Source organism: Pseudomonas sp. 1912-s (assembly GCF_029269205.1).
In the GTDB taxonomy this organism is placed as follows: domain Bacteria; phylum Pseudomonadota; class Gammaproteobacteria; order Pseudomonadales; family Pseudomonadaceae; genus Aquipseudomonas.
Genome location: NZ_JARIXR010000008.1, coordinates 1 through 57,671 on the forward strand (window position 1 = coordinate 1; position 57,671 = coordinate 57,671).

Here is a 57,671-nt window from a genome sequence, read left to right on the forward strand (position 1 = left end):
TTAACTGCGATAGCGGCCTCTACAAAGGACGTAGACGGATATGGGGTGGTCGAGCTGAGGTGCGAAGTGTCCTTTACATGGCTGTCTTATCCTCGAAGAGCCATAACCCGGTGATCGAGAGGTTTTACAACCATCTGCTTGCTGCAGGGAAGACGAAGAAAGTAGCGCTGGTGGCATGCATGAGAAAGTTGCTGACGATCCTGAATGCGATGGTGCGCGATCAAAAGCATTTCGCTGAAATGGCTTGAATTTCGACACGGTTGCTCACTCCGGCATTRCTMCGCGGGCCGCCGCGACGGGGCGTCCCTGCCCCGTCGCGGCTAAACCGGCGTCCTGCCGGTTTACCCGCTCCGTACTACCTGCGTTCGGCCAGCGTGGTTTAACGGGGCGCCTAAGATCAAAATCAAAAGCAAAAGCACAGCGGCCTACCGGCCGGCTTGAGTGTGGTGAAGCAACAGCAACGGCAACAGCAAAATCAGAAGCGGGCACGCTCCCACATTTTTGACCGCGTGTGCTCTTGCTCTTGCTCTTGCTCTTGCTCTTGCTCTTGCTCCTACCACTCAAGCCGGCCGGTAGGCCGCTGTGCTCTTGCTTTTGATCTTGATCTTAGGGCGCCCCGTTAACCACGATGGCCGGAGTGCGGGCATGCCGAGCCTAGGCGAGGCACCGAGTGGTGGGGCAAAGACCTTTTGGTTACTTTTGGCTGGGCCGGCATTCCGGGCGTTTGCCAAAAGTGACCCGCTGTAAGAGCGGAACCCTAAGCCGCCGTTACCGCAGCAACGGATATGTACACCATCAAAAACAGCCCCCCATCCCTGTTGGCCCACCTCTTGCTAATCAATCCCCACAGGTAGCCAACGGCGGTTGCCCCATCCACGACAAAGACGTCGCACATCCGGTTTGCCCACGCGAACCCGGTGGCGGCGTTTTTTCGTTTTGGCCCCATAGCCCGGGGCCGGTGGGGCGGCCACAGCCGTTCCATCACCAGGCCTTCTCATAAGACCCCTTTACCGCTGAGGTGCGTGATGAAATCAAGCTTCTGGAAATCCGGTCATACCCCGACCCTGTTTGCCGCGTTCCTGTATTTCGACCTGAGCTTCATGGTCTGGTACCTGCTGGGCCCCCTGGCGGTGCAAATCGCCGCCGACCTGCACCTCACCACCCAACAACGCGGCCTGGTGGTGGCCACGCCCATTTTGGCCGGCGCCGTGCTGCGATTCCTGATGGGCATGCTGGCCGACAAACTCTCGCCCAAGACCGCCGGCCTGATTGGCCAGGTGATTGTCATCTGCGCCCTTTTCGGCGCCTGGAAACTGGGGATCCACAGCTACGAACAAGCCCTGCTGCTGGGCATGTTCCTCGGCATGGCCGGCGCCTCGTTCGCCGTTGCCTTGCCCCTGGCGTCCCAGTGGTACCCCGCCGAGCACCAAGGCAAGGCCATGGGCATCGCCGGCGCCGGCAACTCCGGGACGGTGTTTGCGGCCTTGCTGGCACCGGTGCTCGCCGCCGCGTTTGGCTGGAGCAATGTGTTTGGCTTCGCGCTGATCCCGCTGGTCCTGACCCTGATCGTCTTCGCCTGGCTCGCCCGCAATGCCCCGCAACGGCCCAAGGCCAAATCCATGGCTGACTACTTCAAAGCCCTGGGTGACCGCGACAGCTGGTGGTTCATGTTCTTCTACAGCGTGACCTTCGGCGGCTTTATCGGGCTGGCCAGTGCGCTGCCCGGTTACTTCAACGACCAATACGGCCTGAGCCCGGTGACTGCGGGCTACTACACCGCCGCCTGCGTGTTTGGTGGCAGCCTGATGCGGCCGTTGGGCGGCGCGCTGGCTGACCGTTTTGGCGGGATTCGCACCCTGCTTGGCATGTACGGCGTGGCAGCTATCTGCATCGCGACGGTGGGGTTCAACCTGCCAAGTTCCTACGCAGCACTGGCGCTTTTCGTGTGCACCATGCTCGGTTTGGGTGCCGGTAACGGTGCAGTCTTCCAACTGGTGCCCCAGCGTTTTCACCGGGAGATCGGCGTCATGACCGGCCTGATCGGCATGGCCGGCGGTATCGGCGGCTTTGCCCTGGCGGCGGGCATGGGCGCGATCAAGCAAAGCACCGGCAGCTATCAGTTGGCCCTGTGGTTGTTCGCCAGCCTGGGCGTGCTGGCCTGGTTCGGCCTGTATGGCGTTAAACGTCGCTGGAGAACCACTTGGGGCTCGGCAGCGGTGACGGCTGCACGCGTCTGATGACCCTGCAACTGAGCTTCGCCCAGGCCAGCGCCACCGGCCCACGGCAGGAAAACCAGGACGCCGTGCGCCTGGTCACTCCCGCCCCTGAGTTGGCCGCCAGCAAAGGTTATCTGTGTGCCATCGCCGACGGCGTCAGCCAGTGTGCCGATGGCGGACTGGCCGCGCGCTCGACCTTGCAGGCCCTGGCCCTGGACTACTACGCCACGCCGCAAACCTGGGGCGTGGCCCAGGCGCTGGAGCGCTTGCTGGTGGCGCAGAATCGCTGGTTGCAGGCCAACGGTGGCGGCCTTCCACTGCTCACCACCCTCAGTGCCCTGGTGTTTCGCGGGCAGCGTTTCACCCTGGCCCATGTGGGTGATTGCCGGGTGTATCGCTGGCTCGATGGCGAGTTGCAACGCCTCAGCGAAGAGCATGTGTGGGAACAACCGGGCATGCAGCATGTGCTCAAGCGCGCCATGGGCCTGGATCAACACCTTGTGCTGGATTTCCTGGACGGCGAGTTGCGGGCGGGCGAATGTTTTCTGCTGCTCAGCGACGGCGTGTGGGCGACCCTGGGGGATCACGCCATTGGCGCGATCCTGCGGGAACAGTCAAATCTGGACCTGGCCGTGAACACCCTGGTCAGCGCCGCGCACCTGGCGGGCAGCCAGGACAATGCCAGCGCGGTGCTGGTGCGGGTCGACCAACTCGGCGCCGCCACCCTCGGGGATGCACTGGTGCAGTTGCAGCAATGGCCACTGCCGCCGCCCCTCAAAATCGGGCAACACTTCGAAGGCTGGCAGGTGGAAGCGCTGCTGGGGCAAAGTCGTCAGTCCCTGCTCTATCGGGTACGCGACGCCCAGCAACAGGCCTGGTTGCTGAAGACCTTGCCGGTCAGCCATGACGACGACGTGTTCGCCGCCCAGGCCCTGCTGTCGGAGGAATGGTTCCTGCGCCGGGTCGCTGGCCGCGCGTTTCCTGAAGTCCATCCGGCCAGCGGCCGTCAGCATTTGTACTACGTGATGCGTGAATACGCCGGGCAAACCCTGGCCGAACTGTTCAAACACCAGGGCCCGTTACCCCTGGCGCAGTGGCAATCCCTGGCCGAGCGCCTGTTGCGCGCGGTCGGGCTGCTGCACCGCAGGCAGATCCTGCACCGCGACATCAAGCCGGAAAACCTGCTGCTGGGTGACGATGGCGAATTGCGCGTGCTGGACTTCGGCCTGGCCTACTGCCCCGGGCTCTCCGAGGATCGCGCGCACCTGTTGCCAGGCACGCCGAGCTTTATCGCGCCGGAAGCCTTCAATGGCGAACGCCCTACGCCGCAGCAGGATCTGTATAGCGTCGGCGTGAGCTTGTATTACCTGCTGACCGGGCATTATCCCTACGGCGAAATCGAAGCATTCCAACGCCCCAGGTTCACCACGCCGGTCAGCGCCAGCCGTTACCGCCCCGACCTGCCCGACTGGTTGCAACAGAGCCTGGAACGCGCAGTCGCCGCCCAGCCTGAACAACGTTATGAAACCGCCGAGGAGTGGTTGCGGGTGCTGGAGCAGGCAGACCGACGCGAGTTGAGCATGCGGCCAAAACCGCTGCTGGAACGCGAACCGCTGAAGGTCTGGCAAACCTTGGCCGTGCTGTCGTTGCTGATCAATCTGGTGCTGTTGTACTGGCTGTTGCACCACTAAGAGGCGAAATTTCTCGATATTTGGACGCCAGGCTCAACAAATCAGGCCAAACCGCTACTTGGCACAACCACTGCATTAGCTTTCCCATCAACACACATATAGCCGCGCCTTCAACGTCGAAGGTCGAGCTTCCCGAGAGAACGGGACCAGGACAAAGGCGTCCTCGCTACTTGCGTAGCGGGGACGCCTTTTTTTGTTGCGCACGATTTGTCGAGCCACTGCGGAGAACGACATGAAGAAACTCAAACTGGTGATGATCGGCAACGGCATGGCCGGGGTTCGCACCCTTGAAGAATTGCTCAAGCTGAGCAGCGACCTGTACGACATCACCGTCTTCGGCGCTGAACCCCACACCAATTACAACCGCATCCTGCTGTCGCCGGTGCTGGCCGGTGAGCAGACCTTCGAAGAGATCGTGCTCAATGATTTGAGCTGGTACCTCGATAACAACATCAAGCTGCTGCTCAACCGCAAAGTGGTGCAGATCGACCGGGTCAAACGCAAAGTCATCGCCGAAGACGGCAGCGAGGCCGAATACGATCGCCTGCTGATCGCCACCGGCTCCACGCCGTTTATCCTGCCGATCCCCGGCAATACGTTGCAGGGTGTGATCGGCTACCGCGACATCGCCGACACCCAGGCCATGATCGACACCGCCAAGACCCACAAGCACGCCGTGGTGATCGGCGGCGGCCTGCTGGGCCTGGAGGCCGCCAACGGCCTGATGCTGCGCGGCATGCACGTGACCGTGGTGCATATCGGCGAGTGGCTGTTGGAGCGGCAACTGGACAAGACCAGCGGCCAACTGCTGCAAACCGAACTGGAGAGCCGTGGCCTGGTGTTCCGCCTGCAGGAACAAACCCAGGCGCTGCATGACGCTGGCAACGGTCGCGTCGGCTCGGTGCAATTCAAAAATGGCGACGTGATACCGGCGGACCTGGTGGTAATGGCCGCCGGTATCCGCCCCAACACCGAACTCGCGGAAAAATCCGGCATCCCGTGCAACCGTGGGATTCTGGTCAACGACACCCTGCAAACCTACGACCCGCGCATCTATGCCATCGGCGAATGCGCCAGCCATCGCGGTATCGCCTACGGCCTGGTGGCACCGCTGTTCGAGCAGGCCAAGGTCTGCGCCAATCACCTGGCGCAGCTGGGCTTCGCACGCTACCAGGGCTCGGTGACCTCGACCAAACTGAAAGTCACCGGCATCGACCTGTTCTCCGCCGGCGACTTCATGGGCGGCGAAGGCACCGAGACCATCACCCTTTCCGACCCGATTGGCGGCGTCTACAAGAAGCTGGTGATCAAGGACGACATCCTTGTCGGTGCCTGCCTGTACGGCGACACCGCTGACGGTGGCTGGTATTTCCGACAGATCCGTGAGAACCACGCCATTGGCGAGATCCGCGATCACCTGATGTTTGGCGAAAACGCCATCGGCGATGTAGGCCATCAGGGCCAGGACAAAGCCATGAGCATGGCCGACAGCGCCGAAGTCTGCGGCTGCAACGGCGTGTGCAAGGGCACCATCGTCAAGGCGATTCAGGAACACGGGCTGTTCAGCGTCGACGACGTGAAGAAGCACACCAAGGCCGCCAGTTCCTGCGGCTCCTGCGCCGGGTTGGTGGAACAGATCCTGATCAACACCGTAGGCGGCGCGGCAGACGTCAAACCAAAAAGCGAAAAAGCCATCTGCGGCTGCAGCGACCTCAACCACGGGCAGATCCGCCAGGCCATCCGCGACCAGCACCTGCTGACCATCGCCGGCACCATGAGCTACCTGAACTGGCGCACCCCGAACGGCTGCGCCACTTGCCGCCCGGCACTCAACTATTACCTGATTTCCACCTGGCCCGGTGAGGCAAAAGACGACCCGCAATCGCGCCTGATCAACGAACGGGCCCACGCCAATATTCAGAAAGACGGCACCTACTCGGTCGTCCCGAGGATGTGGGGCGGTGTGACCAATCCCTCGGAGCTGCGGCGCATCGCCGATGTGGCAGACAAGTACAACGTGCCGATGGTCAAGGTCACCGGCGGGCAGCGCATCGACTTGTTGGGCATCAAGAAGCAGGATTTGCCCGGTGTGTGGAAAGACCTCGATATGCCGTCCGGCCACGCCTACGGCAAATCCATCCGTACCGTGAAGACCTGCGTGGGCAGCGAGTTCTGCCGCTTTGGTACGCAAAACTCCACGCAACTGGGGATCGAACTGGAGCACGATTTGTTCAATATGTGGTCGCCCCACAAGGTCAAACTGGCGGTGTCCGGTTGCCCGCGCAACTGCTCGGAAGCCGGGATCAAGGACGTGGGAATTATCGGCGTCGACTCGGGCTGGGAGATGTACATCGGCGGTAACGGCGGGATCAAGACCGAGGTAGCCGAGTTCTTCGTCAAGTTGAAAACCGCCGAAGAAGTGCGCGAATACAACGGCGCTTTCCTACAGCTTTACCGGGAAGAAGCCTTCTACCTGGAGCGCACGGTGCACTACCTGCAACGGGTGGGCATGGAGCACATCAAGAAGGCCGTACTGGAAGACCCGGCGCGGCGCCAGGCGCTCAATGAACGCCTGCAATTCTCCCTGTCGTTCGAACAGGACCCGTGGAAAGAACGCCTGGAACAGCCGTTGCTGAAAAAGGAATTCGACACCATCCCCGTCAAACTGCTGGAGGTGCCGGCATGAACTGGCTGGATATCTGCGCCCTCGAAGAAATCAACGCCCTGGGCTCGCGCATCATCAGCGGCCCGAAAGGCGACATCGCGATTTTTCGTACCAGTGACGACGAAGTGTTCGCCCTCGACGACCGCTGTCCGCACAAGGGCGGGCCACTGTCCCAAGGGCTGATCTACGGCAAACGTGTGGCCTGCCCGCTGCATAACTGGCAGATCGACCTGGCGTCCGGTGAGGCCCAGGCACCGGACATTGGTTGCGCCCATCATCACCCGGCCCGCGTGGAAAACGGTCGGGTGATGTTGGCGCTGCGGGACGCCGGTTGATGAACCGCCAGACCACCGCTTCGACCTGCTGCTACTGCGGGGTCGGCTGCGGCGTGCTGATCGAACATGACGGCTCGCAGATCCTCGGCGTCAGCGGTGATCCGAGCCACCCGGCCAACTTCGGCAAGCTGTGCAGCAAGGGGTCGAGCTTGCACCTGACCGGCGACCTCGCGGCCCGCGCGTTGTACCCGGAACTGCGGCTGGGCAAAGGCCTGGCGCGCAGCCGCACCGATTGGGACACCGCCCTGGAACACGCGGCGAATGTGTTCGCCGAGACCATCGCTGAACACGGGCCGGACAGCGTGGCGTTCTATATCTCCGGGCAGTTGCTGACCGAGGACTACTACAGCTTCAACAAACTGGCGCGGGCGCTGGTGGGCACCAACAACATCGATAGCAACTCGCGGCTGTGCATGTCTTCAGCGGTGGTCGGCTACAAGCGCAGCCTGGGCGCCGATGCGCCGCCGTGCAGCTATGAGGACCTGGAGTCGAGCGACTGCGTGATGATCGTCGGCAGTAACATGGCCTACGCGCATCCGGTTTTGTTCCGACGCCTGGAAGAAGCAAAAGCCCGTCGGCCACAGATGAAAGTGCTGGTGATTGATCCCCGGCGCACCGATACCTGCGACTTGGCGGACCTGCACCTGGCGATTTTGCCGGGTACGGATGTCGCGTTGTTCCATGGGATCTTGCACTTGTTGCTGTGGGAAGACTGGATCGACCGCGACTTTATCCAGGCCCACACCGACGGCCTGGTCGAGCTCAAACGCCTGGTTCACGACTACACGCCACACATGGTCACGCAGCTGTGCGGCATCAGTGTCGAGCAACTGCGCCTGTGCGCGGAATGGGTCGGCACCTCGGCGAGTTTTCTGTCGTTGTGGTGCATGGGGCTTAACCAGTCCACGGCGGGCAGCGCGAAGAACAGCGCCTTGATTAACCTGCACCTGGCAACCGGCACCATTGGCCGCGCCGGCTGCGGTCCCTTCTCCCTGACCGGTCAGCCGAATGCCATGGGTGGGCGGGAAACCGGCAGCTTGTCGAATTTACTGCCCGGCCATCGCGAGGCGTCCAACCCGGAACATCGGGCAGAAGTGGCCGCGTATTGGGGTGTAGAGCAACTGCCTGCCAGCACCGGGCTGACCGCCATCGAGCTGTTTGAACAGATACAGGCCGGCAAGATCAAGGCCCTGTGGATTGCCTGCACCAACCCTGCCCAATCCCTGCCCGACCAGAACACCGTGCGCCAGGCCCTGGAGGCGTGTCCGTTCGTGGTGCTGCAGGAAGCTTTTCGTACAACCGAGACGGCGCGTTTCGCCGACCTGTTGTTACCGGCGGCGAGCTGGGGCGAGAAAGAAGGCACGGTCACCAACTCCGAGCGGCGTATTTCCCACGTTCGACGGGCCATTACCCCACCCGGGGAAGCTCGGCCGGACTGGGCAATCACAGTGGATTTTGCCCAGCGCCTGGAGCGACGTCTTTGTCCCGGAAAACCGGGTCTTTTTGCCTTTGAGCAGCCGGCGCAGATCTTTGATGAATTCAAACTGCTGACCCGTGGACGCGACCTGGACCTGTCGGGCATCAGTCACGCCCTGCTCGACCGGATCGGCCCGCAACAGTGGCCGTTCCCGGCCAGCGCAGTAAGCGGCACCCCGCGCCTGTATACCGATGGAATATTTCCTACCGAGACAGGCCGCGCGCACTTTGTGGCCGACCCTTATCGCGCCGCCAAGGAGCAGCGTGACGCGCGCTTCCCGCTGACCCTGATCACCGGACGCCTGCGGGACCAATGGCATGGCATGAGCCGCACCGGCACGGCTGCGCAGCTGTTCGGGCATGTCAGTGAAGCCTCGCTCAGCCTGCACCCGGATGAACTGCGCCGGCATCGCTTGAAGGAAGGTGACCTGATCAGCCTGAAAAGCCGGCGCGGCAGCGTAATTGTGGCCGTCGACAGCGATGACAGCGTACGTCCCGGCCAGGCGTTTCTGCCAATGCACTGGGGCGATCGCTTTCTCAAAGGCGGCGTGAATGCCCTCACCCAGCCGGCGTTCGACCCGCTGTCCAAGCAGCCGGAACTCAAACACAGCGGCGTACGCCTGGAGGCGGTGCAACTGCCCTGGCATTTGTTTGCGCTGATTGAAGGCGATGTGCAGCGACACTTCGAAGCATTGCGCCCGCTGTGTGAGGGTTTTGCCTACGTCAGCCTGAGCCTGACTGGCCGGGAGCGGCCCGCGCTGCTGATTCGTGCAGCACATCACGAGGCGCCCGCCCTTGAACTGCTTAAGCAGATCGACCAATTGCTGGGCCTCAATGACGGCCCGGTCATGGCCTACGACGACCCGCGGCGCTCTATCGGCAAGCGAGTAAAAATCGAAAAAGGTCGCATCACTGCGATCCGCCTGGCCGGCGAAACCCTGGCTCGCCATTGGTTGCAAAGCCTGTGGCTGGAGGGTCGCACCGATGACCCGTTACGCCGCTGGCTGCTGGCGCCATTGAGTGCGCCACCCGGGGGCGGTTCGACCAGTCACAAGACGTTGTGCAACTGCAAGAACGTCAGCGAAAGCGCGGTCTGCGCCGGCATTGCCCGGGGCCTGGACTTGAATGGGCTGAAACAGGAACTGGGTTGCGGCACGCAATGCGGCTCCTGTGTGCCGGAAATAAAACGGCTGTTGGCAAGTGGCACGCAGCCAATCGCAATCACGGTGTGAGGAAAGCATATGAGCGCAAAAGTCTGGCTGGTGGGCGCAGGCCCCGGCGATCCGGAGCTGCTGACACTCAAGGCGGTGAGAGCCCTGCGGGAAGCCGATGTGGTGCTGATCGATGATCTGGTCAACCCGGCACTGCTGGAGCATTGCCCCGCTGCACGGCTGATCACCGTGGGTAAACGCGGCGGCTGCCGTTCCACCCCCCAGGCATTTATCCACCGCCTGATGTTGCGCTATGCCCGCCAAGGCAAATGCGTGGTGCGGCTCAAGGGTGGCGACCCGTGCATATTTGGTCGTGGCGGCGAAGAGGCGGCCTGGCTCAGGCAGCAAGGGGTGGAGGTAGAGTTGGTCAACGGCATTACGGCGGGGCTGGCCGGGGCCACTCACTGTGATATTCCACTCACGTTGCGCGGAGTCAGCCGTGGCGTCACGCTGGTCACCGCCCACACGCAAGACGACAGCAGCCTCAATTGGCGAGCACTGGCCGAGGGCGGCACGACGCTGGTGATCTATATGGGCGTGGCGAAGCTGGGGGAGATTCGACAGCAGTTACTGGAGGGTGGCATGAGCGATGACATGCCGGTGGCGATGATCGAAAACGCCTCGTTGCCACAGCAGCGTGAGTGCCGCAGCAGCCTTGCCCGGATGCAGGACGATGCGCACGAATTTGCGCTCAAGAGCCCGGCAATCCTGGTGATTGGCCGGGTTGTCCAGCCGGCACAGGCGGTTGAAACCCTGGCCAGCGCGACTGCCTGAGGCAAATTTCAGGCGAAAAAAAGCCCGGCCTAAGCCGGGCTTTTTTCTACAACTCAGTAATTACTGAGCTGCTTGTGCTTCTACCGAGGCTTCTACGCGACGGTTGATAGCACGGCCAGCTTCAGTTGCGTTGTCAGCAACTGGGCGGGATTTGCCATAACCAACCGAGCTTACACGGTTAGGAGCAATACCGTCTTTGACCAGGACTTGCTTAACAGCGTCAGCACGACGCTGGGACAGCTTCTGGTTGTAAGCGTCAGGACCGACGGAGTCAGTGTGACCTTCAACAACGGTGGTGGTTTGTGGGTACTGTTTCATGAAGTCAGCGAGGTTTTTCACGTCGCCGTAGCTGTTAGGCTTAACAACCGACTTGTCGAAGTCGAACTTCACGTCCAGCTCAACACGAACAACCTGAGCAACCGGAGCTTCTGGCTCTGGAACTGGCTCTGGAGCTGGTGCCGGGGTAGGAGCTGGAGCAGTTTTACCAGCGTTGCCGCCGAAGTTTACGCCCAGACCAACCAGTGCGGAGTAGTCCCACTTGCCGTTGTCCAGTGCGTAGTCAGCTTCAACACCAGCACGTGCGAACAGGTTGTCGGTGAAGTAGTACTTCACACCAGCGCCAGCGATAGCCAGGGTCGATTGATCGCGACCTTTGTGACCATCAGCTTCTACGTTGGTACGGCTCTGGTGGCCGAAACCGCCCTCTACGTACGGACGCAGGGAGTCGACACCAGCTTGACCGAAGTGGTACTGGGCAGTAACGCTGCCGGTATCACCCTTGATCTTCTGGCTACCGGTACCGTCGTTCGAACGGGTGTGGTTGGTAGTGTCGTAGTTCAGGTTGATCGACACGTCGTCGGTCAGGAAGTAACCGATGCTTGCGCCAGGATTGTAGCCGTCTTCGATATGCTTGACGCTATCGTTGAACTGCTTTTTGTAGAACAGCTGGCCTTCAACTGCGCCTTGACCTTGTGCCAGAGCGCCGAAGGAAGTAGCAGCAATAAGAGTACCAATGGCCAAGCCCAAGGTGTTTTTCAGTTTCATCCGTTAAATCCCCATCTGGTGATTGTAAAGCAGTCCCACATACCGGGGGACAACTCGGCGACAAGTCTAACAGAACTTGCCTACACGTAAGAGATATTTGCCACGCACTAAGTTTCAGTACTGCCCGCAAATTTCTCACGTAATTTATCAAGAGCACGTTTGTAACGCATTTTTGTAGCACTCAAACCCATATGCATGATGTCAGCGATTTCCTGAAATTCCAGCTCTGCGACAAATCGTAGCACCAGAATTTCCCGGTCAATCGGGTTCACATGCACCAACCAGCGATCGAGTCCGCCCTTTTCTTCCGGGGTTGGCGCCTTCTCTTCAGACGCTTCCTCAAGGGGGTCCAGACTCAAAGCGTCCATCAAGCGACGCTTTCGCCGTTCCTTCCGATACTGCGTGATGCACTCGTTGTACGTGATGCTATAAAGCCATGTCTTGAACTTCGATTTGCCCTCGAAGTTCTTCAGGCCGTATAGCACCTTGAGCATCACTTCCTGACAGACATCATCCGCATCTCTATCGTTCCCTAAATACCTTGAACAAACGTTGAACAGAGTGCGTTGATACCTGCGCATCAATTCTTCGTACGCGCGTGTTACGTGAAACAGCTCCGTGTGCGAGCGCGCGACCAACTCCTCATCAGAGAGCTCACGGGGGTCATAGCGCGTGGACAGCGTTTGGGCTTTATTCAAAACAAGTCGTGCCGACAGTCAGGTCAATGTCCGCCTCAACCTGGATACCCAGGTTTGCGGCGGCGTACATTAGCAGGGTTTGCCGGGTTAGCGGCTAGTCACATGCTGTTCCAGCAGGATCCGATTCGAAAGCGACACCAGTTCGCCATCGTCGGTCAGCACTGTTGTCTTAACCGTGCCGATCTCCTCGATCTGCCCTTCGACCTCGCCCACACGCACTTGTTGCCCAACCTGATACAGCTCACGCACATAGATTCCCGCAAGAATCTGCCCGGCAATTTCCCGGCTTCCCAGTCCCATGGCCAGCGCAACGGCCAGACCAACGGTAATCAAAACAATCACAATCACATGGTTCAGCAGGTCAGTCTTGACCTCCAACTGGCTGATCGCGACCGAAATACTGATGATAATCACCAGGCCCTGAGCGATTCGCCCCAGGCCGCTGGCGTAATCCAGCCCTACCCCTTCAGCCGCGCCGCGCACCAGGCCATTGGCCAGTTGCGCCAGCAAAACCCCTACGAGCAGCACCAGCGCGCCACCGAATACCTTCGGCAAATACAGCGCCAGCATGTCGAGCGTAGCTGAAACTCGCTCAAGTCCAAGGGATTCAGCCGCAGAAACCAGAAAAATCAGCAAAACAAACCAATAAACGATCTTGCCGATCAATGTCGAGATCGGCACTTGCAGCCCGGCACGTCCCAGAATCTTGGTCAGGCCGGTACCGCCCATCAGTCGATCGAGACCCAGTTTAGCCAGCAATTTGGAGAGCAGGGTGTCGAGCAGCTTGGCCACGACAAAACCCAGCAGTACCACCACCAGGGCACCAAACAGGTTGGGAATGAAATTCGCCACCTTGGTCCACAGCGCAGTCATTGCAGTTACCAGACTCTGGGTCCAGAGATCGAGTTCCATATTCATTCAGCCTTATCAGCAGTGCGAGCAAGAGGTTTACGACGGGAAACCGGTGAAACATGGGCCGAACCGTTGTTCAGGGCCATCATCAATGCCGGCAACCAGCGGCCGAGCAGACCGAACAGGTCCCCCGCCCCGACCTGGCGGTTGGCGGTTTTCAAAACGCGACCCAGGCAAGCATCGTCGTCCCGGTTGGACGGCGAAGCATTCAGCATGTCACGCAAAGACTGTTCGAACGGATCGTGCATAAAAACCTCTCGCAAGTGATTTAAAAGACGAGGGTAAAATTCTTCGGGTCACATGACCTCTTTCCACGTTCAGGTCACATTCAGGTCAGACCCAACGTAAACGTCGAAACAACCACCACTGCCCGACCGCCACCGTGACCATCATCAGGCAGGCAATCAGGAACCCGTAAGGACTGGAAGAGAACGGAATTCCCCCCACATTGATCCCCAGCAAACCGGTCAGGAAACTCATCGGCAGGAAGATCCCGGTGATGATCCCGAAGCGGTACATGGTGCGGTTCATGCGCAGGCTCAAACGCCGGTCTTCGGTCTCAAGCACAAGCCCCACGCGCTCCCGGGCCAATTCCAGCTCTTCCAGGTAACGGGTCAGGCTGTTGTTCAATTCGTTCCAGTAGTCAGCATCGTCGTCGCAGAACCAGGGCAGTTTGATCCGGGTCAACTGCGCGAAAATATCCCGCTGCGGCGACAGGAAACGTTTCAGCCCGGCGGCGCGCCGACGGATCTGCAAAACGCTGCCATGCTCCGGGGTATACCGTTCGTCGGCATCCAGTTTTTCTTCTTCGATATCGACGATTTCGGACAGATCACTGACCAGATCCTGGACCTTGTTGGTCAGGTACTGCGCCATATAAAGGACCAGTTCCGACGACGTTTTCGGCCCCTTGCCATCCGCCAACTGCACCAGCAGCTCATCCGTTGCACGTAACGGGCGCAAGCGCAGGGAAATCACCCGCGCCGCCGAGGCAAAGATACGCACCGAGACCATGTCTTCCGGTTCGGCGCCGGGGTTCAGGTTGACCCCGCGTAAAAACAGCAGCAGTTCGGCGTCCGGCAGCGGCAACAGGCGTGGGCGGGTGTTTTCCTCCAGCAGTAGGTCACACGCGAACTCGCTCAAGCCGCTGGATTTGCGTAACCAGGTCTGGGTCTGGGGATGGCTACGGTCCCAATGCAGCCACAGGCTTTCCTGAGGCTGCAGTTGCAGCTCATCAAGCTCTGTCCGGGCAATCGAACGCGCACCACCTTTACCGTCCAGCACCAGGGCGTGCACCAGCCCCCACTGCGCGTTTTCTTCCTCGAACATCCTCACCCCTGTCGGCTACTGCTATTTATTCAGGCATTTTCAGCGGGCTGGGAGAGACGATCACGCCGTTATTGTCGGCGTACACGTACTCACCCGGGCGGAAGGTCACGCCAGCGAAGGTCACCGCCACGTTCAAATCGCCGATACCGCGCTTTTCTGTCTTCATCGGGTGGCTGGCCAGGGCCTGTACACCCAAATCGGTCTGGGCAATCACGTCCACATCGCGGATGCAGCCGTAGATCACCAGCCCTTCCCAGCCGTTTTTCGCGGCTTTCTCGGCAATCATGTCGCCCAGCAACGCACGGCGCAGGGAACCACCACCGTCGACCACCAGCACCTTGCCAGCGCCATTGAGTTCGGCTTGTTCCTTGACCAGGGAATTGTCTTCAAAACACTTGATGGTCACGATCTCGCCACCAAAGGAGTCTCGGCCGCCGAAATTGCTGAACATCGGCTCAACCACCTGCACCAGCTCCGGGTAGGCGTCACACAGGTCGGGGGTAAGGTAATGGTTCATCGAGAAACTCCTGTAGGTGAAAGAAGGTGTCAAACATCCCACTGTTTACTTACATCTGGAAACGCTTTGCCATGAAGGTTCTTTAATCCGGGCCGAATAGTCAGGCCCATCCGACAGCAACGCAAGACCCACTGCGCGACTGAATATGACCAGAACCAACCAACGCGTCATATCTTAGCCGCTACGGCAAACAAGCGAAACGCCCCTGATAGAGCCTTGCGCTCAAACCGCAGCGAGTTCCTGCGACTGCGCCCCCGCCAAAGGTGTAAGCGGATCTTTCAGCCAACGCTTCACCAACGGCCACACTTCAGCCTGGGCAGCCTTGCTGACGAGCATCTCGACGTGCCCGAAATCCCCGCTGAACCCTTGCCGGCGCCCCAGGCACAGGTACTGGCGATGCTCGGAGCCGACTTGCTCGAAGAGTTTGCGACAGGCCCAGTCCGGGTCCTGGTGATCGCCGGCAGCGCTCACCGCCAATAGCGGTACGTCGACCGCTGCCAGGCCTTTCCACCAATCCTGCTTCCCTTCGCCAAAGCGGCCGAACAGGCCATTCCAGCGCATGGCTTCAATCAGCACACCTGCCGGTTCGTCTTCGGGGCCGCGTTTCAGTCGCGAGCCAGACAATTGGCCAAAGCGCTTCAAGAGCAGGCGACCGGTCCATTCCAACGGTGGAAGTTTCAACGGCCAATGGGTACGGCTGACCTGGCAGCCAAACAGCGCCACCGAGGCCACTGCCGGCGCGCCAAGGTGCTGCCCACCCAGGGCCGCAGCCAGGGTTGTGCCACCCAGGGAATGCCCGATCCAGTGGGGAACCTGCCCACTTTGCTCACGCACAAAGGCGGCAATGGCCGGCAAGTCGTAGCGAGCATAGTCGGCAACGCGGTTTTTGGCGTAGTCGTGGTTACGTCGGGACAGCCCGTGGCCGCGCATTTCCGGGATCCAGACGTCGAACCCCTCGCGCGCCAGGTAAGCGCCCAGGCCGATCCCCTTGGGCGAATACCAGAAGCGTCGGTTGGAGAAACTGCCATGCAACAAAACCACCGGCACGCCCCGGTTTTCCGGGACATCGGCCAGGCCCAGGCGGGTCACGGCCAGCTCGACGGTACCGTCAGGGCTGTTGCCGGGCTTGAGGCGATACACATCTTCACTCAGGTCGCCACGACGCTCAGCGCTGATCAAGGCGACAGGAAACAGGTTGCTGCTGCTTTGCATAATGCTCTTGCACAAAAAAGGGCGGCGTCCGGAAGGAGTTCCGCCCTGTACAGAATGAGAAATGCCGGCCAACCCTTACGATTGACCGGCACTTTTTGAGGTTGCGTCTTACGCCTAAGCTTGACCTTCAGCCAGGAAGAACCAGGTTTCCAGTACCGAATCGGGGTTCAGCGAGACGCTTTCGATGCCCTGTTCCATCAGCCATTTGGCCAGGTCGGGGTGATCGGAAGGGCCTTGGCCGCAGATCCCGATGTACTTGCCAGCCTTGTTGCACGCCTGGATGGCGTTGGCCAGCAGCTTCTTGACCGCAGGGTTACGCTCGTCGAACAGGTGGGCGATGATCCCCGAGTCGCGGTCCAGGCCCAGGGTCAGCTGGGTCAGGTCGTTGGAGCCGATGGAGAAGCCGTCGAAGAATTCCAGGAACTCTTCAGCCAGGATGGCGTTGGACGGCAGCTCGCACATCATGATGACGCGCAGGCCGTTCTCGCCACGGGACAGGCCGTTTTCAGCCAGCAGGTCCACCACCTGGCTCGCCTCGCCCAGGGTGCGCACGAATGGCACCATGATTTCGACGTTGGTCAGGCCCATCTCGTTGCGCACGCGCTTGAGGGCGCGGCATTCCAGCTCGAAGCAGTCGCGGAAGGCTTCGCTGATGTAACGCGAGGCGCCCCGGAAGCCCAGCATCGGGTTTTCTTCTTCCGGCTCGTAGAGCTTGCCGCCGATCAGGTTCGCGTATTCGTTGGACTTGAAGTCCGACAGCCGCACGATGACCTTTTTCGGGTAGAACGCCGCCGCCAGGGTGCTGATGCCTTCCACCAGTTTCTCGACGTAGAAGCCCACCGGGTCGTTGTAGCCGGCGATGCGCTTGTCGACGCTTTCCTTGATGTCCGGCGGCAGGCCGTCGTAGTTCAACAGTGCCTTGGGGTGCACGCCGATCATGCGGTTGATGATGAACTCCAGGCGGGCCAGGCCCACACCGGCGTTCGGCAACTGCGCGAAGTCGAAGGCGCGGTCCGGGTTGCCGACGTTCATCATGATCTTGAACGGCAGGTCGGGCATGGCGTCGATGGAGTTTTGCTTGATGTCGAAGCCCAGTTCACCTTCGAAGATGAAGCCGGTGTCGCCTTCAGCGCAGGACACAGTCACGCCCTGGCCGTCTTTCAACAGTTGGGTGGCGTTGCCGCAACCGACCACTGCCGGGATCCCCAGTTCACGGGCGATGATCGCCGCGTGGCAGGTACGCCCGCCACGGTTGGTGACGATGGCGCTGGCGCGTTTCATCACCGGTTCCCAGTCCGGGTCGGTCATGTCGGAGACCAGCACGTCGCCTGGCTGGACTTTGTCCATCTCGGACACGTCCTTGATGATCCGCACCTTGCCGGCGCCGATGCGCTGGCCGATGGCACGGCCTTCCACCAGCACGGTGCCGGTTTCTTTCAACAGGTAGCGTTCCATGACGTTGGCCGAGGTGCGGCTCTTCACGGTTTCAGGGCGGGCCTGAACGATGTACAGCTTGCCGTCGTCACCGTCCTTGGCCCATTCGATGTCCATCGGGCACTTGTAGTGCTTTTCGATGATCATCGCTTGTTTGGCCAATTCGCTGACTTCGGCGTCGGTGAGGCAGAAACGCGCACGTTCGGCCTTGTCGACATCAACGGTTTTTACCGAGCGACCGGCCTTGGCCTCGTCGCCGTAGATCATCTTGATCGCCTTGCTGCCCAGGTTGCGGCGCAGGATGGCCGGACGGCCGGCTTCAAGGGTGTGTTTGTGGACGTAGAATTCGTCCGGGTTCACCGCACCTTGTACGACGGTTTCGCCGAGGCCGTAGGCGCCGGTGATGAAGACCACGTCGCGAAAGCCCGACTCGGTGTCCAGGGTGAACATCACGCCGGCCGTGCCGGTTTCCGAACGCACCATGCGCTGCACACCGGCAGACAGGGCCACCAGCTTGTGGTCGAAACCCTGGTGTACACGGTAGGAAATGGCGCGGTCGTTGAACAGCGAGGCGAACACTTCCTTGGCCGCGCGGATCACGTTTTCCACGCCGCGGATGTTCAGGAAGGTTTCTTGCTGACCGGCAAAGGAGGCGTCTGGCAGGTCTTCGGCGGTGGCCGAGGAGCGCACGGCGACGGCCATGTCCGGGTTACCGGCCGACAGCGTGGCAAACGCGGTGCGGATCTCGGCGTTGAGCTTCTCGGGGAACTCGGCTTCCATGATCCATTGACGGATCTGGGCGCCGGTCTTGGCCAGGGCGTTGACGTCATCGACGTCCAGCGCATCGAGGGCGGCATGGATCTGATCGTTGAGGCCGCTCAACTCGAGGAAATCACGGTAAGCCTGGGCGGTGGTGGCAAAACCACCAGGAACCGATACACCGGCGCCCGCAAGATTACTGATCATCTCGCCCAGGGATGCGTTCTTGCCCCCTACGTGCTCTACATCATGGACGCCGAGCTTATCGAGGGAAACTACGTACTCTACCAAGGTGATCTCTCCACTTTCTGTGTTGGAAAAGCTCAGGACGCCGGCGGCTCAGTAGGAGCGGTTACCGGCGTTTGTGGCCTGGACCTGGAAAATAAGTGAGAATGCGGCCCACTGCGGGACGGCAAAATCGCGCCTATCATATCCAAGATTCGTCATCAGCTTAAGGCCCAAGGCTCAAATGAAACGATCTGCTTTCTTTATCTCCGACGGCACCGGCATCACAGCCGAAACCCTGGGTCAAAGCCTGTTGGCGCAGTTCGAAAACATTACCTTCAGCAAATTCACGCGACCCTATATCGATAGCGTGGATAAAGCGCGAGCCATGGTACAACAAATCAATCTGGCGGCCGAAAAAGACGGATTTCGTCCGATCATTTTCGACACCATCGTCAATCAGGACATTCGTGAGATCCTCGCGACCTCCAATGGTTTCATGATCGACATCTTCTCTACCTTCCTGGCGCCGCTGGAACAAGAGTTAAGTGAACATTCGTCATACTCTGTCGGAAAATCTCACTCCATTGGTCATAACTCCAACTATATGGAGCGGATCGAGGCGGTGAACTTCGCCCTCGACAACGACGACGGCGCCCGCACCCACTACTACGACAAGGCTGATCTGATCCTGGTGGGCGTGTCCCGCTGCGGCAAGACGCCGACCTGCCTTTATATGGCCATGCAATTCGGGATTCGCGCGGCCAACTACCCGCTGACCGAAGACGACATGGAGCACCTGACACTGCCTGCTGCCCTGCGCGCGCACCAGCACAAGCTGTTCGGGCTGACCATTGACCCGGACCGGCTGACGGCGATTCGTAATGAACGCAAGCCCAATAGCCGATACTCCAGCTATGCGCAGTGCGAATTTGAAGTGCGGGAAGTAGAAAATCTGTTCCGCCGGGAGAATATTGCGCACATCAATTCCACGCATTTTTCGGTGGAAGAGATTTCGGCGAAGATTCTGGTGGAGAAAGGGGTGGAGCGGCGGTTCAAGTAACCGGTTGTTCAGACACCACTGATCCCCTGTGGCGAGGGGGCTTGTCCCCCGTTGGGCTGCGAAGCGGCCCCAGTAATGCCACCGCAGTCTCTCAGACAGAACGGCGTCGGCAGGTTTGGGGCTGCTGCGCCGCCCAACGGGGGACAAGCCCCCTCGCCACAAGGGTTTATCTTCACAGGTGGAATCTCCCCCCGCCCTGCCCCAGCGCCGTCGCCAGCGCATCAAACCCTGCCAGCAACAACTGATCATCCCCCGACGTGTTGCAGATGCTTGCCCGGATAAACTGCGGCACCGCCGTCTGGCCCACCGCAAACGCTTCGGCTGTGGCAATCAGGTAATTATTCTGCTTCAACTCCGCCTCGATTTCCGACGCGCGCCAAGGCTCCGGGACTTCGATCCAGAAGTGCGGGCTATTGAGATGGGTGCGATATTCCAGCCCGATCAGCAACCCTTCCACCAACGCCTTGCGTCGGCTGATTTCCTGGATCTGCTGGTGCAGCAGGTGCTCCGCCGTGCCGTTTTCAATCCATTGGGTGGCCAGTTCCAGGGTCACCGGCGTGGCCATCCAGCAGGTTGAGCGCAGCGCCGCGGAAATCCGGCTGACCAGCGCCGGTGGCGCATGCACGTACCCCACACGCAACCCCGCCGACACTGCCTTGCTCAGGCTGCTGATCAGAATCGTACGTTCCGGCGCGAAATGGCTCAGGGGCGGCGGACGATCTTCCACCAACACGCCGTGGGCCTCGTCCTCGAGAATCAGCAGATTGTGTTCACGGCAGACCTTGACCAGCGCCTCACGGCGCGCGACCGACAGCACCGCCGTCGTAGGATTCTGGATGGTCGGCGTGCAGTACAACGCTGAAACCCGGTGATTGCGGCACACCTCATCCAGCGCTCCCGGCAACAGCCCTTCTTCGTCCATTTCCAGGCCGATCAGGCGTATCCCCAGCATGCGCGCGGCGGTGATCAGCCCCGGGTAGGTCAACTGTTCGGTGACCACCGTGTCGCCGGCCCGCAACAGCGCCATCAATGCGCACAGCAGCCCGTGCTGGCCGCCGTTCACGCAAATCACCTGCTCGGGAATCGGATGGAAATCCCGCTGCACCAGCCACTGCGCGCCCGCCGCACGGTAGCGCGGCAACCCGGCGTCCGGAGTGTAGGCGCTGATGTCCTGCAAAAACTTGGCGTTGGTGGCCAGTGTCTGGAAGCTCTGGGCCAGGAACGTGGTCTCCTGCCCCGGGATATGCATGTTGCGGCTCATATCAAAATACTGCCGCGGCTCGTCGCTGAAGTTGCGAAAGCCTTCATCCCGTTGTCGCTCCATCCCACGCTTGCGCACGAAGGTGCCGTCACCCACCCGCGCCACCACCAACCCCAGCCGTTCCAGCTCACCGTAGGCGCGGCTGATGGTGCCAATGGTCACCCCCAGATTGTCGGAAAGCACCCGATGGGGCGGCAGTTTTCTTCCCGGTTCAATCAAGCCTTCAAGAATGCCCCGCTCCATGACATCGGACAGGCGTTTGTACTTCACGCCCTGCCCGCTGGAGAGTCCTTCTCGCATAATTGACACCATGTCAATATTTGTTTTGACAGCCATCATTCGCCCTAATAGTGTGCTTTTACGGGTTCAATCACCGAATCAAGGCACTCAATATAGAGGTCAATTCGGTCTCATGGAAGCAATGTCACGATGCCAATGTCCGCCGTTCTCGAAAACGCTGAAAAAACAAAAACTCACAAGCAGTGGTTGGCTGGGCTGATTACCAGTGTGATGTTCCTGATCGTGTGCCTGAGTTGGGGCACCACCTGGCTGGGCATCAAGATCGCCGTGGAAAGCGTGCCGCCGCTGACCTCCGCCGGGCTGCGCTTTCTGATCGCCTTTCCGCTGTTCCTGTGTTTTGCCTGGGTGCGCCGCGAGCCGATCCTGTTTCCTCGGGAGAGCCGCTGGTTCTTCGTGTTCGTGACGCTGTCCTACTTCAGCATTCCGTATTACCTGCTCAACTACGGCGAGATGCATGTCTCGTCCGGCCTCACCGCCCTGCTGTTCAGTTGCATGCCGGTGTTTATCCTGATTTTTTCCGCGTTGTTCCTGCGTGAACGCATCTACTTTTCCCAGGTGGTCGGTATCGCCATCGGTTTCGGCAGCCTGTACATGATCATCAAGAGCCAGGGCCTGCACCTGGACCATGCCGAGTTCTTCGGGGTGCTGGCGATTCTGACCGCCGCGATCATGCATGCCCTGTGCTACGTGATTACCAAGAAACAAGGCAGCGCCATCAGCGTCATCACCTACAACACCCTGCCCATCGGCATCGCCGGGATGATGCTGTTTGTCGCCGGCCTGTGGTTTGAAACCCCGACCTTCGAAGACATCACCCTGCGCTCCTGGAGTGCGCTGTTCTACCTCGGCCTGGTGGCCTCGGTGGGCGGTTTTATCGTGTATTTCATGCTGCTCAAGCGCCTGAGCCCGATCATTTTGTCGTTCGTGTTCATCATCTTCCCGGTGTTCGCGGTGATCGTCGGTGCCTGGTACGAAGGCGTGCAGATTTCCAGGGACCTGATGATGTATTCGGCGATCCTGCTGGCCGGTTTTGCGATTACCAAGCTGCCCATCGAAAAGCTCCTGGCGAAGAAAAACTGAGATGAAGGTCCTGAGCCCAAGCGCCCTGGAGCAGATTTACGCCCACGCCGACCGCAGCTACCCCGAGGAATGCTGCGGTTTCGTTTTCGCCGATGGCAGCGTGTACCTGGGCAGCAATATCCAGAACGAACTGCACCGCAAGAACCCCGAGATGTATTCACGCAGCGCTGCCAACGGCTACACCTTTTCGGTGGCCGACACGCTGATGATGAACAAGGCGTTTCGCAGTGATAACCCAGTGGTGGTGATCTACCACTCCCACCCTGACGTCGGCGCGTATTTCAGCGACGAAGACCAGGACAAGGCCCTCTTCATGGGCGAGCCGATCTACCCCGTGAGCTACCTGGTAGTGGATGTTCGCCAGGGCAAGACCCAAGGTTCCAAGCTGTTTGCCTGGGATGGCAAGCGCTTCGCCCAAAACCCCTTCAACGACCTGCAAACGGAGTTGTGCATGAACGCTGTCTCTTTCCCCGACATCCTGGTCCGCGTGGCCAAGCTGCCAGCATCGACCCTTGAGGGTGCCGGATCGACATTGCGCGAAGTCATTGAAAACCTGTGCACCGAGCACCCGCAGTTACGGGCGCACCTGCTCTACGAGAACAACCAGCTCAAGGAACACTTCCTGTTCACCGCCGAGGAAGCGCTGATCGACGCCAACGACCCGTTGCCCGAGAAAGCAAAAATCGAAGTGCTGCTGGCCACGTCCGGCGGCATGGACGTCGACTCACTGAGCAACGAAGAAGTGCAGCGCTACGTGCGCCACATCACCCTGCCCGGCGTCGGTCGCGAAGGCCAACTGAACCTGAAGAAAGCCCGCGTGCTGATCATCGGCACCGGCGGCCTCGGTTCGCCCATCAGCCTGTACCTGGCGGCGGCCGGCATCGGCACCCTGGGGCTGGTGGATTTCGACGTGGTGGAAAGCAGCAACCTGCAACGCCAGATCGTCCACGGCAACAGTACCCTGGGCCTGCCCAAGGTCGAGTCCGCCAGGCGGCGCTTGCAGGACCTGAACAGCCACATCCAGATCAACACCTACGACACCGCCTTCAACACCGACAACGCCCTGGAACTGGTGGACGCCTATGACCTGGTGATCGACGGCACCGACAATTTCGAAACCCGCTACCTCGTCAACGATGCCTGCGTGCAACTGGGCAAACCGTTGGTGTACGGCGCCATCTACCGTTTCGACGGGCAGATCAGCGTGCTCAACTATAAAGGCGGGCCGTGCTACCGCTGCCTGTTTCCCCAGGCCCCGCCGGCGGAACTGGCACCCAATTGCAGCGCCGGTGGCGTCATCGGCGTATTGCCCGGCGTGGTCGGGATGATCCAGGCCACCGAGGCGATCAAACTGTTGATCGGCATTGGCGAACCGTTGTCGGGCCGGCTGATGCGTTTTGATGCACTGGCGATGAAATTCAGCGAGATCCGCTTCAAGCGCCGCGCCGACTGCCCTTGCTGCTCGGAACTGCGCCACAGCCAATCCGTCGCACCTGCCGTGTGTGCGGATGCCGTGCCGAGCCAGCCGTCGTTGGCCGAAGAGCGCTACATCAAGCCACGGGTGCTCAAGCAACTGCTCGAACAACACAGCAAGGCCGACGTGTTGCTGGACGTGCGCGATGCCAGTGAGCTGGAAGTGTGCAAGTTGCCAGGCGTGGTGCACATCCCGCTGGCCGAACTCGACGGGCAACTCGCCACCCTCAGCCGCGACAACACGCACTACCTGATCTGCTACGCCGGAACGCGCGCGGAACAAGCCGCCACTACCCTGCTGGCAGCCGGATTCGCCAACACCAAAGTACTGCAAGGTGGCATGAAACACTGGGTTCGCGACGTCGAACCCGACATGCCTTTGTACTGATCAGCGGCCATGGGTTCTTACTTGATGTTGCATAACTCGATACTCGACGCGATTGGCCAAACGCCCATCGTGCGCCTGGAACAGTTTTCCGAAGACCTCGGCATTGAGGTCTACGCGAAGCTGGAGTCCCTCAACCCCGGCGGCAGCCACAAGGCGCGCATCGCCCTGGGCATGATCCTCGACGCCGAGCGCCGGGGCATTCTGATCCGTGGCTCAGGGCAAACCATTATCGAGCCCAGCGGTGGCAACACCGGCATCGGCCTGGTGATGGCCGGCAACGTGCTGGGCTACAAAGTGGTGCTGGTGATCCCCGACAACTACAGCCCCGAGAAGCAGAAACTGCTGCGCCTCTATGGCGCCCGGGTGGTGCTGTCGGACAGCCGCCTGGGCAACAATTCCCACGGTGAAAAGTGCATGGAGCTGCAGCTGGAAAACCCCAGCTACGTGATGCTCAACCAGCAGCGCAACGGCGCCAACCCGCAAACCCACCGCGACACCACCGCCCGGGAAATCATCCGTGCCTTCGGCGAGCAGCGGGTGGACTACTTCGTCAGCGGCATCGGCACCGGCGGCCATATCACCGGCATCGGCGAAACCCTCAAGGCCACCTGGCCGGCGATCCGCGTGATGGGCGTGGAGCCGGAGGAGTGCGACCTGCTCAGCGACCGCCACGCACCCCACCATATCCAGGGCCTCTCCATCGGCCTGATCCCGAGCATTCTCAACGTCGCGATCATTGACGGGATGCTCAAGGTGTCGCGCCAGGAATGCATCGACATGATCAAACGCATCATGCGCACCGACGCCATCAGCCTCGGGTTGTCATCGGCCGCCAACATGGTGGCCATCGCCAAGCTGGCGCCGGAGCTGCCTACCGACACCGTTGTGCTGACCATGGTCTACGACAGTGCCGACGGTTATTTGCCCTGTTTTGAATAACAACTATTGCGGGGGTGCCTCCATGGGGGGCTTTATCGACATGCAACAACTGCACGATGAGTTGCTCACCCACCTCATCACCACGCTGACGCCAACGCAGTTGAAGCAACTGGAAGAGCACCTTGGCACGCTGGTCCAGGCGGCGGCCCAGGCGGTGGCCGAAGACCTGATCGCCTATGCCTGGCGCGACCCGGCGTCCCGCGGGCGCGGGGAGCTGATCCTGGAGTCCTACGCCTCGTTCAAGGCGGTGCTGTACTACCGGCTGGCGCACCTGGTGTGGAATTTCCCGGACAAGAACAACGGCGTGTTTTGCGCCATCGCCCTGAAGCTGAGCAACCAGGGCAAGATTTTGTCCGGCGCCGAAATTCACCCCGCCGCGCGGATCGGCCGGCGCTTTGTGCTGGACCACGGCTACGGCACGGTCATCGGTGAAACCTGCGAGATCGGCAACGACTGCTACATCCTCTGCGGCGTGACCCTCGGCGCCCGGGGCATCGCCAACAACCCCGACGGCAAGCGCCATCCGCGCCTGGGCAACAACGTGGAAGTCGGTTCCGGCGCGCGGGTGCTCGGTTATGTGCTGATCGGCGACAACGTGTTTATCAGCCCTTCCTGCGTGATCACCCAGGACGTGCCGGCCGGCACCAAGGTCAAGGTGGTCAACCAGATCCAGTTGCAGAAAAACGACGAGTCGGACCACAGCAACTACCTCGGCGCGTTTGCCCTCGACGAGCGGCTGCACGTGGTCGGCGAGGTCAACGCCAGCCACAAGGTCACGGTGCTGGACGCCGACTTTCACCCCCTGCCCGGCCTGCTGCTGGAGCCGACGGTCAAGGAGCGCCACCACCTGCAGTTCCGCTTGCGCCATATCGAGACAACGGCCTACCCGCCACGCCTGCCACTGAACCTGAAAGTGACCGGGCCCGAATTTGAAATCACCCTGCTCTCTCCCCCTGGCTTGAGCGCAATGGTTCGTCGCCTGCTGCAAGCCAGCCCACTGATCGTCGGAGGTTGAACATGTCCGTGCACACCATGGAAACCCTCGCGCTGTTCGACAGCGCGCCTTACCAGAATGCCTTCAGTGCGCGGGTGATTGCCGTCAGTGAGCAAGGAATCGCGCTGGAACACACGCTGTTCTACCCCACCGGCGGCGGGCAGCCGGGGGACACCGGCCACTTCATCCTGCCCGATGGCAGCCGTGTCGACATCACCGGCACCGTGCGCGACCCGGTGCTGCGCTCGATCATCTGGCACCAGGTGGAACACTGCCCAGAACAGCTGGCGGCCGGGATGCAAGTGGACGCCAGCCTGGATTGGGAGCGCCGCTACCAGCACATGAAAATGCACACCTGCCTGCACCTGCTGTGTTCGATCATCGACGCGCCGGTGACCGGCTGCAGCATCGGCTTTGATAAGGGCCGCCTGGATTTCGACCTGCCGGAAATGACCCTCGACAAAGAGACCATCACCCGCGACCTCAATGCCTTGATCGAACAGGCCCACGCGGTGAAAACCCTGTCCATGCCGGCCTCGGAGTATTCCACCCTGCTGCAGATCACCCGCACCCAGGCGGTGGCACCACCGGTGATCCAGGGTTCGGTACGGGTGATCGAAATTGCCGGAATCGACATCCAGCCTTGTGGCGGCACCCATGTGACCAATACCGAGGAAATCGGCCGGGTGTTCTGCGAAAAGATCGAGAAGAAGAGCAAGCACAACCGCCGGGTGATCCTGCGGTTTGAATAGCGCTCGAGCGACGGCTGGGGCGCCAACGCCCTAGCTGCAGTTCGTACAGGAAACTGACAGCAAATTTATGTGCTTGTAACATTCAGAAACGTACAATCCCGCCTGCAACGTCTCGTTGCCCCTGACTCGCGAAACAGCGCCCTTCCTTCCCGGTGGGTCATTCGTGCAGCAGCTAAGCTCACTCCCATCACGCCCTGAACCTGAACGCTGCAGGAATGACTGCCTATGAAAAGAGTGCTCCGTCACTACATCCCTGCGTCCACATTGCGCTTGTTGCCCAACCGCTGGGACCTGGTCGCCCTGCCCCTGGTGATCGGCTTTTTATTGTTTTTCTCCATCACTGCCCGGGAAACCTGGGCGCCCATCGCCACCTTGCAAAGTGAAGTCATCTCCCTCGACCCGGCTAACCTGCCGGAATACGCGATGCGCACCACCATGCGCATGCTCGCGGCGATGGTGGCAGCGCTGGTGTTCACCCTGTTGTACGGCACCCTGGCCGCCAAAAGCCGGCGCGCCGAGAAACTGCTGGTGCCGGTGCTCGACATCCTGCAATCGGTGCCGGTGCTGGGTTACATCTCGTTTACCGTGACGTTCTTCCTGCTGCTGTTCCCCGGGCGCGTGCTCGGCGCGGAGTTCGCGGCCATCTTTGCGATTTTCACCAGCCAGGCCTGGAACATGACGTTCAGCTTCTACCAGTCGCTGCGCATGCTGCCCCATGACCTGGTAGAAGTGTCGACCAACCTGCGGCTGTCCGGCTGGCAGAAGTTCTGGAAGCTCGACGTGCCCTTCGCCATGCCGGGGCTGGTGTGGAACATGATGATGAGCATGTCCGGCGGCTGGTTTTTCGTGGTCGCTTCCGAGGCCATTACCGTCGGCGACAAGACCATCACCTTGCCGGGCGTGGGTTCGTACCTGGCCCTGGCGATTGCCCAGAAAGACCTGCACGCCGTGGGTTACGTGATCCTGGCGATGATCGTGGTCATCCTGATGTACGACCAGTTCCTGTTCCGCCCGTTGGTGGCCTGGGCCGACAAGTTCCGCATGGAAACCACCGCCTCCCAGGGCGCGGCGCCGCAATCCTGGCTGCTGAACCTGATCCAGCGCACGCGCATCGTCCAGCGCATCCTGCGGCCTGTCACCCGCGCCATCAGCCGCATCGGCAACAAGCGCTTCAGCCTGGCAGGCGGTGCACTCAAGGCGTTGCCGGCAGAGACACCAAAAGCCTCAAAAGTGATCGACTGGGTGTGGGGCACACTCATCGCGCTGCTGGCCGCTTATGCGCTGTATCACATCGTGCAGTACGTCGGCACTGAAGTGACCCTGGCCGAAGTCGGCCATGTGTTTGTGCTGGGCCTGATCACGCTGTTGCGGGTGGCTGGCCTGATCCTGATCGCCTCGCTGATCTGGGTGCCTCTGGGGGTGATGATCGGCTTGCGCCCTGCCCTTGCGGAAAAAATCCAGCCGCTCGCGCAGTTTCTCGCGGCCTTCCCGGCGAACCTGCTGTTCCCGGTGTTCGTGATCGTGATCCTGCACTACAACCTCAACCCGGATATCTGGCTGAGCCCGCTGATTGTGCTGGGTACCCAGTGGTACATCCTGTTCAACGTGATCGCCGGCGCCAGCGCGTTTCCCAACGATTTCAAGGAAGCCGCCGCCAACTTCCGCATTCGCGGCTGGCTGTGGTGGCGCAAGGTGATGCTGCCGGGGATTTTCCCGTACTACGTCACTGGCGCCATTACCGCCTCGGGCGGTGCCTGGAACGCCAGCATCGTGTCCGAGTACGTTTCCTGGGGCCAGGACAAGGTGGTCGCCCACGGGCTGGGCGCCTACATCGCACAGACCACCGCTGCCGGCGACTTCCCGAAAATCGCCCTGGGCGTGGTGGTGATGTCGATCTTCGTGGTGGCGTTCAACCGCGCGGTCTGGCGGCCGATGTACGCCATGGCTGAAAACAAACTTCGTCTGAATTGATGGGATTCGCTGTGATGACTACCTATACCGAGCACACCGCCGACACCCCGGAAATCTACTCGTTGAAAAACGTGAACCGGGTGTTCGGCAAAGGTAAAGACGAGCTGCAAGTCCTCAGCGGCGTGGACTTGAGCCTGCACGAAGGCGAGATTGTCGGCATGCTCGGCCGCTCAGGCTCAGGCAAGTCGACCTTGCTGCGCATCATCGCAGGGCTGATCCAGCCGTCGTCAGGCGAAGTACGCTACAACGGCGCGCCACTCAACGGCCCGGCCGAAGGCGTGGCCATGGTGTTCCAGACCTTTGCGCTGTTCCCGTGGCTGACCGTGCTGGAAAACGTCGAGGCCGGGCTGCAAGCCTTGCAGGTCGAGCGCAAGGAAACCCGCAGGCGCGCCCTGGCCGCCATCGACCTGATCGGCCTGGACGGTTTTGAAAACGCCTACCCGCGGGAGCTGTCCGGCGGCATGCGCCAGCGTGTGGGTTTCGCCCGCGGGCTAGTGGTCAACCCGACGCTGCTGTTGATGGACGAACCGTTCTCGGCGCTGGACGTGCTCACCGCTGAAACCCTGCGCACCGACCTGCTGGACCTGTGGAGCGGCAAGCAGCTGCCGATCAAATCGATCCTGATCGTGACCCACAACATCGAAGAAGCCGTGCTGATGTGCGACCGCATCCTGGTGCTGTCGTCCAACCCTGGCCGGGTGGTAGCCGAGATCAAGGTGCCGTTTGCGCACCCGCGCAACCGGCTGGACCCGACCTTCAGGCAAATGGTCGACGACATCTATGCCCTGATGACCGACCGCCGCAGCGCTGACGCGAGCAGGGGTTTACCCGAGCTGAAAATGGGCAGCCTGCTGCCGGAAGTGTCCACCAACCTGATGGCCGGCCTGATCGAAACCCTGGCCGCCGAACCCTACAACGGCCACGCCGGCCTGCCGACCGTGGCCGAACGGCGCTTGCTGGAGGTCGACGATCTGTTCCCGGTCGCGGAGATGCTTGAGCATTTGGGCTTTGCCGAACTCAAGGGTGCCGACATCACCCTCACCGACGCCGGCAAACTGTTCGCCGACTACGGCACCCAGGAGCGTAAAACCCTGTTCGCCGAACATTTGATCCGCCACGTGCCATTGGCCGCCCGCATTCACCAGGTGTTGCTGGAGCGCAGCGGCCACCGCGCGCCACGGGTGCGTTTCGAGCAGGAACTGGAAGACTCGATGACAGAAGCCTTTGTGGAAAAAACCCTGGAAAGCGTGGTGGCGTGGGGACGGTATGCGGAGATTTTCTCCTATGACGACCATACCGAGACGTTCAGCCTGGATGACGTAGAAGGCAGCATGTAACGGCGTGATGTCGACCACTTTCCATTGAACAACATAGAACAAATGTGGGAGCTGGCTTGCCTGCGATAGCATCACCTCGGTGTATCTGAAAGACCGAGGTGTCTGCATCGCAGGCAAGCCAGCTCCCACATTGATTGGGTTTACACAGTGAGTGCCGTGGTGTTTCTCAGATCACGAACAGGTCCACAAACCGGTTCACGGGCGTTGCTTCAAGCCGTGCCTGATCCTTGCACAGCGCAAAAATCTCGGCACTGCGCTGTGCGGTAAACCGGGTCGCCAGGTTGGCCTTGAACTTGTCTTCCAGCAACGGAATGCCATCCACCCGACGGCGACGGTGGCCAATCGGGTATTCCACGGCCACCTGTTCGGTGCTGGAACCATCCTTGAAGAACACCTGCACTGCGTTGGCGATGGAGCGCTTGTCGGCCTCCAGGTATTCGCGGCTGTAGCGCGGCTCCTCGACGATGACCATCTTGTCCCGCAGCTCATCGATGATCGGATGGGCCGCGTGGAACTCATCCTCGTATTGCTCGGCCACCAGGTTGCCAAACGCCAGCGGCACGGCGGTCATGTACTGGAGGCAATGGTCGCGGTCCGCCGCGTTGGCCAACTGCCCGACCTTGGAAATGATGCGAATCGCCGACTCGTGGGTGGTGATGACAATCCTGTCGATCTCATGCAGGCGGTGCTTCACTTGTGGGTGCAACGTGACCGCCGCCTCGCAGGCGGTTTGTGCGTGGAACTCGGCGGGGAAGCTGATCTTGAACAGGACGTTCTCCATCACATACGTGCCGTAAGGCTGCGACAGGCTGAAGGCGCGCTTGCCCTCGGGCTTGAGCGCCAGGTCCTTGTTGGTGTGGCTGAACAGCACGTCATAAAAACCCCACTGCGGCGCGCTCAACACCCCGGGAATGCCCATCTCGCCGCGCATGGCGATGTCGGCCAGGCGCACCCCGCGACTCGACGCATCCCCCGCCGCCCAGGACTTGCGCGAACCGGCGTTCGGCGCATGGCGATACGTACGCAATGCCTGGCCGTCGACAAACGCCTGGGACAATGCCGACAGCAGTTGCTCACGGTTGGCGCCCATCAGTTTGGCGGTGACGGCGGTGGAGGCGACTTTCACCAGCAACACATGGTCGAGGCCGACACGGTTGAAGGAGTTTTCCAGGGCAATCACGCCCTGGATTTCGTGCGCCATGATCATCGCCTCCAGCACCGCCCGCACGGTCAGCGGCGCATCGCCATTGGCCACGCGTTTTTGCGAGAGGTGGTCGGCGACGGCGAGGATGCCGCCCAGGTTATCGGAAGGATGGCCCCACTCGGCGGCGAGCCAGGTGTCGTTGTAGTCGAGCCAGCGCACGATGCAGCCGATGTCCCACGCGGCCTTGACCGGGTCCAGGCGGAACGAGGTGCCCGGCACCCGCGCACCGAATGGCACCACCGTGCCTTCAACGATCGGCCCCAGATGCTTGGTGCACTCCGGGAAACGCAGGGCCAGCAGGCCGCAACCGAGGGTGTCCATCAGGCAGTTGCGGGCGGTGTCGAGGGCGTCGCGGGATTCGATCCTGAAGCCCAGGACGTAGTCGGCGATGTCCTGCAGGACCTGGTCGTAGTCGGGGCGGTTGTTCTGGTCGACGTTGGCGCTCATGGCAGTACTCCAAAGTGGGTTAGGTGTGTTCCATCCTCAGGGTCAGGGTTGAAGTGTTATAAAAGGCAGGTCTTGGTGCCTGCCTGTGATCGGTTAGAAAGAGTCGCCAGGCACGCGCACGAAACCTTCCATCAACACCCGCGCACTGCGGCTCATGATGGCTTTTTTCACGACCCATTCACCGTCGACCTGGCTGGCCTCGGCGCCTACGCGCAACGTGCCGGACGGATGCCCGAACCGCACCGCATTGCGCTCCACACCGCCCGCCGCCAAATTCACCAGCGTGCCGGAAATCGCCGCCGCCGTGCCAATCGCCACCGCCGCCGTGCCCATCATCGCGTGGTGCAACTTGCCCATGGACAGCGCCCGTACCAGCAGGTCTACATCGCCTGCCTTGATCGCCTTGCCGCTGGACGCCACGTAGTCCGCAGGCCGTGCCACAAACGCCACCTTCGGCGTGTGCTGACGCTGGGCCGCTTCGTCCAGGTGCTTGATCAGGCCCATGCGCAGCGCACCGTGGGCGCGGATGGTTTCAAACATCGCCAGGGCTTTGGGGTCGCTGTTGATCGCGCCCTGCAGCTCGGTGCCGGTGTAACCCAGGTCCTGGGCATTGATAAAGATGGTGGGAATCCCGGCATTGATCAGCGTCGCCTTGAACGTGCCCACACCCGGCACTTCCAGGTCATCCACCAGGTTGCCGGTAGGGAACATGGAGCCACCGCCGCCCTCTTCTTCCGCCGCCGGGTCCATGAATTCCAACTGCACTTCGGCGGCCGGGAAGGTCACGCCGTCCAGTTCGAAGTCGCCGGTTTCCTGCACGGCACCGTCGGTGATCGGCACGCGGGCGATGATGGTCTTGCCGATATTCGCCTGCCAGACCCGCACCACGGCCACACCGTTGTGCGGAACGCGTGCGGCGTCCACCAGCCCCGCGCTGATGGCGAAGGAGCCCACCGCCGCCGACAGGTTGCCGCAGTTGCCGCTCCAGTCCACGAATGGCTTGTCGATGGACACCTGGCCAAACAGGTAGTCCACGTCGTGATCGGCGCGGGTGCTCTTGGCGAGGATTACGGTTTTGCTGGTGCTGGAGGTCGCACCGCCCATGCCATCGATTTGCTTGTCATACGGGTCGGGGCTGCCGATCACCCGCAGCAACAATGCATCCCGCGCAGCGCCGGGAACCTGGGCCGACTCGGGCAAATCCTTGAGGCTGAAAAACACCCCTTTACTGGTGCCGCCACGCATATAGGTGGCGGGAATCTTGATCTGCGGTACGTGTGCCATGGTGGTCCTCATGGGCCGGGGCGTTCACCCCGGCCACAGTTGTCAGGCGGTAACAGCCGATTCCAGGAAGTCCTGGGCAAAACGTTGCAACACGCCGCCCGCCTCGTAGATCGACACTTCTTCAGCCGTGTCCAGGCGGCAGGTCACCGGCACCTCGACACGCTCGCCATTCCTGCGGTTGATCAACAAGGTCAGCTGGGCACGCGGGGTGCGCTCGCCGATCACGTCGTAGGTTTCGGTACCGTCGATCTTCAAGGTCTTGCGGTCGGTGCCCGGCAGGAACTCCAGGGGCAACACGCCCATGCCCACCAGGTTGGTGCGGTGGATGCGCTCGAAGCCTTCGGCGGCGATCGCTTCCACACCGGCCAGGCGCACGCCCTTGGCCGCCCAGTCCCGGGACGAACCCTGGCCGTAGTCGGCACCGGCGATGATGATCAGCGGCTGCTTGCGCTCCATGTAGGTTTCGATGGCTTCCCACATGCGCGTGACCTTGCCTTCCGGCTCCAGGCGCGCCAGCGAACCCTGCTTGACCTTGCCGTCTTCAATGACCATTTCATTGAACAGCTTCGGGTTGGCGAAGGTGGCGCGCTGCGCGGTCAAATGGTCGCCCCTGTGAGTCGCGTAGGAGTTGAAGTCGACTTCCGGCAGGCCCATTTTCGCCAGGTATTCGCCGGCGGCACTGTCGAGCATGATCGCGTTGGACGGCGACAGGTGATCAGTGGTGATGTTGTCGGGCAGTACCGCCAGCGGGCGCATGCCCTTGAGCGGGCGCGCACCGGCCAGTGCGCCTTCCCAGTAAGGCGGGCGGCGGATGTAGGTGCTCTGCGGGCGCCAGTCGTACAGCGGCGTGACTTTGGGGCCGGTGTCTTCATGGATAGCGAACATCGGGATGTAGACCTGGCGGAACTGCTCCGGCTTGACCGAAGCCTTGACCACCGCGTCGATTTCTTCGTCGCTCGGCCAGATGTCCTTCAGGCGGATTTCCTGGCCGTTGGCGTCCAGGCCCAGCACGTCTTTTTCGATGTCGAAACGGATGGTGCCGGCAATCGCGTAAGCCACCACCAGCGGCGGCGAAGCGAGGAACGCCTGCTTGGCATACGGGTGGATACGGCCGTCGAAGTTGCGGTTACCCGAGAGCACGGCGGTGGCGTACAGGTCGCGGTCGATGATCTCTTGCTGGATCACCGGGTCGAGTGCGCCGGACATGCCGTTGCAGGTGGTGCAGGCAAACGCCACCACGCCAAAACCCAACTGCTCCAGCTCAGTGGTCAGCCCGGCTTCGTCGAGGTACATCGCCACGGTTTTCGAGCCCGGTGCCAGGGACGACTTGACCCACGGTTTGCGGGCCAGCCCGAGCTTGTTGGCGTTGCGCGCCAGCAACCCGGCAGCAATCACGTTGCGCGGGTTGCTGGTGTTGGTGCAGCTGGTGATAGCGGCGATGATCACCGCGCCGTCGGGCATTTGCCCCGGCACGTCATCCCACTGGCCAGAGATACCCTTGGCCGCCAGGTCGCTGGTGGCAACACGGGCGTGTGGGTTGCTCGGGCCGGCCATGTTGCGCACCACCGAGGACAAATCGAAGCTCAGGCCACGCTCGTATTGCGCGCCCTTGAGGTCGTCTGCCCACAGGCCGGTGTGGCGAGCGTATTGCTCCACCAGCGTCACTTGTTCGTCTTCACGGCCAGTGAGTTTCAGGTAGGCGATAGTCTGTTGGTCGATGTAGAACATCGCGGCCGTGGCGCCGTATTCCGGGGCCATGTTGGAGATGGTGGCGCGGTCGCCGAGGGTCAGCGCGGAGGCGCCTTCACCGAAGAACTCCAGCCACGCACCCACGACCTTTTGCTTGCGCAGGAACTCGGTCAGCGCCAGCACCATGTCAGTGGCGGTGATGCCCGGTTGCAGCTTGCCCGTAAGCTCCACGCCGACGCTTTCCGGCAGGCGCATCCACGAGGCGCGGCCGAGCATCACGCTCTCCGCTTCGAGGCCACCAACGCCGATAGCGATCACGCCCAGGGCGTCTACGTGCGGCGTGTGGCTGTCGGTGCCGACGCAGGTATCCGGGAAGGCCACGCCGTCGCGCACCTGGATCACCGGAGACATTTTCTCCAGGTTGATCTGGTGCATGATGCCGTTGCCCGGCGGGATCACGTCGACGTTCTTGAAGGCCTTTTTGGTCCACTCGATAAAGTGGAAACGGTCTTCGTTGCGACGGTCTTCGATGGCGCGGTTTTTCTCGAACGCGTCCGGGTCAAAGCCACCGGCTTCGACGGCCAGGGAGTGGTCGACGATCAGTTGGGTCGGCACCACCGGGTTGACCTGGGCCGGGTCACCGCCTTGCAGGGCGATGGCATCGCGCAGGCCGGCGAGGTCCACCAGGGCGGTCTGGCCGAGAATGTCGTGGCACACCACGCGGGCCGGGAACCACGGGAAATCGAGGTCGCGCTTGCGCTCGATCAGTTGGCTCAGGGAAGCGTCGAGGGTCGCCGGGTCGCAGCGACGCACCAGGTTCTCGGCGAGTACGCGGGAGGTGTACGGCAACGTGGCGTAGGCGCCGGGGGTGATTGCATCGACCGCCGCACGGGCGTCGTAGAAATCGAGGCGGCTGCCGGGCAGCGGTTTGCGGTGTTCAGTGTTCATAGGCTGGGACTCGGTCACGGTAAGGTGTACAGCAAAAACCTGTGGCACTGGCCTGGATGAACACGGTCCCTGTGGGAGCCGGGCTTGCCCGCGATGCAGGCACCTCGGTGTGTCAGTTACACCGAGGTGATGCTATCGCAGGCAAGCCAGCTCCCACATTGAACCGGTTCCGATCCTTAAAACCGGCGCCTCAGATTCCCACCATTCAGCGACGTTCGATTGGCACGAACTTGCGCTGCTCAACGCCGATGTACTCGGCGCTCGGACGGATGATGCGGTTGTTGGCTCGCTGCTCGAACACGTGAGCTGCCCATCCTGTCAGCCGCGAGCAGACGAAAATCGGGGTGAACAGCTTGGTCGGGATGCCCATGAAGTGGTACGCCGAGGCATGGTAGAAGTCGGCATTGGGGAACAGTTTCTTTTGCTCCCACATGGTCTTGTCGATGGCTTCGGAAACCGGGAACAACACGGTGTCGCCCACTTCGTCGGCGAGTTTTTTCGACCAGCCCTTGATCACTTCATTACGCGGGTCGCTGTCTTTATAGATCGCGTGGCCAAAGCCCATGATCTTGTCCTTGCGCGCCAGCATGCCAAGGGTGCCTTCCACCGCTTCCTGGGCGGACGAGAAACGCTCGATCATCTCCATCGCCGCTTCGTTGGCGCCGCCGTGCAGCGGGCCACGCAGGGAGCCGATGGCGGCGGTGACGCAGGAATACAGGTCTGACAGGGTCGAGGCACACACGCGGGCGGTGAAGGTCGAGGCGTTGAACTCGTGCTCGGCGTAGAGGATCAGCGAGACGTTCATCACTTTGACGTGCAAGTCGCTCGGCTTCTTGTCGTGCAGCAGGTGCAGGAAATGGCCGCCGATGGATGGCTCGTCGGTCACGCAGTTGATGCGCTGACCGTCGTGGCTGAAGCGGTACCAGTAGCACATGATCGCCGGGAACGCGGCCAGCAGGCGGTCGGTCACGTCGCGCTGCACGCTGAAGTCTTTCTCCGGCTCGATATTGCCCAGGAACGAGCAACCGGTGCGCATCACGTCCATCGGGTGGGCGTCGGCGGGGATGCGTTCCAGCACTTCTTTCAGCGCCTGGGGCAGGTCGCGCAGCTTGCCGAGTTTGGCGGTGTAGGCGGCCAGTTCGGCCTGGGTCGGCAGCTCGCCGTACAGCAGCAGGTAGGCGACTTCTTCAAACTGCGCGTCCGCAGCCAGTTCGCGCACGTCGTAGCCGCGATAGGTCAAGCCGGCACCGGCCTGGCCCACGGTGGACAGTGCGGTTTGCCCGGCAACCTGGCCACGCAGGCCAGCTCCACTCAGTACTTTTGCTTCGGCCATGGTTATCTCCAATCTTGTCGTTATTAGGGGGGCGCTCGCCTTACTTCTTGGCGGCGAACAGCGCGTCGAGCTTTTGCTCGAAGGTGTGGTAGTCGATGCGATCGTAAAGCTCCATGCGGGTTTGCATGGTGTCGATCACGTTCTGCTGGGTGCCGTCGCGACGGATCGCGGTGTAGACGTTCTCGGCGGCCTTGTTCATGGCGCGGAAGGCCGAGAGCGGGTACAGCACGATGGAAACATCCGCAGATTTCAACTGGTCGACGGTGTAGAGCGGCGTGGCACCGAACTCGGTGATGTTGGCCAGGATCGGCGCTTTCACGCGGGAGGCGAACAGCTTGTACATCTCCAGCTCCGTGATGGCTTCCGGGAACACCATGTCGGCACCGGCCTCGATGCAGGCGGCGGCGCGCTCCAGGGCGGATTCCAGGCCTTCAACGGCCAGCGCATCGGTACGGGCCATGATCACGAAGCTGTCATCGGTGCGCGCATCCACGGCGGCCTTGATGCGGTCGACCATTTCCTGTTGCGAGACGATTTCTTTATTCGGGCGATGGCCGCAACGCTTGGCGCCCACCTGGTCTTCGATATGGATCGCCGCCGCGCCGAACTTGATCATCGACTTGACGGTGCGCGCCACGTTGAACGCCGAGGAGCCGAAACCGGTGTCCACGTCCACCAGCAGCGGCAGGTCGCACACGTCGGTGATGCGGCGCACGTCGGTCAGCACGTCATCCAGGCCGGTAATCCCCAGGTCCGGCACGCCGAGGGAGCCTGCAGCCACCCCGCCACCCGACAGGTAGATCGCCTTGAAACCGGCACGCTTGGCCAGCAGCGCGTGGTTGGCGTTGATCGCGCCGACCACCTGCAAGGGATGCTCGCTGGCGACCGCGTCACGGAAACGCTGGCCGGGAGTAGTGTTGTTATTGGAACTCATGACTCACCTCGTGATTGGGGAGCGCCGTCCGGGAAGTGACGGGCAATGTTGCGTTTGGAAGCGCCGATATGCCGGCGCATCAACAACTCGGCCAGTTCACCGTCGCGATCGGCAATCGCGTCAAGAATGCGGTGATGCTCGGCAAAGGCCTGGCGTGGACGATTGGGGGTGGCGGAGAACTGGATGCGGTACATACGCACCAACTGGTACAGCTCGCCGCACAACATTTGGGTCAGGGTGCGGTTACCGGCGCCTTGAATTATCCGGTAATGAAAATCGAAGTCGCCTTCCTGCTGGTAGTAGCCGACACCGGCCTGGAACGCGGCATCGCGCTCATGGGTATGCAACACCTGGCGCAATTCTTCGATTTCAGCGTCGGTCATGCGCTCGGCCGCCAGGCGGCAGGCCATGCCTTCCAGGGACTCGCGGATTTCGTAGAGTTCGATCAGCTCTTCATGGCTCAAGGACACTACTCGCGCGCCCACATGGGGAATGCGCACCAGCAGGCGCTGGCCTTCCAGGCGGTGGATCGCCTCGCGCAGCGGGCCACGGCTGATGCCATAGGTGCGCGCCAGTTCCGGCTCGGAGATCTTGCTGCCCGGGGCGATTTCGCCCTTGACGATGGCGGCCTGGATACGCCGGAAGACGTTCTCGGACATGGTCTGGGAATCGTCTTGGGCCATCACTGGGGTTTCCAGTTGATCCAGCATATTGTCGACACCTTTAAAAGCAATGCCGCAAAAACTAGCCAATCAGCCCCTGATAGTCAAAGAATAAATACATATTGTCGACAATCGTCTAATAACCCACCTTGCACCCTATCGGGGCATGGCCGGCTGCCAGCGCTGGCGCAAGAAAACCTTCATGTTAGAATGCCGGCCACTTTTGCCTCACATCCCTGGATGAAAAGGCGCACGAGGGAGCTTGCGCAGCAATGCCAGTCGCCTTGAATTGAACATCGCACTGCACCGCGTCAGGATTTATGAGACTCAAGCCCTTCCCCCTTTTGCTTTTAATGCTTGTACCGGGCCTTGGCGTTGCTGCCGAGAAGACCGTGTATGGCCTCAATGAATACGCCAAGTTGGCAGGCATTGACCTGGAAGTGGCCGCCAAACTCGACACCGGCGCCAAGACTGCATCGTTGAGCGCCCGCGACATCAAGCGTTTCAAGCGCAACGGCGAATCCTGGGTGCGCTTTTACCTGGCGATCGACACCGCCCATTCCCACCCCATCGAGCGTCCCCTGGCCCGCGTGAGCAAGATCAAGCGCCGCGCCGGTGACTACGACCCCGATGAAGACAAGAACTACACCGCCCGTCCAGTGATTGCCCTGGACATCTGCATGGGCACCGCTTTACGCAGCATCGAAGTGAACTTGACTGACCGCAGCGCCTTCCAATACCCGCTGCTGATCGGCTCCGAAGCGCTGAAACGCTTTGATGCGCTGGTCGACCCCAGTCTTAAATACGCGGCGGGCAAACCTGCCTGCGCCACCGACGCTCATACCGCTGAGTAATTTGAATGCGCTCTCTTAATCTGCACCTGAAAATCCTGATCGCCGTGTTGGTGGTCCTGGGCATTTCGGTCACCGCCTATCAGATTTTCGTGCTGGGGATTCCCGTCACCGAGGACGCCACCGACGACCTGTGGAACATCGACGCCAAGGTCGAGTTCGTCGCCAGCGCCAAGGACCCGGTAAAAATCCAGATGTTCGTGCCGCCCCTGAGCCGCGACTTCGTCAGCCTGAATGAAAGCTTTATCTCGAATAACTACGGCGTGAGCGTCAACCGCCTCGACGGCAACCGCAAGGTCACCTGGTCGGCCCGCCGGGCCAAGGGCAACCAGACCCTCTACTACCGCCTGGTACTGACCAAGCGTTACAGCGGTGAAAAGGTCAAGGTCAAGGGCCCGACCTTCCGCGACAGCATCGCCGTCGAAGGCCCGGAAAAAATCGCCGCCGAAGCCCTGCTGGCGCCGATCCGCCAGCACTCGGCCGACGTCGAGACCTTTATCAGCGAAGCCATCAAGCGCACCAACAACCTCAACGACGACAACGTGAAGCTGCTGCTGGCGGGCGACCCGTCGACGCCACACAAGGCCAAGATCGTCGAGTTGCTGCTGTCCATCGCCCACGTGCCGGTGGAAAAGGTCCACACCATCCGCCTGGTGGCCGACCAGCCGCAAACCCCGGAACTCTGGCTGCGCAGCTTCAACGGCAATGACTGGTTGTACTTCAACCCTGACACCGGCGAACAAGGCCTGCCGGCCGACCGCCTGCTGTGGTGGACCGGCGATGAAAACCTGATCACTGTCGACGGTGGCAAGAAAGCCATGGTGACCTTCAGCCTCAACAACAGCGAAATGAACGCGATTCGCCTGGCCAAGCTGACGGACGAAAACACCGACGCCAACTTCCTCGAATACTCCCTGTACGGCCTGCCGCTGCAAACCCAGCAGACCTTCATGATCATGGTGATGATCCCGATTGGCGTGCTGGTGATCCTGATCCTGCGCAACCTGATCGGCCTGCAGACCCTCGGCACGTTTACTCCGGTACTGATTGCCCTGGCGTTCCGCGAGACACAGCTGGGCTTCGGGATTGTGCTGTTCACCATTATTACGGCGCTGGGGCTGTCGCTGCGGTCTTACCTGGAACACTTGAAACTGCAGATGCTGCCGAGGCTGTCGGTGGTGCTGACCTTCGTGGTGGTGCTGATTGCGGCCATCAGCCTGTTCAGCCACAAGCTGGGCCTGGAGCGCGGGCTGTCGGTGGCGCTGTTCCCGATGGTGATTCTGACCATGACCATTGAACGCCTGTCGATCACCTGGGAAGAGCGCGGTGGCGGCCATGCGATGAAAGTCGCGATCGGCACGCTGTTCGCGGCGTCCCTGGCCCACATCATCATGAGCGTGCCGGAGCTGATCTACTTCGTGTTCACCTTCCCGGCGATCCTGTTGATCCTGGTGGGCTTCATGCTGGCCATGGGTCGCTATCGCGGCTACCGCCTGACCGAACTGGTGCGCTTCAAGGCGTTCCTCAAGGCTGACTCGTAATGTTCGGCTTCTGGAAGACCTGGAAGGCCCTCGAAGCGCGGGGGATCATGGGCATCAACCGGCGTAACGCCGACTACGTGCTCAAGTACAACAAGCGCAGCCTGTACCCGATCGTGGATGACAAGATCATCACCAAGGAACGGGCCATGGAGGCCGGCATCCATGTGCCGGAGATGTACGGGATCATTTCCACCGAAAAGGAAATCGACAAGCTCGACGAGATCATCGGCGGGCGCAGCGACTTCGTGATCAAGCCGGCCCAGGGCGCCGGCGGTGACGGCATCCTGGTGATTGCCGACCGTTTTGAAGGGCGCTATCGCACGGTCTCCGGCAAGATCATCAGCCATGAAGAGATCGAACATCAGATTTCCAGCATCCTCACCGGCCTGTATTCCCTCGGCGGCCACCGTGACCGGGCGCTGATCGAATACCGGGTGGTGCCCGACCAGATCTTCAAAAGCATCAGCTACGAAGGCGTGCCCGACATCCGCATCATTGTGCTGATGGGCTACCCGGTGATGGCCATGCTGCGCTTGCCCACCCGCCAGTCCGGCGGCAAGGCCAACCTGCACCAGGGCGCGATTGGCGTGGGTGTCGACCTCGCCACCGGCCTGACCCTGCGTGGCACCTGGCTGAACAACATCATCACCAAGCACCCCGACACCACCAACGCGGTGGACGGCGTGCAACTGCCCAACTGGGACGGTTTCATGAAGCTCGCGGCCGGCTGCTATGAGCTGTGCGGCCTGGGCTATATCGGCGTGGACATGGTGCTGGACCAGGAAAAAGGCCCGTTGATCCTGGAGCTCAACGCACGCCCGGGGCTGAATATCCAGATTGCCAACGACTGCGGACTGACCTTGCGCACCCACGCGGTGGAGGCCCGACTGGAAGAGTTGAAGGCCGCCGGTGTAACGGAAACGCCGGAAGAGCGGGTGAAGTTTGTGCAGGAAATGTTTGGGCATATTCCTGCGGTCGAGGGCTGAATCCAGTGAGCTGTTCCGTACACCCGCTGCCCTACCGGGCCAACCCTGCCGAATACTTTGCAGCGATTCGCCATGCCCCCGGCGCAGTGCTGCTGGACAGCGGCCGACCGGCTGCCGACCGTGGCCGGTATGACCTGCTGAGCGCCTGGCCCGAGGCAACCCTGACGGTGCAACCCGACGAAAGCGGCAGCGATTTCCTGCAACGCCTACGGGAAAACCTGACGTTGCTGGGTGAAGCCAGCATTCCTGCGCCCTATGAGCTGCCATTCGCCGGTGGCCTGATCGGTTACCTGAGCTACGACTTCGGTCGTCATCTTGAACACTTGCCGCACTTGGCCGTGGACGACCTGCACCTGCCGGACGCGCGCTTTGGCCTGTACCCCTGGGCCCTGATCAGCGATCACCAGGCGCAGACCAGCCAACTGGTGTTCCACCCCAAACTGGCGGACAGCGAGCGGCAACGCCTGATCAGCCTGTTCAGCCAGCCGGCCATCCACGCACCGGCAACCTTCAAGCTGCAAGGCCCAATGGCGCCGGACGTGACCGCCGAAACCTACAAGCAGGCCCTCGCCCGCATCCAGGACTACATCCAGGCCGGCGACTGCTACCAGGTCAACTTCGCCCAACGCTTCCGCGCACTGTGCAGTGGCGACCCTTGGGTGGCTTACTGCGCCCTGCGTGAAGCCTGCCCGACGCCGTTTTCCGGGTTTCAGAGCCTGCCGGATGATGGCGCGGTGTTGAGTTTGTCGCCGGAGCGCTTCGTCAAAATCAGCCAGCGCCAGGTAGAGACTCGCCCGATCAAGGGCACCCGGCCACGCGGTGCAACGCCCGCAGAAGATGCGGCCAACGCCGCCGAGCTGCTGGCCAGCCCCAAGGACCGAGCCGAGAACCTGATGATCGTCGACCTGCTGCGCAACGACCTGGGCCGCACCTGCCGTACCGGCTCGGTGAAGGTCCCGGAGTTGTTCAGCCTCGAGAGCTATCCGAATGTGCACCACCTGGTGAGCAGCGTGACCGGCGAACTGGCCGACGATAAAGACGCCCTCGACCTGATCGCCGGCAGCTTCCCCGGCGGGTCCATCACCGGCGCCCCGAAGATTCGCGCGATGCAGATCATCGACGAGCTGGAGCCGACCCGGCGTGGCTTGTACTGCGGGTCACTGGTGTACCTGGACGTGCGCGGTGAGATGGACAGCTCCATCGCCATTCGCAGCTTGCTGGTCAAGGATGGGCAGGTGTGCTGCTGGGGCGGCGGCGGGATCGTCGCGGACTCGCAATGGCAGGCGGAGTACCAGGAGTCGATGACCAAGGTGCGGGTGTTGTTGGAGACGCTGGAAGGCCTGTAGCGACTGGACAGGCCTCATCGCAGGCAAGCCAGCCCCCACATTTGAATGGGTTCACACTTCAAAATGTGGGAGCTGGCTTGCCTGCGATGAGGGTGTCAGCTGCGCCGCATGACTTACAGGCTCAACGTCCGATTCGACGCCTTGATGAACTCTTTCTTCAAGTCCTCAAACGTATGCACCGCCGGGAACTGCGGGAACTCGCGGATCACGTTCTCCGGCGCGTGGAACAGAATCCCGCGGTCTGCCTCACCCAGCATGGTGGTGTCGTTGTAGGAATCACCGGCGGCAATCACCCGGTAGTACAGGGTCTTGAAGGCCAGTACCGACTGACGTTTGGGATCTTTCTGACGCAGTTGGTAGCTCACCACCCGGTCGTTCTCGTCAGTGATCAAGCGATGGCACAGCAAGGTCGGGAAGCCCAGTTGACGCATCAACGGTTGGGAGAACTCATAAAACGTGTCCGACAGGATCACCACCTGGAAGCGCTCGCGCAGCCAGTTGACGAATTCAATGGCGCCGTCCAGGGGCTTGAGGGTGGCGATCACTTCCTGGATGTCCGACAGTTTCAGCCCGTGCTCATCAAGAATGCGCAGGCGCTGTTTCATCAGCACGTCGTAGTCGGGAATGTCCCGGGTCGTGGCCCGCAAGGATTCAATACCGGTTTTTTCGGCGAAGGCGATCCAGATTTCCGGGACCAGCACCCCTTCCAGGTCAAGACAGGCAATTTCCACAAGACACTCCCATTTAAAGTTATTGAGTTGAGCGAGCAAAAGGACTGCCGAACTCTAGCGATTCACGCTGGCCGCCGCAACGCAGGCGGGATTTTGTTACCATCGCCCCCCTATAGAGCGCTCAGCGCCATTGACCTGTAGGAACCGTCCTGATGAACCAAGCCTTCGACGTCGCTGAACTCGCCGCGACTTACGCCAACAAATCCGCCCAGGACATTCTCAAGCTGGCGTTCAGCCAGTTTGGCGACGACCTGTGGATCTCTTTCAGCGGTGCCGAGGACGTGGTGCTGGTAGACATGGCCTGGAAGCTGAACAAGAACGTCAAGGTGTTCAGCCTCGACACCGGCCGCCTGCACCCGGAGACCTACCGGTTCATCGAGCAGGTGCGTGAGTTCTACAAGATCGACATCGAGCTGATCTCGCCCGACCAGAGCAAGCTGGAACCCTTCGTCAAGGAAAAGGGCCTGTTCAGCTTCTACAAGGACGGCCATGGCGAGTGCTGCGGCGTGCGCAAGATCGAACCGCTGCGCCGCAAGCTGTCCGGCGTGAGCGCCTGGGCCACCGGCCAGCGCCGCGACCAGAGCCCAGGCACCCGCAGCCAGGTGGCCGCGCTGGAAATCGACAGCGCCTTCTCCACACCGGAACGCACCCTGTACAAGTTCAACCCGCTGGCGCAGATGACCAGCGAAGAGATCTGGGGTTACATCCGCATGCTGGAGTTGCCGTACAACAGCCTGCACGAGCGCGGTTTTATCAGCATCGGCTGTGAGCCCTGCACCCGCCCGGTACTGCCGAACCAGCACGAACGCGAAGGCCGTTGGTGGTGGGAAGAAGCAACCCAGAAGGAATGCGGGTTGCACGCGGGAAACATCATCAGCAAGGCGTAACGCCAGACCGAGAATCCTGTACACAGAAATGTCACCATCGGTGCCATTTTTGTGTGCACTTATAAAATCCTGCACCGAAAAGTTACACCCTCCTGCGTAGCACCTCCGCTTAAATCCCGTCCCGTCCCCGCGCTACAAAATAAATAGCTGTTCAATCGGTCAATTTATATCGCTTTAAATTCAGCTGTTTATTTCCAATCACTCTAAAAACCAAATCCTTCGACATTTTCCCAGGCGAAAATCTGGCACGCATGTGGCTTAAGGCAAAATACATTTTGTATACAATTAATAAAAAAGATACATACACTTTGACATCAGCCAACCGCCTGCTGATGTCCAGGAGCCTGCCGGAATGCGTACAAGTCTCTCCAATAACATCGCACTGGATCTGCCCTCCTCCACCCTGAACCCCGAGGCCGCGAGCCCCGGCCCGCTGGTACTCAGCCCGCGCCTGCACAACAAGGACCTTGCGCCTACCAAGGCCGAAGGCCGGCGCTGGGGCCGCTACAGCATCTTTGCCCTGTGGACCAACGATGTGCACAACATCGCCAACTATTCCTTCGCCATTGGCCTGTATGCGCTGGGCCTGGGCGGCTGGCAGATTCTGCTGTCCCTGGGAATCGGCGCGGCGCTGGTGTACTTCTTCATGAACCTGTCCGGCTATATGGGGCAGAAGACCGGCGTGCCGTTTCCGGTGATCAGCCGCATCAGTTTCGGCATCCATGGCGCGCAGATTCCGGCGCTGATTCGCGCGGTGATCGCGATCGCCTGGTTCGGGATTCAGACCTACCTCGCCTCGGTGGTTTTCCGCGTGCTGTTGACGGCAGTTCATCCAGGTTTTGCCGACTACGACCACAACTCGATCCTCGGCTTGTCGAGCCTCGGCTGGGCGTGTTTCGTGGCGATCTGGCTTGTGCAACTGGCCATCCTCGCCTATGGCATGGAGATGGTACGTCGCTATGAAGCGTTCGCCGGGCCGGTGATTTTGCTGACCGTGGCATCCCTGGCCGGCTGGATGTACTTCCAGGCGGGCGGCCAGATCGCCTGGTCGATCCGCGAGCCGCTGAGCGGTGGCGAAATGTGGCGCAATATCTTTGCCGGTGGCGCGCTGTGGCTGGCGATCTACGGCACGCTGATCCTGAATTTCTGCGACTTCGCCCGCTCTTCGCCCTGCCGCAAGACCATCAAGGTCGGCAACTTCTGGGGCCTGCCGGTGAATATCCTGGTGTTCGCCGCCATCACCGTGCTGCTGTGTGGCGGGCAGTTCCACCTCAATGGCCGGGTGATCGAGAGCCCCACGGAAATCATCGCGGCGATTCCAAACACCTTCTTCCTGGTGCTGGGTTGCCTGGCGTTCCTGATCGTGACCGTGGCGGTGAACATCATGGCCAACTTCGTCGCACCGGCCTTTGTGCTGAGCAACCTGGCGCCCAAGTACCTGAACTTCCGCCGCGCCGGGCTGATCAGCGCCACCGTGGCGGTGCTGATCCTGCCGTGGAACCTCTACAACAGCCCGTTGGTGATCGTGTATTTCCTCTCGGGCCTGGGCGCGCTGTTGGGGCCGTTGTACGGCGTGATCATGGTCGACTACTGGCTGATCCGCAAAAGCCAGGTGGATGTGCCGCAGCTGTATAGCGAAGACCCGAATGGCGCTTATTACTACAGCCGCGGCGTCAATCTGCGCGCGGTGGCTGCGTTTATTCCTGCGGCGGTGATCGCCATTCTCCTCGCGCTGCTGCCCGGTTTTGCCCACGTGTCGCCCTTCTCCTGGCTGATTGGCGCCGGTATTGCAGGGCTGCTGTACCTGCTGTTTGCCAAACGCCAGCCGTATTACGCCGATGTGAGCGGCGAAAGCATTGCAGTCGATAACGTCAGTCATTAAGTAAGGACATTCCATGCGCATCCTTGTGGTCAACGTCAACACCACCGAATCCATCACTGAGGCCATCGCCAAACAGGCGCGGACGGTGGCGTCCCCGGGCACCGAGATCGTCGGGCTGACGCCGTTTTTTGGTGCGGAATCGGTGGAGGGCAACTTTGAAAGCTACCTGGCGGCCATTGCCGTGATGGACCGGGTGATGGCCTACGACCAGCCGTTCGACGCGGTGATCCAGGCCGGGTACGGCGAGCATGGCCGCGAAGGGTTGCAGGAGTTGCTCAATGTGCCGGTGGTGGACATCACCGAAGCGGCCGCCAGCACCGCCATGTTCCTCGGCCACGCCTATTCGGTGGTGACCACCCTGGACCGCACCGTGCCGCTGATCGAGGACCGGCTGAAGCTGGCGGGTTTGTATCAGCGTTGCGCGTCGGTGCGGGCCAGCGGCATGGCCGTGCTGGAACTGGAAGAAGACCCGTTGCGCGCCATGGAAGCCATCGTGCGCCAGGCTGAATTGGCGATCAGCGAAGACAAGGCCGAAGTGATCTGCCTGGGCTGCGGGGGCATGGCCGGGCTGGATGAACAGATTCGCTACCGCACCAAGGTTCCGGTGGTTGACGGCGTGACGGCGGCAGTGACGATTGCCGAAGGATTGGTGCGGTTGGGCCTGTCGACCTCGAAGATCCGCACGTATGCGACGCCGAGGCCGAAGAAAGTGATCGGCTGGCCGGGGCGTTCCTAGATCGCACTGAACCGCTGCCCCAGCTCGCGCTCGACAAACTGCTCGAGGATGAAATCCACAAACGCCCGGGTCTTGCCGGGCAGCAGTTTGTGTTCGGCGTAGTACAGCGAGATGTTGCCGTCGTCGACGTACCAGTCGGGCAGTACCCGTACCAGTTGGCCGCTGTCCAGATACGGTACCGCCATCGGCATGCTGACCAGCGCAATCCCCAGGCCCTGGGCGCTGGCGCAGCAGGCGGCGCCGGAGTCACTCATGGTCATGCGCGGCTTGAGCACCAACGGGCGTTGTTCGCGCGTACGGTGGGTGAGTTGCCAGGAACGTACGCGCCCGGTTTGCGGTGAGCGGATCAGGATGCCGTTGCAGAGCGACAAGTCCTCGGGGGCGATCACCGGCTTGCGTGTGGCGAGGTATGCCGGCGAAGCCAGCAGGATCCGGTGCGCCGGTGCCAGCTTGCGCGCGACCACGCCTTGGGGCAGTTCAAAACCACCGCCGATCGCCGCATCGAAGCCTTGTCCGATCAGGTCCACCTGGCGGTTATCGAAATGCCAGTCGGGGTTGATGTCAGGAAAACGCCTTAGAAACTCCCCCAGCAACGGCACCACATAACGGTTGCCGAACACCGTGCCCATGCTCACTTTCAGCGTGCCCACCGGCCGGCCTTCGGCACTGGCCAGGTTGGCCACGGCGTTTTGAATGGTGGTGAGGCTGCCACTGACTTCCTCCAGGAACAGTTTGCCGGCTTCCGTCAGGGTCAGGCGCCGGGTGCTACGCTGGAACAGCCGTACACCGAGGCGTGCCTCCAGCTTGGCCACACTTTTGCCCACGGCCGCCGGGGTCAGGCTCAGGTGCCGGGCTGCCTCGGCAAAGCTGCCGCCTTCGGCGCTGCGCACGAAGCATTCGATACTGCCAAAGCTTTCCATATCGCCCCACTCTAAACTTTTGGTTTACACAGACTATAGCAATCACGGTCTACCGGGCGCGCCGGGTGAGGTCGATACTCGGCTCCAACCTCAACACACCTTTTGGAGAATGACATGACCACACAAAACCTCAGCGGCAAAGTCGCCTTGATCCAGGGCGGTTCCCGCGGTATCGGCGCCGCCATCGTCAAGCGCCTGGCCGCCCAGGGCGCAGCCGTCGCCTTTACCTACGTCAGCTCGGCCGCCAAGGCCGAGGAATTGCAGAACAGCGTGATCAGCGAAGGCGGCAAAGCCCTGGCGATCCATGCCGACAGCGCCGACGCAGACGCCATCCGCAGCGCCGTCAACGCCACCGTCAAGGCATTCGGGCGCCTGGATATCCTGGTCAACAACGCAGGCGTGCTGGCCGTCGGCCCGCTGGAAGATTTCAAACTGGAAGACTTCGACCGCACCCTGGCGATCAACGTGCGCAGCGTGTTTGTGGCCACCCAGGAAGCTGCGCGCCACATGGGCGAAGGTGGCCGCATCATCAACATCGGCAGCACCAACGCCGAACGCATGCCATTTGCCGGTGGCGGCCCGTACGCCATGAGCAAATCCGCGCTGGTAGGCCTGACCAAAGGCCTTGCACGGGACCTTGGGCCACGTGGCATCACCATTAATAACGTGCAGCCAGGCCCGGTGGATACCGACATGAACCCGGCCAGTGGTGACTTCGCCGAGAGCCTGATCGGCTTAATGGCCGTCGGCCGTTATGGCCATGTGGAAGAGGTCGCCAGTTTCGTCGCTTACCTGGTGGGCCCTGAAGCCGGCTATATCACCGGCGCCAGCCTGACCATCGACGGCGGTTTCAGCGCGTAAGGCAAAGCTGCGACATCACACCACGCTCCGACCTTGGTCGACACTGACTAACGCCAAGCATCATGCGAGACTGTTCGCCCGGGCCGGGAATGCCCGGGCGTTCTTATGTCTGGAGTTCTCATGACGCTGTCCAGCGGGCTGATCGCCGCCGTTGCCCTGGCCTATATGGCCATTATGTTTGCCATCGCCTTCTACGGTGACCGTCGCCATGGGCCGTTGCCACCGCGCGTGCGTGCCTGGGTGTATAGCCTGTCGCTGGCGGTGTATTGCACCAGCTGGACCTTCTTTGGTGCCGTAGGCCAGGCGGCCGAACAGTTGTGGGCGTTCTTACCGATCTACCTCGGACCGGTGCTGCTGCTGGTGCTCGCGCCGTGGGTCCTGCAGAAGATGGTGCTGATCAGCAAGCAGGAAAACATCACCTCCATCGCCGACTTTATTGCCGCCCGCTATGGCAAATCCCAATCCCTCGCGGTGGTGGTGGCGCTGATCTGCCTGGTGGGCGTCCTGCCTTATATAGCCTTGCAGCTTAAAGGCATCGTGCTGGGGGTGAACCTGCTGATCGGTGCCAGCACCGATACCACCGGCACCCGCTCCCAGGACACGGCGCTGATCGTGTCGTTGGTATTGGCGTTGTTCACCATTGTGTTCGGTACCCGCAACCTGGACGCCACGGAACACCACCGGGGCATGGTGCTGGCGATTGCCTTTGAATCCCTGGTCAAGCTGTTCGCGTTTCTCGCCGTGGGTGCGTTTGTGACCTACGGCCTGTACGACGGTTTCGAAGACTTGTTCAGCCAGGCGATGCTCGCGCCACGGCTGGAGGAGTACTGGAAAGAAACCGTCAACTGGCCTTCGATGGTGGTGCAAACCGGCGTAGCCATGATGGCGATCATCTGCCTGCCCCGGCAGTTTCACGTCACCGTGGTCGAAAACATTGACCCTCAGGACCTGCGCCTGGCCAAGTGGGTGTTCCCGGCGTACCTGATCCTCGCCGCGCTGTTTGTGATCCCGATTGCCCTCGGCGGGAAGATGATGCTTCCGGGTTCGGTATTGCCGGATTCCTACGTGATCAGCCTGCCGCTGGCCGAAGCCCATCCGGCCCTCGCCGTGCTGGCATTTATCGGCGGTGCCTCGGCGGCCACGGGCATGGTGATCGTCGCAAGCATCGCGTTGTCGACCATGGTTTCCAACGACATGCTGTTGCCCTGGCTGCTGCGCCGCTCCAGCGCCGAACGGCCATTTGAGGTATTTCGTCACTGGATGTTGTCGGTGCGTCGGGTGAGCATTGTGATCATCCTGCTGCTGGCTTACGTCAGTTACCGGCTGCTGGGGTCCTCTGCCAGCCTTGCAACGATCGGGCAGATTGCCTTCGCCGCCGTGACCCAACTGGCACCGGCGATGCTGGGTGCGTTGTATTGGAAACAGGCCAACCGACGCGGGGTATTTGCCGGGTTGGCGGCGGGTACGTTCCTGTGGTTCTACACCTTGGTCCTACCGGTCACCGCGAAAAGTCTCGGCTGGTCGTTCAGCCTTTTCCCCGGCATGACGTGGTTGCATTCGCACCCGTTGGGTCTATCGGTGACTTCTCTGACGCTGGGCACCGTATTTTCCCTGGCGGGTAACTTCACGTTGTTCGTGTGGGTCTCCATGCTCTCGCGCACGCGGGTGTCGGAGCATTGGCAGGCCGGGCGTTTTATTGGCCAGGAAACCAGCCAACGGGCCAGCGCCCGCTCGATGCTCTCGGTGCAGATCAACGATTTGCTCAGCCTCGCGGCGCGGTTTGTCGGTGAAGAACGGGCTCACCAGAGTTTCGTGCGTTTCGCCTACCGCCAGGGCAAAGGCTTTAACCCCAACCAGAACGCCGACAACGACTGGATCGCCCACACCGAACGCCTGCTGGCCGGTGTGCTGGGGGCCTCATCGACCCGGGCGGTGGTGAAAGCCGCCATTGAAGGCCGGGAAATGCAGCTGGAGGACGTGGTACGCATCGCCGACGAAGCGTCGGAAGTGCTGCAGTTCAACCGGGCGCTGTTGCAAGGCGCCATCGAAAACATCACCCAGGGCATCAGCGTGGTGGACCAGTCCCTGCGGCTGGTGGCGTGGAACCGGCGCTATCTGGAGCTGTTCAATTACCCCGACGGTCTGATCAGCGTGGGCCGGCCGATTGCCGACATTATTCGCTACAACGCCGAGCGCGGGCTGTGCGGCCCGGGCGAGGCCGAAGTGCACGTGGCGCGCCGCCTGCACTGGATGCGCCAGGGTCGCGCGCACACGTCCGAGCGGCTGTTTCCCAATGGCCGGGTGATCGAACTGATCGGCAACCCGATGCCGGGCGGCGGGTTTGTCATGAGTTTCACCGACATCACCGCGTTCCGCGAAGCCGAGCAGGCACTCACCGAGGCCAATGAAGGGCTGGAGCAGCGGGTGACCGAGCGTACCCATGAACTGTCCCAACTGAACGTCGCGCTGACCGACGCCAAGGGTGTCGCCGAGACCGCCAGCCAGTCAAAAACCCGGTTCCTCGCGGCGGTCAGTCACGACTTGATGCAGCCGTTGAACGCCGCCAGGCTGTTCTCCGCCGCCCTCTCCCACCAGAACGACGGCATGTCGGCCGATGCCCGGCAGTTGGTGCAGCACCTCGACAGTTCGCTGCGTTCGGCGGAAGACCTGATCAGCGACCTGCTGGATATCTCGCGCCTGGAAAACGGCAAGATCAATCCGCAGCGCCAGCCCTTCGTGCTCAACGAACTGTTTGATACGTTGGGCGCCGAGTTCAAGGCGCTGGCCCAGGAGCAGGGTTTGCGCTTCCGGCTGCGGGGCAGTCGCTTGCGGGTGGACAGTGACATCAAGTTGCTGCGGCGGGTGTTGCAGAACTTCCTCACCAACGCGTTCCGCTATGCCGACGGGCCGGTGCTGCTGGGTGTCAGGCGCCGTCGCGGTGAGTTGTGCCTGGAGGTGTGGGACCGTGGTCCCGGCATTCCCCAGGACAAGCAGAAAGTCATCTTCGAAGAATTCAAACGCCTGGACAGCCATCAGACCCGCGCGGAGAAGGGACTGGGCCTGGGCCTGGCGATTGCCGACGGCTTGTGCCGCGTGCTCGGGCATCGCTTGAGCGTGCGCTCATGGCCCGGCAAGGGCAGTGTCTTCAGCGTCCGCGTGCCGTTGGCGCGTACCCAGGTCAGTGCACCCGCCAAGCCGGCGCTCGAAAGCGGCCAACCGCTGAGCGGCGCCCAGGTGCTGTGTGTGGACAACGAAGAAAGCATCCTGATCGGCATGCGCAGCTTGCTAACGCGCTGGGGCTGTGAAGTCTGGACTGCCCGCGACCAGGCGCAATGTGCCGCGCTGCTGGCGGAGGGCGTACGGCCGCAACTGGCCCTGGTGGATTACCACCTCGACAACGGCGAAACCGGCACCGAGCTGATGGGCTGGCTACGGGCGCAATTGGCAGAGCCGATCCCAGGTGTGGTGATCAGTGCCGATGGACGGCCAGAGATGGTGGCCCAGGTGCATGCGGCGGGGCTGGATTACCTGGCCAAGCCGGTGAAGCCGGCGGCGCTGCGGGCGTTGTTGAGCCGGCATCTGCCGCTCTGACCCTGTGGGAGCTGGCTTGCCTGCGATGCAGGCGGCTCGGTCTCTGCAGTGAAACCGAGTTGCTACCCTCGCAGGCAAGCCAGCTCCCACAAAGGCCGGTGACTATTCCGGCAACTGCGCCACGCCGTCTTCATCGGTCATCGCCCGCTCCAGCAGGTCAGCCGGCAGGCTTTTGCTGGCGCGGGCACCAAGCAGCTTCAATTGCTCGGTACGGCTGACCAGGTTTCCGCGTCCATCTGTCAGCTTGTTGCGCGCCGCGCTGTAGGCTTTGTCCAACTGCTGCAGGCGGTTGCCCACCTCGTCCAGGTCCTGGATAAACAGCACGAACTTGTCATACAGCCAACCGGCGCGCTCGGCGATTTCCCGGGCGTTCTGGCTTTGCCGCTCCTGTTTCCACAGGCTGTCGATAACCCGCAAGGTGGCCAGCAGCGTGGTGGGGCTGACGATCACGATATTGCGGTCGAACGCTTCCTGGAACAGGTTAGGCTCCGCTTGAAGCGCCGCCGAAAACGCGGCTTCGATGGGCACGAACAGCAGCACGAAATCCAGACTGTGCAGACCTTCCAGGCGCTTGTAGTCCTTGCCGGCCAGGCCTTTGACGTGGTTACGCAACGACAGCACGTGCTGCTTCAGGGCGACCTGGCCGATCGCTTGATCGTCCTCGGCGACGTACTGCTGATAGGCGGTCAGGCTCACTTTGGAGTCCACCACCACCTGCTTGTCACCCGGCAGCATGATCAACACGTCGGGCTGGAAGCGCTCGCCGTCCGGGCCCTTGAGGCTGACCTGGGTCTGGTACTCGCGGCCCTTTTCCAGACCGGCGTGTTCCAACACCCGTTCCAGAATCAATTCGCCCCAGTTGCCCTGGGTTTTCTGGCCCTTGAGGGCCCGCGTCAGGTTGGTGGCTTCATCGGACAGGCGCAGGTTCAGCTGCTGCAGGCGCTCCAGCTCCTTGGCCAGGGAGAACCGCTCGCGGGCTTCGCTCTGGTAGCTTTCTTCAACGCGCTTTTCGAACGACTGGATGCGTTCCTTGAGCGGGTCGAGCAATTGGCCGAGGCGTTGCTGGCTGGTCTCGGCGAAGCGCTGCTCGCGCTCGTCGAAGATCTTCCCGGCGAGCTCGGCGAACTGCGCGCGCAGTTCATCGCGGGAGCCTTGCAGGTCGTTGAGGCGTTGCTGGTGGCTTTCCTGCTGCTCGCGCAGTTCTGCGCGCAGGGACGCGGACAGGGCGTCCAGGCGGCGCAGTTCGGTTTCTTTGGCGGAACGGTCGAGGTTCCAGGCGTGGGCGGCATCGCGGGCGTTGTCGCGGTCGATCTGCAGCAGTTCGACTTCGCGGCGCACGGCCGCCAGGTCGGCCTGTTTGGCGGCGTTGGCCTGGCTCAGGTCGCTGATTTCGTCACGGCTGGCGTCCAGTTGCGCGGCAAGCCCTTCCTGGGCCAGTTGTGCGGTGGCCAGGCGCTCTTCGAGCAATTCCCAGCCGGCCATTCGGGCAGACAGTTTCCGCTGGATCTGCCAGCACAGGCCCAATAGCGGCAATCCAGCACCGGCGAGACCCAGCACAACACTGGTCCAGTCAAAAGCCATAGCGATTCCTGCCGTTACCCGAAAAGAAGAAGGTTAACCAAGCCTGCGCATCGAGGACAGCTCAGTCTTCGATCTGGCCCAATTCACGCTGGGCGATGCGGTCGCCGGCGCGAGCGGCCTGGCGCAGCAGGTCGTGGCCGATGCGGCGGTCCCGGGCGTTGCCGCACTCGCGGCACATCAATTGGCCCAGACGGCTTTGCGCAACTACTACGCCAGCGCGGGCCGGTTGCTTGAGCAAATGCCCGGCGAAATGTTTGACGTTGGGGCTATGGCCCAGGCGCGGGCTGTCGAGCAACCACAAGGCAACTTTCAGGGAGAAACGCTTGGGTGCGGTAACAACCTGAGGGCTGTCGGTAACAGAAGGTGATACTGAGCGAAACTTCATAAAGCACTGTGGGACAGAACGGAAGGCGCGCCACTCTACTCTTTTTTTCACACAGGTAAAGCTGAAAAAAGCCTGCACGCCCGTTCTAGAGCAAGCGCTTGGGACAATCCACAGAAGCTGTGGATAACTCAGTGGACAACCGTTCTGTAACTCCCGCAAAGGCCCATGGAACGGGGTCCGCAGTCAAACTGACGATTTTTTCACCAATAAAAAAAAGCTCGATTTTTCATTGACTTAAATTTTAGTTGCAGGCACCCGGGGGCACTACAGGGCTTATGTCAGTGCGGTTACACAGGGCGCAACCAATGTGCACAACTACCCACCTTGCGGTTATATCCACCGAGTTTTTTGTCAGATCGGATGCTCAGAAATGTTACCGGCGCACCGAGGCCAGAAAAGTTTTTTGCCTACCACACTTTCTTTCCACGTTTCAATCCGTTACTATCCGCGGCGTTAGTACCAAGCTGAAAGTCAATTCTGGTCGAACAACTCCCTCACGGCACCGCCGACAAAAAGGGATCGACCACCTCGATGGTTTCCAGGTATCACTTGCGACGACACTGCCTTTGAACAATGCAAAGGGTGTCGCGAAGTACCCATACTCTGACCGAACCAGCCTGCAAATTGATCAGGATCTTCACCCGGGGCCCAGAACCTTTGCCCCTGTTGTGTTGCCTGCCCTCCTAAGTACCTACCTGCCAGCCCAAGCGCGCCAATTTAATAGCGCTTCAAACTGGCTGCTTTGTTCCAGTCGGGTTCTTCGCTTGATCAATGGTGATCAGCGTCACTGGAACGTTTTAACGTTGCACGGTTCTTAACCGTGTCATTTGTAGGAACACCAATAATATGTCCACTCAAATCCACACTCAGGATGCCATTCGCACCCTCACCAACGCTTTTGCACCAATGAACTGCCTGATCATGGCCGCTCGCAAAGGCTGCTTCAGCTTTACCCTGGTCAACGAACACGGCATCGCTCGTCACAGCGAACGCCTGTACCCCGATCAATACTCCAGCGCAGAACCGCTGCAGGCCGTGATCGATCGTACTCGCCAGGCACTGGTTGCCTGATCGACCCGGATCGCTGAAACACAAAAACCCCGGTTAAAACCCGGGGTTTTTTATTGCCTGAAATTCAGGCGCGCTAAGTTTAAATTGATATAAACGATATAACTAAATGATGAAAATATTTTAAAAACAGTCCTTTACGTCGTAAATATGACACTACACTTCAACTCAAGCGGCATGATCCGCTTCCGGCGAGCCTGAGATCCGATTCACTGCTGCCAAGCCCCCCTCTCAGGTATCGCCGACCAATTTCATGGATTGAGGCTTTTATGGGCATCGCCGCCAGCGAATTGTGTCGTTATGTGATCCGGCCCACCCTGCTGTATCTGGGTCGCCATAACCCGACTGCCGAATCCCTGCTGCTGGGCATCGCTGCCAGCCAGTCGGCACTCGGTTCAGCCCTGCACGACCGCCGCGGCCATGGCCTCTACAGCATTACCGAACCGCGCCACCGCGCCTTGTGGGACGACTACCTGGCGCTCGACCCCGAGCGCGCCAGCCTGGTTCGTGGCCTCGCCAGCCAGCACGCGTTCCTCAGCGGGCCGCAGCTGGAGCTGACGGTCAACCTGCGTTACGCCACCGCCATCGCCTGGCTGCTGGTGGAACAACACCGCCCTGCCCTGCCGCCACCCGACGACGTTTTGGCCATGGCGCGTATCTGGAAAGAAATATTTCACCCCCAGGGCCGGCTTCGGGATTTCACCCAGGCCTGGCAAACCTGTGTTTCACCCATGAATCACGTCGCTTGTTAACCGGGCGATTTGCAAGATTCGGCTAAAAACGTTGATTTTGGTCGGATTGTCCTACAAAACCGCTCTATCTCCTATGTTTCAGCCTATAGCGCAAACATAAATTTATTGTTACTTTCCGCAGCGGTGATCACCACGGAGTTCTAATAATGAAAAAAGTAATGCTCAAGACGACACTTAGCCTCGCCGTTGCAATGGCCTCCTCCCACGTGTTCGCGAGCGGCTTCGCCCTCAACGAACAGGACGTTGCCGGGATGGGTACCGGTTTTGCGGGACGTTCTTCATCTGCCGATAACGCAAGCACCGTTTATGGTAACCCTGCCGGTATGGCTCGCCTCGAAGGCCAGCAAGTTACAGGTGGTGTTGCAGCGATCGATGCCTCCACCAATATCAAAGATGTCAGTGGCCGCTCCAGCGGCAGCAACAAAGGCGACATGGTGCCTTTCACTGCCGTTCCTTTCGGTTTCTACACCAATAAACTCAATGAGCAATGGGCTGTCGGTTTCGGCGTCTATGCACCATTTGGCCTGGTGACTGATTACGAAAATGGCTTCCAGGGCAAAGCATTCGGCAGTAAGAGCGAAGTGAAGGTCATCACCTTCCAGCCAACCGTCAGCTATGCCTTCAACGACAGGGTCTCCATTGGTTTTGGTCCGACTATCAACCGTATCTCCGGTACGCTTGAGTCCGACATCAACCTGCCAATCGCGGGTACCGGCTCCAACAACATCAAGATCAAGGGTGACGACACCGCGCTCGGCTTCAACGCCGGCCTGCTGGTACAAGCCACTGACACCACTCGTGTGGGCCTGACCTACCACTCGAAAGTGAAGTACAAGCTCGAAGGCCATACCGAAGTGACCAAAGGGACCAACGTTCCTGCCAGTCTCTTGAACAACGGCCGCTACGACGCCTCGCTGAAGATCGACACGCCTGAATCCTGGGACCTGTCCGTTACTCAAGACTTGAGCGACGCCTGGAAACTCTATGCGGGCGCAA

Annotated in this window: 46 protein-coding genes (1 of these 46 running past the window's edge); 27 read left to right on the top strand and 19 right to left on the bottom strand. The window is 61.0% G+C overall.

All coding sequences use genetic code 11. The features are described 5' to 3' along the window. The 7 genes from P3C29_RS12135 to cobA all read left to right on the top strand — a co-directional run. Nucleotides 1-248: transposase (locus P3C29_RS12135; protein WP_275964606.1), on the top strand; the 248-nt coding region annotated here is incomplete at its 5' end. A gap of 777 nt (nucleotides 249-1,025) precedes the next feature. Then, entirely contained in the window at nucleotides 1,026-2,237 is a 1,212-nt protein-coding gene (locus P3C29_RS12140; RefSeq protein ID WP_275964607.1) for a nitrate/nitrite transporter, read from the top strand. After that, nucleotides 2,237-3,907 carry a bifunctional protein-serine/threonine kinase/phosphatase gene (locus tag P3C29_RS12145; protein WP_275964694.1) on the top strand — a complete coding sequence of 557 codons (1,671 nt, stop codon included), beginning with the start codon at nucleotides 2,237-2,239 and terminating at the stop codon, nucleotides 3,905-3,907. Before P3C29_RS12140 ends, P3C29_RS12145 begins: the two co-directional genes overlap by 1 nt. Nucleotides 3,908-4,139: 232 nt before the next feature. Beyond that, nucleotides 4,140-6,593: a nitrite reductase large subunit NirB gene (gene nirB, locus P3C29_RS12150; RefSeq protein WP_010176417.1), complete on the top strand. Its 2,454-nt coding sequence runs from the start codon at nucleotides 4,140-4,142 to the stop codon at nucleotides 6,591-6,593. Beyond that, entirely contained in the window at nucleotides 6,590-6,907 is a 318-nt protein-coding gene (gene nirD / locus P3C29_RS12155; protein WP_048720577.1) for a nitrite reductase small subunit NirD, read from the top strand. Before nirB ends, nirD begins: the two co-directional genes overlap by 4 nt. Beyond that, nucleotides 6,907-9,615 (top strand): nitrate reductase, encoded by a 2,709-nt coding sequence (locus P3C29_RS12160; RefSeq protein ID WP_275964608.1) that lies wholly within the window; start codon nucleotides 6,907-6,909, stop codon nucleotides 9,613-9,615. The genes nirD and P3C29_RS12160 overlap by 1 nt, the downstream gene beginning before the upstream one ends. A 9-nt stretch (nucleotides 9,616-9,624) precedes the next feature. Further along, entirely contained in the window at nucleotides 9,625-10,368 is a 744-nt protein-coding gene (gene cobA, locus P3C29_RS12165; RefSeq protein WP_275964609.1) for a uroporphyrinogen-III C-methyltransferase, read from the top strand. A 60-nt stretch (nucleotides 10,369-10,428) separates the two neighbouring features. On the opposite strand, the gene P3C29_RS12170 is transcribed toward cobA, so the two are convergent. From P3C29_RS12170 to ppsA, 8 genes are all read right to left on the bottom strand, one after another. Next, the gene (locus tag P3C29_RS12170) at nucleotides 10,429-11,412 is read right to left on the bottom strand and encodes an OmpA family protein (protein WP_010176421.1); all 984 of its coding nucleotides are present in this window, start codon (nucleotides 11,410-11,412) and stop codon (nucleotides 10,429-10,431) included. A gap of 107 nt (nucleotides 11,413-11,519) precedes the next feature. Next, the gene (gene sigX / locus P3C29_RS12175) at nucleotides 11,520-12,110 is read right to left on the bottom strand and encodes an RNA polymerase sigma factor SigX (RefSeq protein ID WP_003215014.1); all 591 of its coding nucleotides are present in this window, start codon (nucleotides 12,108-12,110) and stop codon (nucleotides 11,520-11,522) included. Between the two features lie 87 nt (nucleotides 12,111-12,197). Then, nucleotides 12,198-13,022 (bottom strand): mechanosensitive ion channel domain-containing protein, encoded by an 825-nt coding sequence (locus tag P3C29_RS12180; protein WP_008432650.1) that lies wholly within the window; start codon nucleotides 13,020-13,022, stop codon nucleotides 12,198-12,200. A gap of 2 nt (nucleotides 13,023-13,024) precedes the next feature. Continuing rightward, nucleotides 13,025-13,270 carry a hypothetical protein gene (locus P3C29_RS12185; RefSeq protein WP_003215011.1) on the bottom strand — a complete coding sequence of 82 codons (246 nt, stop codon included), beginning with the start codon at nucleotides 13,268-13,270 and terminating at the stop codon, nucleotides 13,025-13,027. Nucleotides 13,271-13,355: 85 nt separating this feature from the next. Further along, nucleotides 13,356-14,351 (bottom strand): zinc transporter ZntB, encoded by a 996-nt coding sequence (locus tag P3C29_RS12190; protein ID WP_003215009.1) that lies wholly within the window; start codon nucleotides 14,349-14,351, stop codon nucleotides 13,356-13,358. A 25-nt stretch (nucleotides 14,352-14,376) separates the two neighbouring features. Further along, nucleotides 14,377-14,868, bottom strand: a complete 492-nt coding sequence (rraA, locus tag P3C29_RS12195; RefSeq protein ID WP_010176422.1) for a ribonuclease E activity regulator RraA — start codon at nucleotides 14,866-14,868, stop codon at nucleotides 14,377-14,379. A gap of 222 nt (nucleotides 14,869-15,090) precedes the next feature. Beyond that, a complete protein-coding gene (locus P3C29_RS12200; protein ID WP_201122173.1) occupies nucleotides 15,091-16,080 on the bottom strand; it encodes an alpha/beta fold hydrolase in 990 nt (329 codons plus the stop codon). Nucleotides 16,081-16,194: 114 nt separating this feature from the next. Continuing rightward, on the bottom strand, nucleotides 16,195-18,564 hold the full coding sequence (gene ppsA, locus P3C29_RS12205) for a phosphoenolpyruvate synthase (protein ID WP_275964610.1): 2,370 nt from the start codon (nucleotides 18,562-18,564) through the stop codon (nucleotides 16,195-16,197). A 178-nt stretch (nucleotides 18,565-18,742) separates the two neighbouring features. Here ppsA and P3C29_RS12210 point away from each other — a divergent pair, with 178 nt between their 5' ends. Further along, nucleotides 18,743-19,561, top strand: a complete 819-nt coding sequence (locus P3C29_RS12210; RefSeq protein ID WP_010176424.1) for a pyruvate, water dikinase regulatory protein — start codon at nucleotides 18,743-18,745, stop codon at nucleotides 19,559-19,561. A gap of 172 nt (nucleotides 19,562-19,733) precedes the next feature. On the opposite strand, the gene P3C29_RS12215 is transcribed toward P3C29_RS12210, so the two are convergent. Beyond that, nucleotides 19,734-21,122 (bottom strand): PLP-dependent aminotransferase family protein, encoded by a 1,389-nt coding sequence (locus P3C29_RS12215; RefSeq protein ID WP_010176425.1) that lies wholly within the window; start codon nucleotides 21,120-21,122, stop codon nucleotides 19,734-19,736. 186 nt (nucleotides 21,123-21,308) lie between these two features. Here P3C29_RS12215 and P3C29_RS12220 point away from each other — a divergent pair, with 186 nt between their 5' ends. The 7 genes from P3C29_RS12220 to P3C29_RS12250 all read left to right on the top strand — a co-directional run bounded on the left by P3C29_RS12220 (nucleotide 21,309) and on the right by P3C29_RS12250 (nucleotide 30,056). Continuing rightward, nucleotides 21,309-22,202 carry an EamA family transporter gene (locus tag P3C29_RS12220; RefSeq protein WP_275964695.1) on the top strand — a complete coding sequence of 298 codons (894 nt, stop codon included), beginning with the start codon at nucleotides 21,309-21,311 and terminating at the stop codon, nucleotides 22,200-22,202. A 1-nt stretch (nucleotide 22,203) separates the two neighbouring features. Next, a complete protein-coding gene (gene moeB / locus P3C29_RS12225) occupies nucleotides 22,204-24,063 on the top strand; it encodes a molybdopterin-synthase adenylyltransferase MoeB (RefSeq protein WP_275964611.1) in 1,860 nt (619 codons plus the stop codon). 24 nt (nucleotides 24,064-24,087) lie between these two features. Continuing rightward, complete coding sequence (locus P3C29_RS12230; protein WP_029616140.1) at nucleotides 24,088-25,002, top strand: PLP-dependent cysteine synthase family protein; 915 nt, start codon at nucleotides 24,088-24,090, stop codon at nucleotides 25,000-25,002. A gap of 22 nt (nucleotides 25,003-25,024) precedes the next feature. Then, on the top strand, nucleotides 25,025-26,017 hold the full coding sequence (locus P3C29_RS12235) for a serine O-acetyltransferase (protein ID WP_010176429.1): 993 nt from the start codon (nucleotides 25,025-25,027) through the stop codon (nucleotides 26,015-26,017). A 2-nt stretch (nucleotides 26,018-26,019) separates the two neighbouring features. Continuing rightward, nucleotides 26,020-26,748, top strand: a complete 729-nt coding sequence (locus P3C29_RS12240; RefSeq protein WP_010176430.1) for an alanyl-tRNA editing protein — start codon at nucleotides 26,020-26,022, stop codon at nucleotides 26,746-26,748. A gap of 225 nt (nucleotides 26,749-26,973) precedes the next feature. Next, entirely contained in the window at nucleotides 26,974-28,719 is a 1,746-nt protein-coding gene (locus P3C29_RS12245; RefSeq protein WP_010176431.1) for an ABC transporter permease subunit, read from the top strand. 14 nt (nucleotides 28,720-28,733) lie between these two features. Then, the gene (locus P3C29_RS12250; protein WP_010176432.1) at nucleotides 28,734-30,056 is read left to right on the top strand and encodes a nitrate/sulfonate/bicarbonate ABC transporter ATP-binding protein; all 1,323 of its coding nucleotides are present in this window, start codon (nucleotides 28,734-28,736) and stop codon (nucleotides 30,054-30,056) included. Between the two features lie 166 nt (nucleotides 30,057-30,222). Here the strand turns inward: P3C29_RS12250 and prpD are convergent, their stop codons facing one another. The 6 genes from prpD to P3C29_RS12280 form a co-directional block, all read right to left on the bottom strand. Continuing rightward, entirely contained in the window at nucleotides 30,223-31,707 is a 1,485-nt protein-coding gene (prpD, locus tag P3C29_RS12255) for a 2-methylcitrate dehydratase (protein ID WP_275964612.1), read from the bottom strand. 93 nt (nucleotides 31,708-31,800) lie between these two features. Further along, nucleotides 31,801-32,991: a 2-methylaconitate cis-trans isomerase PrpF gene (prpF, locus tag P3C29_RS12260; protein WP_275964613.1), complete on the bottom strand. Its 1,191-nt coding sequence runs from the start codon at nucleotides 32,989-32,991 to the stop codon at nucleotides 31,801-31,803. Between the two features lie 42 nt (nucleotides 32,992-33,033). Then, entirely contained in the window at nucleotides 33,034-35,628 is a 2,595-nt protein-coding gene (gene acnD / locus P3C29_RS12265; protein WP_275964614.1) for a Fe/S-dependent 2-methylisocitrate dehydratase AcnD, read from the bottom strand. Between the two features lie 205 nt (nucleotides 35,629-35,833). Further along, nucleotides 35,834-36,961 (bottom strand): 2-methylcitrate synthase, encoded by a 1,128-nt coding sequence (gene prpC / locus P3C29_RS12270; protein ID WP_010176436.1) that lies wholly within the window; start codon nucleotides 36,959-36,961, stop codon nucleotides 35,834-35,836. 40 nt (nucleotides 36,962-37,001) lie between these two features. After that, nucleotides 37,002-37,895, bottom strand: coding sequence for a methylisocitrate lyase (prpB, locus tag P3C29_RS12275; RefSeq protein WP_003214976.1), 894 nt, complete (start codon nucleotides 37,893-37,895; stop codon nucleotides 37,002-37,004). Further along, nucleotides 37,892-38,605, bottom strand: a complete 714-nt coding sequence (locus tag P3C29_RS12280; protein ID WP_008432676.1) for a GntR family transcriptional regulator — start codon at nucleotides 38,603-38,605, stop codon at nucleotides 37,892-37,894. Before P3C29_RS12280 ends, prpB begins: the two co-directional genes overlap by 4 nt. Before the next feature lie 272 nt (nucleotides 38,606-38,877). Here P3C29_RS12280 and P3C29_RS12285 point away from each other — a divergent pair, with 272 nt between their 5' ends. From P3C29_RS12285 to pabB, 4 genes are read left to right on the top strand one after another with little or no spacing between them, the layout of a single operon-like run. After that, nucleotides 38,878-39,411, top strand: coding sequence for an ATP-dependent zinc protease (locus tag P3C29_RS12285; protein ID WP_029616141.1), 534 nt, complete (start codon nucleotides 38,878-38,880; stop codon nucleotides 39,409-39,411). A 5-nt stretch (nucleotides 39,412-39,416) separates the two neighbouring features. Further along, complete coding sequence (locus P3C29_RS12290; RefSeq protein ID WP_003214971.1) at nucleotides 39,417-40,949, top strand: inactive transglutaminase family protein; 1,533 nt, start codon at nucleotides 39,417-39,419, stop codon at nucleotides 40,947-40,949. Beyond that, nucleotides 40,949-41,935, top strand: a complete 987-nt coding sequence (locus P3C29_RS12295; RefSeq protein WP_275964615.1) for an alpha-L-glutamate ligase-like protein — start codon at nucleotides 40,949-40,951, stop codon at nucleotides 41,933-41,935. The genes P3C29_RS12290 and P3C29_RS12295 overlap by 1 nt, the downstream gene beginning before the upstream one ends. A gap of 5 nt (nucleotides 41,936-41,940) precedes the next feature. Beyond that, nucleotides 41,941-43,281, top strand: coding sequence for an aminodeoxychorismate synthase component I (pabB, locus tag P3C29_RS12300; RefSeq protein WP_275964616.1), 1,341 nt, complete (start codon nucleotides 41,941-41,943; stop codon nucleotides 43,279-43,281). Between the two features lie 113 nt (nucleotides 43,282-43,394). Here the strand turns inward: pabB and thrH are convergent, their stop codons facing one another. Continuing rightward, entirely contained in the window at nucleotides 43,395-44,012 is a 618-nt protein-coding gene (gene thrH / locus P3C29_RS12305) for a bifunctional phosphoserine phosphatase/homoserine phosphotransferase ThrH (RefSeq protein ID WP_169387390.1), read from the bottom strand. A 152-nt stretch (nucleotides 44,013-44,164) separates the two neighbouring features. Between thrH and P3C29_RS12310 the strand changes: the two genes are divergently transcribed. From P3C29_RS12310 to P3C29_RS12320, 3 genes are all read left to right on the top strand, one after another. Beyond that, complete coding sequence (locus P3C29_RS12310; RefSeq protein WP_010176442.1) at nucleotides 44,165-44,899, top strand: phosphoadenylyl-sulfate reductase; 735 nt, start codon at nucleotides 44,165-44,167, stop codon at nucleotides 44,897-44,899. Between the two features lie 352 nt (nucleotides 44,900-45,251). Further along, nucleotides 45,252-46,781, top strand: coding sequence for an NCS1 family nucleobase:cation symporter-1 (locus P3C29_RS12315; protein WP_201122159.1), 1,530 nt, complete (start codon nucleotides 45,252-45,254; stop codon nucleotides 46,779-46,781). Between the two features lie 13 nt (nucleotides 46,782-46,794). Further along, entirely contained in the window at nucleotides 46,795-47,517 is a 723-nt protein-coding gene (locus tag P3C29_RS12320) for an aspartate/glutamate racemase family protein (protein ID WP_275964617.1), read from the top strand. Here P3C29_RS12320 and P3C29_RS12325 read toward each other — a convergent pair. Further along, nucleotides 47,514-48,437, bottom strand: a complete 924-nt coding sequence (locus tag P3C29_RS12325; protein ID WP_275964618.1) for a LysR family transcriptional regulator — start codon at nucleotides 48,435-48,437, stop codon at nucleotides 47,514-47,516. The two genes, P3C29_RS12320 and P3C29_RS12325, sit on opposite strands and share 4 nt — an antisense overlap. Nucleotides 48,438-48,551: 114 nt before the next feature. Between P3C29_RS12325 and P3C29_RS12330 the strand changes: the two genes are divergently transcribed. After that, nucleotides 48,552-49,298 (top strand): 3-oxoacyl-ACP reductase family protein, encoded by a 747-nt coding sequence (locus P3C29_RS12330; protein WP_201122154.1) that lies wholly within the window; start codon nucleotides 48,552-48,554, stop codon nucleotides 49,296-49,298. Between the two features lie 120 nt (nucleotides 49,299-49,418). Then, a complete protein-coding gene (locus P3C29_RS12335; RefSeq protein ID WP_275964619.1) occupies nucleotides 49,419-52,889 on the top strand; it encodes a PAS domain-containing hybrid sensor histidine kinase/response regulator in 3,471 nt (1,156 codons plus the stop codon). 102 nt (nucleotides 52,890-52,991) lie between these two features. Here P3C29_RS12335 and rmuC read toward each other — a convergent pair whose 3' ends face one another. Together rmuC and P3C29_RS12345 are read right to left on the bottom strand one after the other, a co-directional pair. Next, the gene (rmuC, locus tag P3C29_RS12340) at nucleotides 52,992-54,356 is read right to left on the bottom strand and encodes a DNA recombination protein RmuC (RefSeq protein ID WP_177325020.1); all 1,365 of its coding nucleotides are present in this window, start codon (nucleotides 54,354-54,356) and stop codon (nucleotides 52,992-52,994) included. Nucleotides 54,357-54,531: 175 nt separating this feature from the next. Continuing rightward, a complete protein-coding gene (locus P3C29_RS12345) occupies nucleotides 54,532-54,855 on the bottom strand; it encodes a hypothetical protein (protein WP_026078187.1) in 324 nt (107 codons plus the stop codon). 846 nt (nucleotides 54,856-55,701) lie between these two features. Between P3C29_RS12345 and P3C29_RS12350 the strand changes: the two genes are divergently transcribed. From P3C29_RS12350 to P3C29_RS12360, 3 genes are all read left to right on the top strand, one after another. After that, entirely contained in the window at nucleotides 55,702-55,926 is a 225-nt protein-coding gene (locus P3C29_RS12350) for a hypothetical protein (protein WP_003214941.1), read from the top strand. Nucleotides 55,927-56,192: 266 nt separating this feature from the next. Next, nucleotides 56,193-56,675 (top strand): hypothetical protein, encoded by a 483-nt coding sequence (locus tag P3C29_RS12355; protein WP_010176450.1) that lies wholly within the window; start codon nucleotides 56,193-56,195, stop codon nucleotides 56,673-56,675. 146 nt (nucleotides 56,676-56,821) lie between these two features. Further along, a protein-coding gene (locus tag P3C29_RS12360) for an outer membrane protein transport protein (protein ID WP_201122148.1) crosses the window boundary here: on the top strand, nucleotides 56,822-57,671 show its 5' portion. 440 nt of this gene lie beyond the right edge of the window; the window shows 850 of its 1,290 coding nt (coding positions 1-850); its start codon is at nucleotides 56,822-56,824; its stop codon lies beyond the right edge, outside the window.

What these genes read in the sequence shown, in the direction of transcription:
- P3C29_RS12235 (WP_010176429.1), top strand. Translation starts at nt 25,025, where the DNA reads ATGGGGGGCTTTATCGACATGCAACAACTGCACGATGAGTTGCTCACC.
- P3C29_RS12325 (WP_275964618.1), bottom strand. Translation starts at nt 48,437, where the DNA reads ATGGAAAGCTTTGGCAGTATCGAATGCTTCGTGCGCAGCGCCGAAGGC.
- acnD (WP_275964614.1), bottom strand. Translation starts at nt 35,628, where the DNA reads ATGAACACTGAACACCGCAAACCGCTGCCCGGCAGCCGCCTCGATTTC.
- P3C29_RS12180 (WP_008432650.1), bottom strand. Translation starts at nt 13,022, where the DNA reads ATGGAACTCGATCTCTGGACCCAGAGTCTGGTAACTGCAATGACTGCG.
- P3C29_RS12185 (WP_003215011.1), bottom strand. Translation starts at nt 13,270, where the DNA reads ATGCACGATCCGTTCGAACAGTCTTTGCGTGACATGCTGAATGCTTCG.
- P3C29_RS12310 (WP_010176442.1), top strand. Translation starts at nt 44,165, where the DNA reads ATGAACCAAGCCTTCGACGTCGCTGAACTCGCCGCGACTTACGCCAAC.
- P3C29_RS12210 (WP_010176424.1), top strand. Translation starts at nt 18,743, where the DNA reads ATGAAACGATCTGCTTTCTTTATCTCCGACGGCACCGGCATCACAGCC.
- prpF (WP_275964613.1), bottom strand. Translation starts at nt 32,991, where the DNA reads ATGGCACACGTACCGCAGATCAAGATTCCCGCCACCTATATGCGTGGC.
- P3C29_RS12160 (WP_275964608.1), top strand. Translation starts at nt 6,907, where the DNA reads ATGAACCGCCAGACCACCGCTTCGACCTGCTGCTACTGCGGGGTCGGC.
- P3C29_RS12350 (WP_003214941.1), top strand. Translation starts at nt 55,702, where the DNA reads ATGTCCACTCAAATCCACACTCAGGATGCCATTCGCACCCTCACCAAC.
- prpC (WP_010176436.1), bottom strand. Translation starts at nt 36,961, where the DNA reads ATGGCCGAAGCAAAAGTACTGAGTGGAGCTGGCCTGCGTGGCCAGGTT.
- P3C29_RS12285 (WP_029616141.1), top strand. Translation starts at nt 38,878, where the DNA reads ATGAGACTCAAGCCCTTCCCCCTTTTGCTTTTAATGCTTGTACCGGGC.
- prpD (WP_275964612.1), bottom strand. Translation starts at nt 31,707, where the DNA reads ATGAGCGCCAACGTCGACCAGAACAACCGCCCCGACTACGACCAGGTC.
- P3C29_RS12240 (WP_010176430.1), top strand. Translation starts at nt 26,020, where the DNA reads ATGTCCGTGCACACCATGGAAACCCTCGCGCTGTTCGACAGCGCGCCT.
- P3C29_RS12245 (WP_010176431.1), top strand. Translation starts at nt 26,974, where the DNA reads ATGAAAAGAGTGCTCCGTCACTACATCCCTGCGTCCACATTGCGCTTG.
- P3C29_RS12170 (WP_010176421.1), bottom strand. Translation starts at nt 11,412, where the DNA reads ATGAAACTGAAAAACACCTTGGGCTTGGCCATTGGTACTCTTATTGCT.
- P3C29_RS12335 (WP_275964619.1), top strand. Translation starts at nt 49,419, where the DNA reads ATGACGCTGTCCAGCGGGCTGATCGCCGCCGTTGCCCTGGCCTATATG.
- P3C29_RS12320 (WP_275964617.1), top strand. Translation starts at nt 46,795, where the DNA reads ATGCGCATCCTTGTGGTCAACGTCAACACCACCGAATCCATCACTGAG.
- moeB (WP_275964611.1), top strand. Translation starts at nt 22,204, where the DNA reads ATGAAGGTCCTGAGCCCAAGCGCCCTGGAGCAGATTTACGCCCACGCC.
- prpB (WP_003214976.1), bottom strand. Translation starts at nt 37,895, where the DNA reads ATGAGTTCCAATAACAACACTACTCCCGGCCAGCGTTTCCGTGACGCG.
- cobA (WP_275964609.1), top strand. Translation starts at nt 9,625, where the DNA reads ATGAGCGCAAAAGTCTGGCTGGTGGGCGCAGGCCCCGGCGATCCGGAG.
- P3C29_RS12280 (WP_008432676.1), bottom strand. Translation starts at nt 38,605, where the DNA reads ATGCTGGATCAACTGGAAACCCCAGTGATGGCCCAAGACGATTCCCAG.
- nirD (WP_048720577.1), top strand. Translation starts at nt 6,590, where the DNA reads ATGAACTGGCTGGATATCTGCGCCCTCGAAGAAATCAACGCCCTGGGC.
- P3C29_RS12250 (WP_010176432.1), top strand. Translation starts at nt 28,734, where the DNA reads ATGACTACCTATACCGAGCACACCGCCGACACCCCGGAAATCTACTCG.
- P3C29_RS12145 (WP_275964694.1), top strand. Translation starts at nt 2,237, where the DNA reads ATGACCCTGCAACTGAGCTTCGCCCAGGCCAGCGCCACCGGCCCACGG.
- P3C29_RS12140 (WP_275964607.1), top strand. Translation starts at nt 1,026, where the DNA reads ATGAAATCAAGCTTCTGGAAATCCGGTCATACCCCGACCCTGTTTGCC.
- P3C29_RS12355 (WP_010176450.1), top strand. Translation starts at nt 56,193, where the DNA reads ATGGGCATCGCCGCCAGCGAATTGTGTCGTTATGTGATCCGGCCCACC.
- P3C29_RS12330 (WP_201122154.1), top strand. Translation starts at nt 48,552, where the DNA reads ATGACCACACAAAACCTCAGCGGCAAAGTCGCCTTGATCCAGGGCGGT.
- rraA (WP_010176422.1), bottom strand. Translation starts at nt 14,868, where the DNA reads ATGAACCATTACCTTACCCCCGACCTGTGTGACGCCTACCCGGAGCTG.
- P3C29_RS12190 (WP_003215009.1), bottom strand. Translation starts at nt 14,351, where the DNA reads ATGTTCGAGGAAGAAAACGCGCAGTGGGGGCTGGTGCACGCCCTGGTG.
- P3C29_RS12290 (WP_003214971.1), top strand. Translation starts at nt 39,417, where the DNA reads ATGCGCTCTCTTAATCTGCACCTGAAAATCCTGATCGCCGTGTTGGTG.
- P3C29_RS12315 (WP_201122159.1), top strand. Translation starts at nt 45,252, where the DNA reads ATGCGTACAAGTCTCTCCAATAACATCGCACTGGATCTGCCCTCCTCC.
- P3C29_RS12345 (WP_026078187.1), bottom strand. Translation starts at nt 54,855, where the DNA reads ATGAAGTTTCGCTCAGTATCACCTTCTGTTACCGACAGCCCTCAGGTT.
- P3C29_RS12230 (WP_029616140.1), top strand. Translation starts at nt 24,088, where the DNA reads ATGTTGCATAACTCGATACTCGACGCGATTGGCCAAACGCCCATCGTG.
- P3C29_RS12215 (WP_010176425.1), bottom strand. Translation starts at nt 21,122, where the DNA reads ATGCGAGAAGGACTCTCCAGCGGGCAGGGCGTGAAGTACAAACGCCTG.
- P3C29_RS12200 (WP_201122173.1), bottom strand. Translation starts at nt 16,080, where the DNA reads ATGCAAAGCAGCAGCAACCTGTTTCCTGTCGCCTTGATCAGCGCTGAG.
- nirB (WP_010176417.1), top strand. Translation starts at nt 4,140, where the DNA reads ATGAAGAAACTCAAACTGGTGATGATCGGCAACGGCATGGCCGGGGTT.
- P3C29_RS12295 (WP_275964615.1), top strand. Translation starts at nt 40,949, where the DNA reads ATGTTCGGCTTCTGGAAGACCTGGAAGGCCCTCGAAGCGCGGGGGATC.